At 57.3% G+C, this 57,074-nt stretch carries 54 protein-coding genes (1 of these 54 running past the window's edge); 35 read left to right on the forward strand and 19 right to left on the reverse strand.

All coding sequences use genetic code 11. The features are described from left to right. Positions 1-467: 467 nt before the first annotated feature. Positions 468-1,421 (forward strand): nickel/cobalt transporter, encoded by a 954-nt coding sequence (locus A6013_RS20450; protein WP_069733665.1) that lies wholly within the window; start codon positions 468-470, stop codon positions 1,419-1,421. Between the two features lie 33 nt (positions 1,422-1,454). On the opposite strand, the gene proP is transcribed toward A6013_RS20450, so the two are convergent. Further along, positions 1,455-2,957 carry a glycine betaine/L-proline transporter ProP gene (proP, locus tag A6013_RS20455; protein WP_041911505.1) on the reverse strand — a complete coding sequence of 501 codons (1,503 nt, stop codon included), beginning with the start codon at positions 2,955-2,957 and terminating at the stop codon, positions 1,455-1,457. A gap of 648 nt (positions 2,958-3,605) precedes the next feature. On the opposite strand from proP, the gene kdgT reads away from it, so the two are divergent. Continuing rightward, entirely contained in the window at positions 3,606-4,598 is a 993-nt protein-coding gene (gene kdgT / locus A6013_RS20460) for a 2-keto-3-deoxygluconate transporter (protein WP_069733666.1), read from the forward strand. A gap of 55 nt (positions 4,599-4,653) precedes the next feature. Here kdgT and A6013_RS20465 read toward each other — a convergent pair whose 3' ends face one another. Together A6013_RS20465 and crfC are read right to left on the reverse strand one after the other, a co-directional pair. Then, positions 4,654-5,529: a diguanylate cyclase regulator RdcB family protein gene (locus tag A6013_RS20465; RefSeq protein WP_028015219.1), complete on the reverse strand. Its 876-nt coding sequence runs from the start codon at positions 5,527-5,529 to the stop codon at positions 4,654-4,656. Beyond that, positions 5,526-7,880, reverse strand: a complete 2,355-nt coding sequence (gene crfC, locus A6013_RS20470; RefSeq protein ID WP_069733667.1) for a clamp-binding protein CrfC — start codon at positions 7,878-7,880, stop codon at positions 5,526-5,528. The genes A6013_RS20465 and crfC overlap by 4 nt, the downstream gene beginning before the upstream one ends. Positions 7,881-8,473: 593 nt before the next feature. Here crfC and A6013_RS20475 point away from each other — a divergent pair. From A6013_RS20475 to phnP, 16 genes are all read left to right on the forward strand, one after another. Beyond that, positions 8,474-8,809: a zinc ribbon domain-containing protein YjdM gene (locus tag A6013_RS20475; protein WP_047366881.1), complete on the forward strand. Its 336-nt coding sequence runs from the start codon at positions 8,474-8,476 to the stop codon at positions 8,807-8,809. Positions 8,810-8,890: 81 nt separating this feature from the next. After that, positions 8,891-9,328 (forward strand): VOC family metalloprotein YjdN, encoded by a 438-nt coding sequence (gene yjdN / locus A6013_RS20480; RefSeq protein ID WP_028015216.1) that lies wholly within the window; start codon positions 8,891-8,893, stop codon positions 9,326-9,328. A gap of 136 nt (positions 9,329-9,464) precedes the next feature. Beyond that, positions 9,465-10,253: a phosphonate ABC transporter ATP-binding protein gene (gene phnC, locus A6013_RS20485; protein WP_047366880.1), complete on the forward strand. Its 789-nt coding sequence runs from the start codon at positions 9,465-9,467 to the stop codon at positions 10,251-10,253. A 23-nt stretch (positions 10,254-10,276) separates the two neighbouring features. Then, complete coding sequence (gene phnD / locus A6013_RS20490; protein ID WP_069733668.1) at positions 10,277-11,293, forward strand: phosphonate ABC transporter substrate-binding protein; 1,017 nt, start codon at positions 10,277-10,279, stop codon at positions 11,291-11,293. A 51-nt stretch (positions 11,294-11,344) separates the two neighbouring features. Beyond that, complete coding sequence (gene phnE, locus A6013_RS20495; RefSeq protein ID WP_028015213.1) at positions 11,345-12,124, forward strand: phosphonate ABC transporter, permease protein PhnE; 780 nt, start codon at positions 11,345-11,347, stop codon at positions 12,122-12,124. Between the two features lie 20 nt (positions 12,125-12,144). Further along, positions 12,145-12,870 (forward strand): phosphonate metabolism transcriptional regulator PhnF, encoded by a 726-nt coding sequence (phnF, locus tag A6013_RS20500; protein ID WP_041911508.1) that lies wholly within the window; start codon positions 12,145-12,147, stop codon positions 12,868-12,870. After that, complete coding sequence (phnG, locus tag A6013_RS20505) at positions 12,871-13,323, forward strand: phosphonate C-P lyase system protein PhnG (protein ID WP_028015211.1); 453 nt, start codon at positions 12,871-12,873, stop codon at positions 13,321-13,323. Next, entirely contained in the window at positions 13,320-13,904 is a 585-nt protein-coding gene (phnH, locus tag A6013_RS20510; RefSeq protein ID WP_047354122.1) for a phosphonate C-P lyase system protein PhnH, read from the forward strand. Before phnG ends, phnH begins: the two co-directional genes overlap by 4 nt. Beyond that, entirely contained in the window at positions 13,904-14,968 is a 1,065-nt protein-coding gene (locus A6013_RS20515; protein WP_028015209.1) for a carbon-phosphorus lyase complex subunit PhnI, read from the forward strand. Before phnH ends, A6013_RS20515 begins: the two co-directional genes overlap by 1 nt. After that, a complete protein-coding gene (gene phnJ / locus A6013_RS20520) occupies positions 14,961-15,806 on the forward strand; it encodes an alpha-D-ribose 1-methylphosphonate 5-phosphate C-P-lyase PhnJ (RefSeq protein WP_041911512.1) in 846 nt (281 codons plus the stop codon). The genes A6013_RS20515 and phnJ overlap by 8 nt, the downstream gene beginning before the upstream one ends. Then, positions 15,803-16,558 carry a phosphonate C-P lyase system protein PhnK gene (gene phnK, locus A6013_RS20525; RefSeq protein ID WP_045261067.1) on the forward strand — a complete coding sequence of 252 codons (756 nt, stop codon included), beginning with the start codon at positions 15,803-15,805 and terminating at the stop codon, positions 16,556-16,558. Before phnJ ends, phnK begins: the two co-directional genes overlap by 4 nt. 9 nt (positions 16,559-16,567) lie before the next feature. Beyond that, positions 16,568-17,248, forward strand: coding sequence for a phosphonate C-P lyase system protein PhnL (phnL, locus tag A6013_RS20530; RefSeq protein ID WP_047366876.1), 681 nt, complete (start codon positions 16,568-16,570; stop codon positions 17,246-17,248). Beyond that, positions 17,245-18,381, forward strand: a complete 1,137-nt coding sequence (gene phnM / locus A6013_RS20535) for an alpha-D-ribose 1-methylphosphonate 5-triphosphate diphosphatase (protein ID WP_045261065.1) — start codon at positions 17,245-17,247, stop codon at positions 18,379-18,381. The genes phnL and phnM overlap by 4 nt, the downstream gene beginning before the upstream one ends. Then, positions 18,378-18,929 (forward strand): ribose 1,5-bisphosphokinase, encoded by a 552-nt coding sequence (gene phnN / locus A6013_RS20540; RefSeq protein WP_102863634.1) that lies wholly within the window; start codon positions 18,378-18,380, stop codon positions 18,927-18,929. Before phnM ends, phnN begins: the two co-directional genes overlap by 4 nt. Next, a complete protein-coding gene (gene phnO, locus A6013_RS20545) occupies positions 18,922-19,356 on the forward strand; it encodes an aminoalkylphosphonate N-acetyltransferase (protein ID WP_063437690.1) in 435 nt (144 codons plus the stop codon). Before phnN ends, phnO begins: the two co-directional genes overlap by 8 nt. 9 nt (positions 19,357-19,365) lie before the next feature. Further along, positions 19,366-20,124 carry a phosphonate metabolism protein PhnP gene (phnP, locus tag A6013_RS20550; RefSeq protein ID WP_069733669.1) on the forward strand — a complete coding sequence of 253 codons (759 nt, stop codon included), beginning with the start codon at positions 19,366-19,368 and terminating at the stop codon, positions 20,122-20,124. A 52-nt stretch (positions 20,125-20,176) separates the two neighbouring features. Here the strand turns inward: phnP and yjdP are convergent, their stop codons facing one another. Both yjdP and A6013_RS20560 read right to left on the reverse strand, forming a co-directional pair. Beyond that, positions 20,177-20,500, reverse strand: a complete 324-nt coding sequence (yjdP, locus tag A6013_RS20555) for a DDRRRQL repeat protein YjdP (protein WP_028015201.1) — start codon at positions 20,498-20,500, stop codon at positions 20,177-20,179. 69 nt (positions 20,501-20,569) lie between these two features. Further along, a complete protein-coding gene (locus A6013_RS20560) occupies positions 20,570-22,849 on the reverse strand; it encodes an ATP-binding protein (RefSeq protein WP_069733670.1) in 2,280 nt (759 codons plus the stop codon). 125 nt (positions 22,850-22,974) lie between these two features. Between A6013_RS20560 and A6013_RS20565 the strand changes: the two genes are divergently transcribed. The 7 genes from A6013_RS20565 to lpxO all read left to right on the forward strand — a co-directional run bounded on the left by A6013_RS20565 (position 22,975) and on the right by lpxO (position 30,122). Next, the gene (locus A6013_RS20565) at positions 22,975-24,495 is read left to right on the forward strand and encodes a sugar ABC transporter ATP-binding protein (RefSeq protein ID WP_028015199.1); all 1,521 of its coding nucleotides are present in this window, start codon (positions 22,975-22,977) and stop codon (positions 24,493-24,495) included. Then, positions 24,492-25,487 carry a ribose ABC transporter permease gene (locus A6013_RS20570; protein ID WP_028015198.1) on the forward strand — a complete coding sequence of 332 codons (996 nt, stop codon included), beginning with the start codon at positions 24,492-24,494 and terminating at the stop codon, positions 25,485-25,487. Before A6013_RS20565 ends, A6013_RS20570 begins: the two co-directional genes overlap by 4 nt. Before the next feature lie 30 nt (positions 25,488-25,517). Further along, a complete protein-coding gene (locus A6013_RS20575) occupies positions 25,518-26,459 on the forward strand; it encodes an ABC transporter substrate-binding protein (protein WP_028015197.1) in 942 nt (313 codons plus the stop codon). Positions 26,460-26,508: 49 nt separating this feature from the next. After that, positions 26,509-27,195, forward strand: coding sequence for a D-lyxose/D-mannose family sugar isomerase (locus tag A6013_RS20580; RefSeq protein ID WP_069733671.1), 687 nt, complete (start codon positions 26,509-26,511; stop codon positions 27,193-27,195). Positions 27,196-27,205: 10 nt separating this feature from the next. Further along, entirely contained in the window at positions 27,206-28,066 is an 861-nt protein-coding gene (locus tag A6013_RS20585; RefSeq protein WP_028015195.1) for a ketose 1,6-bisphosphate aldolase, read from the forward strand. Continuing rightward, positions 28,066-29,070: a carbohydrate kinase family protein gene (locus tag A6013_RS20590; RefSeq protein WP_069733672.1), complete on the forward strand. Its 1,005-nt coding sequence runs from the start codon at positions 28,066-28,068 to the stop codon at positions 29,068-29,070. The genes A6013_RS20585 and A6013_RS20590 overlap by 1 nt, the downstream gene beginning before the upstream one ends. A gap of 143 nt (positions 29,071-29,213) precedes the next feature. Further along, positions 29,214-30,122, forward strand: a complete 909-nt coding sequence (lpxO, locus tag A6013_RS20595; protein WP_028015193.1) for a lipid A hydroxylase LpxO — start codon at positions 29,214-29,216, stop codon at positions 30,120-30,122. A gap of 3 nt (positions 30,123-30,125) precedes the next feature. Here the strand turns inward: lpxO and A6013_RS20600 are convergent, their stop codons facing one another. Next, entirely contained in the window at positions 30,126-30,848 is a 723-nt protein-coding gene (locus A6013_RS20600) for a response regulator (RefSeq protein ID WP_069733673.1), read from the reverse strand. Between the two features lie 257 nt (positions 30,849-31,105). On the opposite strand from A6013_RS20600, the gene fdhF reads away from it, so the two are divergent. The 3 genes from fdhF to A6013_RS20620 all read left to right on the forward strand — a co-directional run bounded on the left by fdhF (position 31,106) and on the right by A6013_RS20620 (position 34,522). Further along, entirely contained in the window at positions 31,106-33,253 is a 2,148-nt protein-coding gene (gene fdhF, locus A6013_RS20610) for a formate dehydrogenase subunit alpha (RefSeq protein WP_083264093.1), read from the forward strand. Between the two features lie 320 nt (positions 33,254-33,573). After that, positions 33,574-33,726 carry a Hok/Gef family protein gene (locus A6013_RS20615; protein ID WP_028015189.1) on the forward strand — a complete coding sequence of 51 codons (153 nt, stop codon included), beginning with the start codon at positions 33,574-33,576 and terminating at the stop codon, positions 33,724-33,726. A 121-nt stretch (positions 33,727-33,847) separates the two neighbouring features. Beyond that, a complete protein-coding gene (locus tag A6013_RS20620; RefSeq protein WP_045261055.1) occupies positions 33,848-34,522 on the forward strand; it encodes a tetratricopeptide repeat protein in 675 nt (224 codons plus the stop codon). An 80-nt stretch (positions 34,523-34,602) separates the two neighbouring features. Here the strand turns inward: A6013_RS20620 and gltP are convergent, their stop codons facing one another. Next, the gene (gltP, locus tag A6013_RS20625; protein WP_028015187.1) at positions 34,603-35,916 is read right to left on the reverse strand and encodes a glutamate/aspartate:proton symporter GltP; all 1,314 of its coding nucleotides are present in this window, start codon (positions 35,914-35,916) and stop codon (positions 34,603-34,605) included. 423 nt (positions 35,917-36,339) lie between these two features. Here gltP and acs point away from each other — a divergent pair, with 423 nt between their 5' ends. The 3 genes from acs (at position 36,340) to actP (ending at position 40,392) form a co-directional block, all read left to right on the forward strand. Next, positions 36,340-38,298 (forward strand): acetate--CoA ligase, encoded by a 1,959-nt coding sequence (gene acs / locus A6013_RS20630; RefSeq protein WP_041911526.1) that lies wholly within the window; start codon positions 36,340-36,342, stop codon positions 38,296-38,298. A gap of 133 nt (positions 38,299-38,431) precedes the next feature. Further along, positions 38,432-38,746, forward strand: coding sequence for a DUF485 domain-containing protein (locus tag A6013_RS20635; protein WP_028015185.1), 315 nt, complete (start codon positions 38,432-38,434; stop codon positions 38,744-38,746). Continuing rightward, on the forward strand, positions 38,743-40,392 hold the full coding sequence (actP, locus tag A6013_RS20640; RefSeq protein ID WP_069733676.1) for a cation/acetate symporter ActP: 1,650 nt from the start codon (positions 38,743-38,745) through the stop codon (positions 40,390-40,392). Before A6013_RS20635 ends, actP begins: the two co-directional genes overlap by 4 nt. A gap of 32 nt (positions 40,393-40,424) precedes the next feature. Here the strand turns inward: actP and A6013_RS20645 are convergent, their stop codons facing one another. Both A6013_RS20645 and A6013_RS20650 read right to left on the reverse strand, forming a co-directional pair. Then, the gene (locus A6013_RS20645) at positions 40,425-41,114 is read right to left on the reverse strand and encodes an LrgB family protein (protein ID WP_045630755.1); all 690 of its coding nucleotides are present in this window, start codon (positions 41,112-41,114) and stop codon (positions 40,425-40,427) included. Continuing rightward, positions 41,107-41,517, reverse strand: coding sequence for a CidA/LrgA family protein (locus tag A6013_RS20650; RefSeq protein WP_048959362.1), 411 nt, complete (start codon positions 41,515-41,517; stop codon positions 41,107-41,109). The genes A6013_RS20645 and A6013_RS20650 overlap by 8 nt, the downstream gene beginning before the upstream one ends. A gap of 102 nt (positions 41,518-41,619) precedes the next feature. Here A6013_RS20650 and A6013_RS20655 point away from each other — a divergent pair, with 102 nt between their 5' ends. Next, positions 41,620-42,507 (forward strand): LysR family transcriptional regulator, encoded by an 888-nt coding sequence (locus A6013_RS20655; RefSeq protein ID WP_041911529.1) that lies wholly within the window; start codon positions 41,620-41,622, stop codon positions 42,505-42,507. 81 nt (positions 42,508-42,588) lie between these two features. Here the strand turns inward: A6013_RS20655 and A6013_RS20660 are convergent, their stop codons facing one another. From A6013_RS20660 to soxR, 4 genes are all read right to left on the reverse strand, one after another. Next, complete coding sequence (locus tag A6013_RS20660; protein ID WP_041911530.1) at positions 42,589-44,235, reverse strand: Na+/H+ antiporter; 1,647 nt, start codon at positions 44,233-44,235, stop codon at positions 42,589-42,591. Between the two features lie 153 nt (positions 44,236-44,388). Beyond that, positions 44,389-45,738: a guanine/hypoxanthine transporter GhxP gene (gene ghxP / locus A6013_RS20665; protein WP_028015179.1), complete on the reverse strand. Its 1,350-nt coding sequence runs from the start codon at positions 45,736-45,738 to the stop codon at positions 44,389-44,391. 297 nt (positions 45,739-46,035) lie between these two features. After that, the gene (locus A6013_RS20670; protein WP_049137624.1) at positions 46,036-46,707 is read right to left on the reverse strand and encodes a glutathione S-transferase family protein; all 672 of its coding nucleotides are present in this window, start codon (positions 46,705-46,707) and stop codon (positions 46,036-46,038) included. Positions 46,708-46,994: 287 nt separating this feature from the next. Next, positions 46,995-47,453 (reverse strand): redox-sensitive transcriptional activator SoxR, encoded by a 459-nt coding sequence (gene soxR / locus A6013_RS20675; RefSeq protein ID WP_023331806.1) that lies wholly within the window; start codon positions 47,451-47,453, stop codon positions 46,995-46,997. Positions 47,454-47,551: 98 nt separating this feature from the next. Between soxR and soxS the strand changes: the two genes are divergently transcribed. Next, positions 47,552-47,878, forward strand: a complete 327-nt coding sequence (soxS, locus tag A6013_RS20680; protein ID WP_008503387.1) for a superoxide response transcriptional regulator SoxS — start codon at positions 47,552-47,554, stop codon at positions 47,876-47,878. A gap of 6 nt (positions 47,879-47,884) precedes the next feature. On the opposite strand, the gene A6013_RS20685 is transcribed toward soxS, so the two are convergent. Continuing rightward, positions 47,885-49,450: an EAL domain-containing protein gene (locus A6013_RS20685; RefSeq protein WP_028015177.1), complete on the reverse strand. Its 1,566-nt coding sequence runs from the start codon at positions 49,448-49,450 to the stop codon at positions 47,885-47,887. Positions 49,451-50,169: 719 nt separating this feature from the next. Here A6013_RS20685 and A6013_RS20690 point away from each other — a divergent pair. Further along, the gene (locus A6013_RS20690; protein ID WP_069733677.1) at positions 50,170-50,442 is read left to right on the forward strand and encodes a YjcB family protein; all 273 of its coding nucleotides are present in this window, start codon (positions 50,170-50,172) and stop codon (positions 50,440-50,442) included. 60 nt (positions 50,443-50,502) lie between these two features. Here the strand turns inward: A6013_RS20690 and ssb1 are convergent, their stop codons facing one another. Continuing rightward, on the reverse strand, positions 50,503-51,033 hold the full coding sequence (gene ssb1, locus A6013_RS20695; protein ID WP_006810470.1) for a single-stranded DNA-binding protein SSB1: 531 nt from the start codon (positions 51,031-51,033) through the stop codon (positions 50,503-50,505). A gap of 251 nt (positions 51,034-51,284) precedes the next feature. On the opposite strand from ssb1, the gene uvrA reads away from it, so the two are divergent. Next, positions 51,285-54,107 carry an excinuclease ABC subunit UvrA gene (gene uvrA, locus A6013_RS20700; RefSeq protein WP_028015175.1) on the forward strand — a complete coding sequence of 941 codons (2,823 nt, stop codon included), beginning with the start codon at positions 51,285-51,287 and terminating at the stop codon, positions 54,105-54,107. 3 nt (positions 54,108-54,110) lie between these two features. Here the strand turns inward: uvrA and A6013_RS20705 are convergent, their stop codons facing one another. The 4 genes from A6013_RS20705 to tyrB form a co-directional block, all read right to left on the reverse strand. Continuing rightward, positions 54,111-54,464, reverse strand: a complete 354-nt coding sequence (locus A6013_RS20705) for an MmcQ/YjbR family DNA-binding protein (protein WP_028015174.1) — start codon at positions 54,462-54,464, stop codon at positions 54,111-54,113. Positions 54,465-54,466: 2 nt separating this feature from the next. Continuing rightward, positions 54,467-54,883: a secondary thiamine-phosphate synthase enzyme YjbQ gene (locus A6013_RS20710; RefSeq protein WP_041911536.1), complete on the reverse strand. Its 417-nt coding sequence runs from the start codon at positions 54,881-54,883 to the stop codon at positions 54,467-54,469. Between the two features lie 112 nt (positions 54,884-54,995). After that, entirely contained in the window at positions 54,996-55,709 is a 714-nt protein-coding gene (gene aphA / locus A6013_RS20715) for an acid phosphatase AphA (RefSeq protein ID WP_047366859.1), read from the reverse strand. A gap of 218 nt (positions 55,710-55,927) precedes the next feature. Beyond that, on the reverse strand, positions 55,928-57,074 hold the 3' portion of the coding sequence (gene tyrB, locus A6013_RS20720) for an aromatic amino acid transaminase (protein WP_069733678.1). The gene runs 47 nt beyond the window's last position; 1,147 of the gene's 1,194 nt are visible here — the last part of the coding sequence; its start codon lies off the right edge, out of view — the gene reads right to left on this strand; its stop codon occupies positions 55,928-55,930.

Raw genomic sequence — 57,074 nt, forward strand, 5'->3', positions numbered from 1 at the left:
ATGAATTACGTATGTTCACTCAGAGACTTGGTATTCATTTATTGTCCGAAGACATTAAGAATCCATGTCACTTTGAGTGCCCACACAGATTGTCTGATAAATTGTTAAAGAGCAGTTGCAACGCGGCTTTCAGCTCACCGTTGCGAGGTGGCGTATATTACGCTTTCCTCTTTCAGAGTCAACCCGTTATTTCAGGATTTTTTCTCTTCAACCGACCGGGTTAACTGTGAAGTGATTCACATCCGCCGTGTCGATGGAGGCGCATTATAGGGAGTAATCCGCAGCCCGCAACAGAAAAGTTGCAAAAAAATGACTGACTGATGCATTCCCCAGCAAAACCCCGCCTTATACCCTTTTACGCACAGACTTATCCACAATTACAGCAAGATCCTGATGCGATCCTGCGAACTGAAAGAGAAGATCAACTATACTAGCGGCAAATATTCTTCTCCGCAGAGCTCCCCCTGATGAATACACAACGCCTGCCTCGCGACTGGCGCCTCCCTACGGCCGGATTGATGCTGCTGACCATCCTCTTCGCCGCTTTTACGCTGCATACGCACTGGAACGCCTTTATCCAGTGGTGCCTTGCCACGCAGATTACGCTGCACCGTTATCTGGTGATGTATCTCCTGCAGCTTAATAACAACCAGTACAGCGGTGGATTATGGCTCTTAACAGGCGCTTTCTTTTATGGCGTCCTTCACGCCATCGGGCCGGGGCACGGGAAGTTCATCGTGACAACCTACCTGAGCACAAATAAGGAGAGCCAACTGGCCGCACGCACCGTTCCCTTTCTTGGCAGCCTGATGCAGGGCGTCAGCGCCATTCTGTTTGTCTTTATTCTGGCAGTAGGATTTAACCTCGCGTCAGGGGATATCAGCACCAGCCGCTGGTATGTCGAGAAGATAAGCGCCGTGCTGATTGGCGCGTTTGGTGCTTTCATCATTTACCAGGCGCTGAAAAGCCTGCGGCCTCAAAGAATGAGGATCTCAGCCATCACTCCCCTTCATCAGCACGATGAACACTGTGGCTGTGGTCATCACGGCGTGGGCGCAGATCTGACACAAGGTGACTGGAAAACGCGTCTGGGCGTCATTCTGGCGATTGGCGCACGTCCGTGCAGCGGTGCAATCATGATTCTGATGTTTTCGAACGCGCTGGGCATTGTCACCTGGGGAATGGCGGCCGTTATGACCATGTCTTTAGGAACGGCACTCTCTATTATGGGGCTATCATTGGCGGTTCGTTATGCCCGTGAACGCACGGTGGCATGGTTCGGGGGAGATAGCGCGTTCAGATGGCTGGTGCCGGCAGTTAAAATTGCCGGAGGTATCATCCTGATCCTGTTCGCGACCGTCCTGTTCCTGACCGTCATCCCCATTAGCGCCAACGGCGACTACATCGCCGCCGGATGCTAATAAAAGAAAACCCGCCGTTGGCGGGTTTCTTTATTACTCGTTAATGCGTGGATGTTGATCAACAAGACGGGAGCGTTTCTTCTGCAGCTCTTCAATCTCTGCGTCGATATCCTCAATTTTCTGCTCAACGTTATCGTAGTGCTCTCGCAGGATTTCTTTCGCTTCCTGAATATCAGATGCCGCAGGTGTCGCCCCTTTCAGAGGACGGTTCGCCGTCTCCTTCATGGTCAGGCCGGTCGCCAGGCCGACTACCGCAATAACCATCAGGTAGTAGGCTGGCATCATCAGGTTCTGCGTGCTTTCCACCAGAGAGGCGGCAAGCGTAGGCGTCAGGCCGGCAATCAGAACGGAGATGTTGAACGCCGCCGCCAGCGCACTATACCGAATGTGCGTCGGGAACATCGCAGGTAATGTGGATGCCATCACCCCGATAAAGCAGTTCAGGATCACCGCCAGCATCAGCAGACCCGCGAAAATCAGACCCAGCACGTTACTGTTGATCAGAATAAACGCCGGGATCGCCAGCGCGAACAGCGCTACGCTACCCAGGATGATAAACGGTCGACGGCCAAAGCGGTCACTCAGCAGACCCATAATCGGCTGTACAAACAGCATACCCACCATGATGGCGATAATAATCAGCACGCCGTGATCTTCCGAATAGTGCAGGTTATGCGACAGATAGCTCGGCATGTAGGTCAGCAGCATGTAGTAAGTGACGTTGGTGGAAATCACCAGACCAATACAGGTCAGCAGGCTGCGCCAGTGCTTTGTCGCGATCTCTTTAAAGGACACTTTCGGGCCGTCCTGCAGCCCTTCGCGGTCGCCCTGCTCCAGTTTCTCAACGTGCTGCTGGAACGCAGGTGTCTCTTCCAGCGCATGTCGCAGATAAAGACCGATAATACCCAGCGGGAGCGCGATAAAGAACGGAATACGCCAGCCCCAGTCGAGGAAGTTCTCCTCACCGACCACGGTTGAAATCAGAACCACGACGCCCGCGCCCATCACGAACCCGGCAATCGAACCGAAGTCCAGCCAGCTGCCCATAAAGCCGCGCTTACGGTCAGGAGAATACTCCGCGACGAAGATCGACGCCCCGGTATACTCGCCCCCGACGGAGAAGCCCTGCGCCATCTTACAGAGCAACAGCAGAATAGGTGCCCAGATGCCGATCGTGGCATAGGACGGTATTAGGCCGATACAGAACGTACTGATCGACATAATGACAATGGTGATAGCGAGTATTTTCTGGCGACCGTATTTGTCACCGAGCATACCGAAGAACAGACCACCCAGCGGGCGGATCAGGAAAGGAACGGAGAATGTACCCAGCGCGGCAATCATCTGCAGGCTTGGGTCAGCACCGGGGAAGAACACTTTACCTAATGCATAGGCAACAAAGCCGTAGACACCGAAATCGAACCATTCCATCGCATTACCGAGCGAGGCGGCGGTGATCGCTTTACGCAATTTAGCGTCATCAATAATGGTGACGTCGCGAAGCGTAATGGGTTTAACCTTTTTCCTTCTTAGCATAGCTTTCCTCGTAGACTTAGCCCTGTCCGTTCCACAGCCAACTCGCACTCTGTGAACCCGAGATCCGCTCCGTGCGAACCTCCATCTTCAAGCGTAGCAGGTTTACTTACATTGACGTTTACCGTCGATACAACCGAACCTGTTGACGCCTGTCTGGGCAGTTAATGACCTTTTTACCCTACCAGCGTTTATATTTGTGATCAACTTCACACATATATTTATACTGCGTCAGGTGAAGACAGTTTTTGTCAACTACCGCAAATAAGTACTTTCTCAACCTTCCAGAGCCCCATTTTCGGCCTCATCCTTTTTCTTTTCCTAACAGAATAAAAAGCCATATTTTTTACAAGAGATTTACATAAATTTTCAGCTCTCACAACGCGCCGTAAAGTTTACATTCAATATGTGATGAAGATAACTAAAACACCGTTTTATTTTCATTGAATCAATATTCCATCGATCGCATGATAATTCCTGAAACATAGCGACGCATGTTTTCTGACGAGAGGAAACGAGAGCGCTAACTGAATTTCGGTGCAGGGTTATCACAAACCAATCATCAAGAGCACCCTTCATCAAATTGAATTTATTGATTTTTTTATTCGCACCTGCCGCTCACCATGAGAGGCGAAATTGTGAGGGTTAGAGATGAAGATTAAAGCCACGATAGAACGCATACCGGGTGGTATGATGCTGGTGCCGCTGGTACTCGGTGCTATTCTGAATACATTAGCACCTGAAACCGGGGCTTATTTTGGTGGTTTCACAAAGGGGATGATTACGGGTACCGTTCCCATCCTGGCGGTCTGGTTCTTTTGTATCGGCGCATCCATTAATTTGCGGGCAACCGGTACCGTATTACGCAAATCCGGAACGCTGGTGATAACCAAAATAGCGGTTGCCTGGGTGGTCGCAATGATATGCGCGATGTTCATTCCTGAAAATGGAATTCAGACCGGTTTCTTCGCCGGGTTATCCGTCCTGGCGATTGTCTCGGCGATGGACATGACCAACGGCGGGCTGTATGCCAGCCTGATGAACCAGTACGGAACGAAAGAGGAGTCCGGCGCGTTTGTTTTGATGTCTCTGGAGTCCGGCCCGCTCATGACGATGCTGATCCTGGGGTCCGCTGGCCTGGCTTCTTTTGAGCCCCATCATTTTGTCGGCGCGATCCTGCCATTCCTGATCGGCTTCGCGCTGGGCAATCTGGATCACGATCTGCGTGATTTCTTCAGCAAAGCCACGCCGGTGCTGATCCCATTCTTTGGCTTTGCGCTGGGTAACACCATCAACCTGAACGTGATTCTGGATACGGGACTGCTGGGGATTATGCTGGGTGTCGCGGTTATCATCATCACCGGTATTCCGCTGATCATTGCTGACCGCGTAATCGGGGGAGGAAACGGCACGGCGGGCGTCGCCGCCTCTTCAGCCGCAGGCGCTGCCGTTGCAAACCCGGTGATTATCGCCCAGATTAACCCGGCCTTCGAACCGGTGGCCGCGTCCGCGACGGCACTGGTTGCCGCCAGCGTGATTGTCACCGCAATCCTGGTGCCCATCATCACGGCGCTATACGCGAAACGCTACGGAAATGTGCAAGAGATCCCGCCTGAACCGAAACCGATAGAAATGAATCACTAACACACCGCGCCAGCCATCCTCTCTCCCCTGGGGGGAGAGGGTCAGGATGAGGGGTTCAACCAAAAATCTCTTCCACCATCGCATCCACCAGCCGTTTTGCCGAACACAGCCTCGGCATACCCAGCGCGACGGTCTGCCAGTTTTGCGTCACTGACCAACTCACCGGGTGTATATCCGCCTGACACCAGTCGCCCAGCCAGCCCAGCATGTCTTTGTGATCGATTAAACCCGCCGAAGCGGGTGTGGTCAGCCATTGATGATAGAAATGGCGCGTTGTGGGAGACGCATTGATGCCCTGCGCGAGGTAGTTGGCGGCCATGCTGCGTAAATTATCCTTGAGCATTGCCGACACATCGTTGTTCGCCAGACGGCAGGCATCTCCAAATGCTCCCCAGCGCAGCTCTTCCAGAACAATGAAGCAGCGCCCGGCCAAAGACCAGCCATCATAGTGACCGGCTCGCCAGCGGGTGAAAATTTGTTCACTGTGCTCGCCCGCCTGTACCGTCAGTCCACGCTGGGTCAGCGCCTTTTCTTTATAGGCGGCACGTTGGGTGAAATGAGAGGAGAGCTCCGCATACTGTTCAAGCAGGCCGGGAGATGGCTGAGCACGCAGGTGAGCCTGCTGGCACAGTGCAGTCAGTTTATCGGCCATCAGCGTCAGCGCAAGATGGCCTGGATCCAACATGCCGGCGAGTTTTTCCGCCAGCCCCAGGCGCAGGGCCGCGTTCTCGTTAAGCATTCCCGCCATCGCCCAGGGCCGTAGCCGGGTATGCGTCATGATCTCCTGAGTCAAACGTTCACGAAACTGCAGCTGCTGCGGCCCCAGATGGGGATGGCGCGCCGCGTCCACGCCCTGCACAAGATCGACCATAAACCTGGGATGAATACACTCCAGCGTCCGCCCGGGACCGTCCAGTAGCTGTGTTGTCATGGTTGCTCTGCTGCGAATAGAGTTTGAATGTCATCGCGTAACAGTCGGGTATCTTCCTGAATCCACGTCGCAGTCGTAATGCTTTGCTTCAACAGCTGGCTGAGCGCTCGGGTTGAATGTTCATTTTGTTGACGCACTGCGAGGCTATCACGCAAGCTTTCCTGTAACCCGGTCAGGCATAACGAAAATTCTGCAAAGAACGTCGCCATTCCGGCCGTAACAGAGACATCGACCTGCGCGGACAAAGCTTTACGTATTTGTTCACAAAACTGATCAATATGTTGCTTAAATTTGTCATGCAGTTGCGCAATGTCGATAACATAGTGCGTGCGCGTGACCACGTACTCATCCCAGCCCCAGCCCGGATTATTGAGCCAACGCGAAACGGTTTCACGCATACTGCTCCCGGCGGAAAGTTGACCTGCCGGGCGGTTATCCTGTGCAATGGCATCGTTAAACAGTGCACGCGTATTGAAGTCAAGCTGGTTTGCCTGAAAAGCCGGGAAGCTGATCCGCGCCCGGAAGCCAGCATGGCTCAGATGCTCTTTTATACGCGTTTCAATGGGGCAGATAGCTTCATTCAGCGAGCGCGCCAGCGTAGATTCCAGCTGATCGAAGCGTAACGCCAGCTCCCGGGCGATTTTTGCCTGCGCATCCAGCATGATGAGTTCACAGGAGGAGCGAATTTTACTCAGGACGATCTGCGCCTGACCTTCATCATCCAGAACCAGCGGTTCCCGCTCTTGCAGTTTGTCACTGCGGCGATTCAGCCGCTCAACGCCTGCCAAATCAAGAATATTTTGAGGGCTGAACACATGGCCCACTGCCTGGTGAAGCGCCGATTTTTCGGCCTCCATAAAGTCCGCGGTCGCGTTCAGCGCCTGGTCAACTTCATGTTTCACCTCATCGCTCACCGCGCTCTGGCGCGTCTGGAGCAGCGCCATATCCTCTTCAAGACGCGCGATGTTCAGTTCCAGCCCCTCAAAGGCCACCGTCAGCCCCTGATAGCGGAAGTCGAGATACTCCCGGGCATTTTGCGCGTAGTTGAGCAGCTTATGCGAGGCCGAGCGCAGCGCGAATAGCGAGGCATTGGCATAGGCGGCGTAAATCAGTTTGCGTATCGGCTGTTCAAACAGCGAATCTTCCCAGAGCAAATCGGCTGCGTGACGGATATGGTTTATATCGTCCAGGTCCGCCGAACGCCAGCGGCGTCCGAGTGCGGCTTCGGCAAAATCCTGCACCCAGGGCTGCTCCTGATGATCCGGCAGGCGTCCACGGGCATTCATCTCGTTGCGGGCGCGGTTTGCCAGATACGCCCACATAGAGGAAACAGGGTAGATCTGGCCAGGCGAAATAGTGCCTTTCATTAAGGTACCGGAGATCATTGCCCTGACCTGCTCTTCATCGTCGCTATTGCGATCCTTCTGGTCGAATTTATTCACCAGCGCATACAGAGGCACTGATTTCCCCGCAACCGAAATAGCCTGACGGACCTCTTCATCAGAAATAGATTTAAGCTGGGTATAATCCATCACCGCCAGCACCGCCGACGCGCGGGCTAGCTGTTCGCTAAGCATTTTTTGCAGATGCGGTTGTCCGGCCTCATTGGGGCCGGGGGTATCGAGCAGCGTCAGCTGCCCGAGGTGGGCATCCAGACCCGCAAGATGCACGAACTCCACTTCAATCACCGGAATATGTTCGATGGCCGCGTATTCAGAGAACGGAAACGCCACGCCCAGCGCCTGGGAGAGCCTCACCAGGTCATTGAGACTTTTCAGGCAATGAAATATTGGCTGCGCCCCGAGATGATGCTTTTCAAAGGCCTCGCCTTTCTCAATACGCTCCAGCAGCGTATTCATGTCCTTATCAATTTCCAGTTGCAGAGCCAGCTTGCCGCGATCGTAATCGCCAAGCTTTTTCTGCAGCAGGTGAATCAAATCATCAATAGGAGAGACATGTGAGAAGTGGAGCACCGGCTCTTTCTGGCCTGGCGTATGACGGATCAACGTAGGCAGCGCCGTCATTGGGCGGTTGCGGTTCGGCAACACTTCGGTACCCACAATGGCATTAATGGTGGTCGATTTCCCCGCTTTCATCGTGCCAACGATAGCCAGAACCATTTCCAGACGTGTTATTTTGCGTAATTCATTATTCAGCGTTGCCTGCTGCGCTTCGACGCCGCGCGCACTAAAATGCAAAGGCAGCACGTTGTTCTTTTCACCTGTAATAGCAGCCGTCGTGCTCTCCAGCTTCGCTGTCGGCATTGATTTCAGGGTATCGAGATTTTGCAGGGCAAGCTGTAACAAACGCTCAGCTTCCTGACTTAATTCAAAAATGGTCTGTGTGTGCATGATAAAAGCCTTTCCTTAACGCAAATTTATTACTTTTATTAAGCCACTTGTATTAATTATGATGTTCAGGCTTATATGATCACGTGTGGAAAACATGTTCACCAAAATATAACTAATTGAAGATAATCAGAAATAAATGGCTATCCCTGCATGGCGTGTAAAGCTCTCCTCAAGGCCTGAAAGCCAAAAGATAAAAAGCCTGGCCCATTTTAAGAAGCTTCAGGATATATCATCATTATTTACCCACCTAAAAAGAGAGGGATAGGCCGCCAACATAAGAAATGCATGGCAGTAAAGTTCGAAGATAAATAACAATGCGTTGCTTCACCTTATCCGAAATGAAGGTGCGTAGCAATTTGCCGCAATAAAATATTCGATATATTTAGCGACTTCTCTTTCCACCGTGTTAATGACGTTAGCATCGCTTAGCTGACTGACAGTAAGTGTCACTCGCAACACATTTTCTGCGTTTTTTAAATTCACAATAGCACCGACAAAAGTGTGGATTTGCGTTATACTTGCCGCCTTTTTCGGCACTCTGCCGTCATTTAGCTGGCACTTTCCAGCGCGTTAACACTTTTGAGGATACCGACATGCAACTCCCACACTGCCCAAAATGCAATTCTGAATACACATACGAAGATAATGGCATGTTCATCTGCCCGGAATGTGCACACGAATGGAATGATGCCGAGCCAGCGCAGGACGCTGATGCGCTGATCGTCAAAGATGCCAACGGTAATCTGCTGGCGGATGGCGACAGCGTCACCGTGGTGAAAGATCTTAAGGTGAAAGGCAGCTCTTCCATGCTTAAGATCGGCACCAAAGTGAAGAATATCCGTCTGGTGGAAGGCGATCATAATATCGATTGCAAAATTGACGGCTTCGGTCCGATGAAACTGAAATCTGAGTTCGTGAAAAAGAACTGATTTAACCCGCCCGGTAGCGCTTCGCTTACCGGGCTTTCGGGAACTACACTTAACGGGCTTTTCTTACGTGAGGTAAAGATTATGCCGTTAAGTCCCTACATCTCTTTTGCCGGCAACTGTGCAGAGGCTACCGCCTTCTATCAGCAGGCCGTCGGCGCAGAACTCCTCTATAAAATCACCTTCGGCGAAATGCCAAAAAGCGATAACAGCGAAGAAGGCTGTCCGTCCGGCATGCAGTTTCCGGATTCGGCTATCGCTCACTCCAACGTTCGCATTGCGGGCAGCGATATCATGATGAGCGACGGGCTGCCGCCGGGCAGCAGCGCACAATACGCGGGCTTCACGCTGGTGCTCGACACGCAGGATGTGTCAGAAGGCAAGCGCTGGTTCGACAACCTTGCCGATGGCGGGAATATCGACATGGCCTGGCAGGAAACCTTCTGGGCGCACGGCTTCGGTAAGGTCACCGACAAGTACGGCGTGCCGTGGATGATTAACGTCGTTAAGCAGCAGCACTAATTTTCGGGCGGTGGGCGGTCTGCCTCCGCCTGTCATCAAACTCCCCTCAACTCTTCAAACTCCCGCAACCTGCACTTAACCCAAATGTCATATTGATGCGCCAGCATGAGGCCACATTTATCGTGAGGCCCAGCACATGCACACTGTTATCCGCGTCGAGAAACTGAGCAAGACCTTCAATCACAACAAGGCGCTGCATGCCGTTGATCTGACCGTCCAGCAGGGCGAAATGGTGGCGCTGCTGGGGCCGTCAGGTTCAGGAAAATCCACCCTTCTGCGTCACTTAAGCGGCCTTATTACCTGCGATAAAACGCCGGAAAGCCGCGTCGAGCTGCTGGGTAACACCGTGCAGCATGCAGGCCGTCTGGCGAGCGATATTCGCGAAAGCCGCGCCCGGACGGGCTACATCTTTCAGCAGTTCAACCTGGTGAACCGCCTGACGGTGCTGGAGAACGTGCTGATTGGCGCGCTCGGCAGCACCCCGTTCTGGCGCACCTGCCTGCGCTGGTTCTCCCCATCACAGAAGCAGGAAGCCTTACAGGCGCTGACCCGCGTCGGCATGGCGCACTTCGCCCACCAGCGCGTGTCCACGCTGTCCGGCGGGCAGCAGCAGCGCGTCGCTATCGCCCGCGCTCTGATGCAGAAAGCCAAAATCATTCTGGCCGATGAGCCCATCGCCTCGCTGGATCCGGAGTCGGCCCGCATCGTGATGGAAACCCTGCGCGACATCAACCAGAACGACGGCATCACAGTGGTGGTGACGCTGCATCAGGTGGATTACGCCCTGCGCTACTGCGAGCGCATCGTCGCCCTGCGTCAGGGCCACGTGTTCTTCGATGGTGCCAGCCATCAGTTTGATAACGAACGTTTTGACCATCTCTACCGCAGCGTAAACCGCGTCGAAGAACGCGCGCAGGCTGCTTAACGCCCCGATAACGAGGAATGGAAATGAACTACAAAGCCGTTGCCGCGCTGGCCTTCACCAGCATGTTCAGCATCAGCACCCTGTTAAGCCCGGCGTACGCCGAAGAGCAGGAAAAAGCGTTGAACTTTGGCATCATTTCAACGGAATCACAGCAAAACCTGAAGCCGCAGTGGGAACCGTTCCTGAAAGATATGGAAACCAAACTGGGGATCAAAGTGAACGCCTTCTTCGCCCCGGACTACGCGGGCATCATCCAGGGGATGCGCTTTAACAAAGTGGACATCGCCTGGTACGGCAACCTTTCCGCCATGGAAGCGGTGGACCGCGCCAACGGTCAGGTCTTTGCCCAGACCGTTGCGGCAGATGGTTCTCCAGGATACTGGAGCGTGCTGATCGTCAACAAAGACAGCCCGATCAACAACCTCAACGACATGATCGCCAAACGCAAAGATCTGACCTTTGGTAACGGCGATCCGAACTCCACCTCCGGCTTCCTCGTCCCTGGTTACTACGTCTTCGCGAAAAACAACATCTCCGCCAGCGACTTTAAGCGCACCGTCAACGCCAGCCACGAAACCAACGCGCTGGCCGTGGCGAACAAGCAGGTGGACGTTGCCACCAACAACACCGAAAACCTCGACAAGCTGAAAACCTCCGCGCCGGACAAGCTGAAAGCGCTGAAGGTCATCTGGAAATCCCCGCTGATCCCCGGCGACCCGATCGTCTGGCGCAAAAATATCTCCGAAAGCACCAAGGACAAGGTCTACGACTTCTTTATGAACTACGGCAAAACGCCGGAAGAGAAAGCGGTTCTGGAACGTCTGGGCTGGGCACCGTTCCGCGCGTCCAGCGATCTGCAGCTGGTCCCGATTCGCCAGTTGGCGCTGTTTAAGCAGATGCAGGCCGTGAAGGACAACAAAGGGCTGAAGGAAGAGGAGAAGACCAGCAAAGTCTCTGAAATCCAGGCCCAGCTGGAAGACCTCGACCGCCTGACCGCCGCGCTGGGTGCGATGACGAGCGTGAATAAAGCGGTGCAGTAACACTAGTCCCCTCTCCCTTGGGGGAGAGGGAGAACAGATTAAGGAGCCAACATGCAAACCATCACCCTCCCGCCGCCGAAGCGCAGCTGGTTCTCGCTCATAAGCTGGGCCATCCTGCTGGCGGTACTCGTTATCTCCTGGAAGGGCGCGGAGATGGATCCGCTGCTGCTCTTCAAAGATTCCGGCAACATGGCGACCTTCGCCGCCGACTTCTTCCCGCCGGATTTCAGCCAGTGGCAGGACTACCTCAGCGAAATGGCGATCACCCTGCAAATCGCCGTCTGGGGCACCGCCCTCGCCGTCGTTCTCTCCATTCCGTTCGGCCTGATGAGCGCCGAGAACATCGTACCGTGGTGGGTTTACCAGCCGATGCGTCGCCTGATGGACGCCTGTCGCGCCATCAACGAAATGGTCTTTGCGATGCTGTTCGTGGTCGCCGTTGGCCTGGGTCCGTTCGCCGGCGTGATGGCACTGTTCATCCACACCACCGGCGTGCTCTCCAAGCTGCTCTCGGAAGCGGTCGAAGCCATCGAGCCCGGCCCGGTGGAAGGTATTCGCGCAACCGGCGCCAACAAAATCGAAGAGATCCTCTACGGCGTCCTGCCGCAGGTGATGCCGCTGCTGATCTCCTACTCGCTGTACCGCTTCGAGTCCAACGTTCGCTCCGCCACCGTAGTCGGTATGGTGGGCGCAGGCGGGATTGGCGTCACCCTGTGGGAAGCGATTCGCGGTTTCCAGTTCCAGCAAACCTGCGCCCTGATGGTGCTTATCATCGTCACCGTCAGCCTGCTGGATTTCCTCTCTCAACGCTTGCGTAAGCACTTCATCTGATTAGCGAGGCTTTGATTGGTATGCACTTATCCAGACATCCGACCAGTTACCCTACCCGCTGGCAAGAGATTGCGGCCAGGCTCGAAGTGGAGCTGCGCACGCATTACCGCTGCGGTGACTACCTGCCCGCCGAGCAGCAGCTTGCCGACCGCTACGAAGTGAACCGCCACACCCTGCGCCGCGCCATTGACCAGCTGGTGGAGCGCGGCTGGGTCCAGCGCCGTCAGGGCGTCGGCGTGCTGGTGCTGATGCGCCCGTTTGACTACCCGCTCAACGCCCAGGCGCGTTTTAGCCAGAATCTGCTGGATCAGGGTAGCCATCCAACCAGCGAAAAGCTGCTCTCGGTTCTGCGCCCGGCCTCCCGCCACGTGGCGGATGCGCTCGGGATTCAGGAGGGTGACAACGTCGTACACCTGCGTACGTTGCGCCGGGTCAACGGCGTGGCGGTCTGCCAGATCGACCACTACTTCGCGGACCTCACCCTCTGGCCAGTGCTGCAACATTTCGCCAGCGGTTCCCTGCATGATTTCCTTCAGGACGCGACGGGTATCGCGCTCAAACGCACCCAGACGCGCATCAGCGCCCGCCGCGCGCAGGCGAAAGAGAGCAAGGTGCTGGAGATCCCCAACATGGCCCCGCTGCTCTGCGTGCGCACCCTCAACCACCGTGACGGCGAGATCAACGCGACGGAATACTCCGTCAGCCTGACCCGCGCCGACATGATTGAATTCACCATGGAGCACTGAATGCACTTCGACACCTCCACCCGACAGCGCTGGATGCGCGTGCTGGCCCATAGCCAGCCTGCTGCGCTGGCCGCCCGCATGAACGCACTCGGCCTGACGCCGGACTACGACACGATCCGCGCGCCGGAGATCGGCCTGGTGCAGATCCAGGCACGCATGGGCGGCACCGGCGAGCGCTTCTTCGCCGGCGATGCCACCCTCACCCGCGCGGCTATCCGCCTTAACAGCGGCACGCTGGGTTATAGCTACGTACTTGGGCGAGACAAAACGCACGCCGAGCGCTGCGCGGTGATCGACGCGCTTTTACAGGAACACCCGCATTTCCAGACGTTAATGGAAACCCTTATTGCCCCGCTGGAAGCCGACCGCGCCGCACGCCTTGCCGCGCGTCAGGCCGAAGTGAACACCAGCCGGGTCGACTTCTTTACGCTCGTTCGCGGAGACAACGCATGACGCTTCAACCTGCTTTTACCCTGGCCGTCCAGGATGCCCAACAGAGTTTCCGTCGCCTGCTGAAGGCCATGAGCGAGCCCGGCGTGATCGTCTCGCTGCATCAGCTTTCGCAGGGCTGGCTGCCGCTGAACCTCGCCACTACCAGCGTGCTGCTGACGCTGGCGGACAACGACACCCCGGTATGGCTGTCAGGCGCATTGCTGAACGATATCGCCAGCCAGAACCTGCGCTTTCACACCAGCGCGCCGCTGGTCGAACAGCCCCAGCAGGCGGTCTTTGCCGTGGCCGACGAACAGATCAGCCATGAACAGCTTAACGCCCTTAGCGAAGGCAGCGCCGTCGCACCGGAAACCAGCGCCACGCTGATCCTGCAAGTCTCCAGCCTGAGCGGTGGCCGCATGCTTCGCCTGACGGGCGCAGGCATCGCCGACGAGCGGATGGTCGCGCCCCAGCTGCCGGAGTGCATCATCCATGAGCTGACCGAGCGTCCGCACCCGTTCCCGCTCGGCATTGACCTGATCCTGACCTGCGGCGAGCGCCTGCTGGCAATCCCGCGGACTACCCACGTGGAGGTGTGCTGATGTACGTAGCCGTCAAAGGAGGCGAAAAGGCGATCGCCGCCGCTCATGCCTTACAGGAGCACAGACGCCGGGGCGATGAACAGCTTCCCGAGCTGAGCGTCGCCCAGATTGAGCAACAGCTTAACCTCGCGGTTGACCGCGTGATGACCGAGGGCGGCGTTGCTGACCGCGAGCTTGCAGCGCTGGCGCTGAAGCAGGCCAGCGGCGATAACGTGGAAGCCATCTTCCTGCTGCGCGCCTGGCGCACCACCGTTCCACGTCTGGCAGTCAGCGAGCCGGTGAACACGGCGGAAATGCGCCTGGAGCGCAGAATCTCTGCCGTTTATAAAGACATTCCCGGCGGCCAGCTGCTTGGCCCGACTTACGACTACACCCATCGTCTGCTGGACTTCACGCTGCTGGCGAACGGCGAAGCCCCAACGCTCAGCACTTCAGACGTCGAACAGGAACCGTCTCCGCACGTCTTCAGCCTGCTGGCAAACCAGGGGCTGGCGAAAGCGGAAGAAGACACTGGCGCCACGCCGGACGACGTCACCCGCACGCCGCCGGTCTACCCGTGCTCACGCTCGTCCCGTCTGCAACAGCTGATGCGCGGCGACGAAGGGTATCTGCTGGCGCTGGCCTACTCCACACAGCGCGGCTACGGGCGCAACCACCCGTTCGCGGCAGAGATCCGCAGCGGCTATCTCGACGTCGAAATCGTGCCGGAAGAGCTGGGTTTTGCGGTGAACGTCGGCGAACTGCTGATGACCGAGTGCGAAATGGTCAATGGTTTCGTCGCGCCAGAGAATGAAGACCCGCATTTTACCCGCGGCTACGGGCTGGTGTTTGGCCTCGGCGAGCGCAAGGCGATGGCGATGGCGCTGGTTGACCGCGCCCTGCAGGCGCCGGACTACGGCGAGCACATTGCCGGCCCGGCGCAGGACGAAGAGTTCGTGCTGGCCCACGCGGACAACGTCGAGGCCGCAGGCTTTGTCTCGCACCTCAAGCTGCCGCACTACGTCGATTTCCAGGCCGAACTGGAACTGCTGAAACGCCTGCAACGGGAGCGCGCCAATGGCTAACTTAAGCGGCTACAACTTTGCCTATCTGGATGAGCAAACTAAACGCATGATCCGCCGCGCCATCCTTAAGGCAGTGGCGATCCCCGGCTATCAGGTGCCGTTTGGTGGCCGTGAAATGCCGATGCCGTACGGCTGGGGCACGGGCGGCATTCAGATCACCGCCAGCGTGATTGGCGAAGCGGACGTGCTGAAGGTTATCGACCAGGGCGCGGACGATACCACCAACGCTGTGTCGATCCGCAACTTCTTTAAGCGCGTGACGGGCGTCAACACCACCGAAAAAACCGAAGACGCGACGCTGATCCAGACCCGCCACCGCATTCCGGAGACTCCGCTGACGGAAGATCAGATTCTGATTTTCCAGGTGCCGATCCCGGAGCCGCTGCGCTTTATCGAGCCGCGCGAAACCGAGACCCGCACCATGCACGCGCTGGAAGAGTACGGGATCATGCAGGTCAAACTTTATGAAGACATCGCCCGCTTCGGCCATATCGCCACCACCTACGCCTACCCGGTGAAGGTCAACGGGCGCTACGTCATGGACCCGTCGCCGATCCCAAAATTCGATAACCCGAAGATGGACATGATGCCTGCCCTGCAGCTCTTTGGTGCCGGACGTGAAAAACGCATCTACGCCGTGCCGCCGTATACGCGTGTCGAAAGCCTGGATTTCGACGATCACCCGTTTACGGTGCAGGAGTGGGACGAGCCGTGCGCCATCTGCGGATCCAAACACAGCTATCTTGATGAAGTGGTGCTGGACGATACGGGCAAACGGATGTTTGTCTGCTCCGACACCGATTACTGCCGCCAACAGAGCGAGGCGAACGGCCAATGAAACCGCTGCTTTCGGTTAATAACCTGACCCACCTTTATGCGCCGGGAAAAGGCTTCAGCGACGTGTCGTTCGAGCTGTGGCCGGGCGAAGTGCTGGGCATTGTCGGCGAGTCCGGCTCCGGCAAAACCACCCTGCTGAAGTCCATCTCCGCGCGCCTGACGCCGCAACACGGCGAGATCCTGTATCAGGGACGCTCCCTCTACGACATAAGCGAGGCCGAGCGCCGGCGCCTGCTGCGCACCGAGTGGGGCGTGGTGCATCAGCACCCGATGGACGGCCTGCGCCGTCAGGTGTCGGCGGGAGGCAATATCGGCGAACGGCTGATGGCCACCGGCGCGCGCCACTACGGCAACATCCGCGCCACCGCACAGCACTGGCTGGAGGAGGTGGAGATCCCCGCCTCGCGCATTGACGACCTGCCAACCACCTTTTCCGGCGGTATGCAGCAGCGTTTGCAAATTGCCCGCAATCTGGTCACCCATCCAAAGCTGGTGTTTATGGATGAACCCACCGGCGGGCTGGACGTCTCCGTGCAGGCCCGCCTGCTCGACCTGCTGCGCGGCCTGGTGGTGGAGCTGAACCTGGCGGTGGTGATTGTCACCCACGATCTGGGCGTTGCGCGCCTGCTGGCGGACCGCCTGCTGGTGATGAAGCAGGGTCAGGTGGTGGAAAGTGGGCTGACCGACCGCGTGCTCGACGACCCGCATCATCCGTACACCCAGCTGCTGGTGTCGTCGGTATTACAGAATTAAGAGGCCAACATGATCCACGTTGAAAATGTCAGTAAGACCTTTGTGCTCCACCAGCAAAATGGCGTGCGCCTGCCGGTGCTGCAAAATGCCTCGTTAGAGGTGAGTCAGGGTGAATGCGTGGTGCTGCACGGCCACTCCGGCAGCGGTAAATCGACCCTGCTGCGCTCCCTGTACGCCAACTATTTACCGGACGAAGGCCACATCCATATTCGCCATAACGAAGAGTGGGTCGATCTGGTTCAGGCCCCGGCGCGCAAGGTGCTGGAAGTGCGCCGCTCAACGATCGGCTGGGTCAGCCAGTTCCTGCGGGTGATCCCGCGGATCTCCGCCCTGGATGTGGTGATGCAGCCCCTGCTGGATCTCGGCGTGCCGCGCGAAACCTGCGCCGCCAGGGCCGCCAGCCTGCTGACGCGCCTCAACGTGCCGGAGCGCCTGTGGCACCTCGCCCCGTCGACCTTTTCCGGCGGCGAGCAGCAGCGCGTGAATATCGCGCGCGGGTTTATCGTCGACTATCCGATATTACTGCTGGATGAACCCACCGCCTCGCTCGACGCTAAAAACAGCGCAGCGGTGATAGCACTGATCGAACAGGCCAAAGCGCGCGGGGCGGCGATCGTCGGGATCTTCCACGACGACGCCGTCCGCAATCGCGTAGCGGACAGGCTGCACCCGATGGGGACAAACGCATGATTATCAATAATGTCAGGCTGGTGCTGGAAAATGAGGTCGTGAAGGGTTCGGTTGAAATCCAGGATGGCGTCATCCGCGCCTTTGCCGAAACCCAAAGCCGTTCTCCTGAAGCGATGGACGGCGACGGCGGCTGGCTGCTGCCGGGGCTGATTGAGCTGCATACCGATAATCTGGATAAATTCTTCACCCCGCGCCCGAAGGTGGACTGGCCCGCCCATTCGGCGATGAGCAGCCACGACGCGCTGATGGTCGCCAGCGGCATCACCACGGTGCTGGACGCGGTGGCGATCGGCGACGTGCGCGACGGCGGCGATCGTCTGGAAAATCTGGAAAAGATGATCAACGCCGTGGAGGAGACGCAAAAGCGCGGCCTCAACCGCGCCGAGCACCGCCTGCACCTGCGCTGCGAGCTGCCGCACCACACCACCCTGCCGCTGTTTGAAAAGCTGGTCGGACGCGAGCCGGTGTCGCTGGTCTCCCTGATGGATCACTCCCCGGGGCAGCGCCAGTTCGCCAACATTGAAAAGTACCGTGAATACTATCAGGGCAAATACTCGCTCAACGACGCGGAGATGGCGCGCTACGAAGAAGAGCAGCTGGCGCTTGCGGCACAATGGTCGCAGCCGAACCGTCTCTCCATTGCCGCGATGTGTCGGGACCGCAACATTGCGCTGGCCAGCCATGACGACGCCACGCACGATCACGTGCGCGAATCCCACCAGCTTGGCAGCGTGATCGCCGAATTCCCCACCACGTTCGAAGCGGCTGAAGCCTCCCGCAAACACGGCATGAACGTGCTGATGGGCGCGCCGAACATCGTGCGCGGCGGATCGCACTCCGGCAACGTGGCGGCAAGCAAACTCGCTTCCCTCGGCCTGCTGGATATCCTCTCGTCTGACTACTACCCCGCCAGCCTGCTGGACGCGGCCTTCCGCGTTGCAGACGACGAGGACAACCGCTTTACGCTGCCGCAGGCGATTCGACTGGTGACGAAAAACCCGGCCAGCGCGCTCAACCTTCACGACCGCGGTGAGATTGCCGAAGGCAAACGGGCAGACCTGGTGTTGGCGCACCGCAAGGGCGAGCACGTTCATATCGACCACGTCTGGCGTCAGGGAAAAAGGGTGTTCTGATGGGAAGACTCATCTGGTTAATGGGCCCGTCCGGCTCGGGAAAAGACAGCCTGCTGTCGGCGTTACGGCAGCGGGAACATTCACAGTTGCTGGTGGCGCACCGCTACATTACCCGCGCGGCGAACGTTGGCAGTGAAAACCATATCGCCCTGAGCGAGCAGGAGTTTTTTACCCGCGCCGGGCAAAACCTGCTGGCGCTGAGCTGGCACGCGAACGGCTTTTATTACGGCGTCGGCATCGAGATCGACCTCTGGCTGCACGCGGGCTTCGACGTGCTGGTTAACGGCTCGCGCGCACATCTGCCGCAGGCCAAAGCCCGGTACGAAGCGGCGCTGCTGCCGGTCTGCCTGCAGGTTTCTCCGGATATTCTGCGCAGCCGTCTGCAAAGCCGGGGGCGCGAAAATGCGCGTGAGATCGACCAGCGGCTGGAACGTGCGGCGCGCTACACCCCGTCGGGCTGTCACGTCCTCAATAACGACGGAAGTTTGCTACAGTCAGTCGAGACCTTTTTATCGCTTATTCGCCAGAAGGAGAGACAGCATGCCTGACTGCCAGCTTCGCCCCGCCACCGCCGACGATGCGCAAATTGTTTACGCCCTGATCTGTGAACTGAAGCAGGCAGAGTTCGATCACCAGGCGTTTCACGCCGGATTTCTGGCCAACCTTCAGGATCACAACATGCGCTACCAGCTTGCCGAGCTGGACGGACAGGTCGTCGGCATGATCGGCCTGCACATGCAGTTTCACCTGCACCATGCCCGCTGGATCGGCGAGATCCAGGAGCTGGTGGTGATGCCGCAAGCGCGCGGGCTAAAGATTGGCAGCCAGTTGCTCGCCTGGGCAGAAGACGTTGCGAGGCAGGCCGGCGCCGAGCTAACGGAGCTCTCCACCAGCGTGAAGCGCACGGACGCGCACCGCTTTTACGTTCGTGAGGGATATACGCAGAGCCATTTTCGATTCACCAAACCGCTGTAGAGGTGCGTTATGAGTCTGACCATCACGTTAACGGGAACCGGAAGCGCACAGCTGGTCCCGGTCTTTGGCTGCGACTGCGCGGCGTGTCGCAGGGCGCGTTTGCAGGACAACTATCGCCGTCGCCCCTGTAGCGCGGTGGTCAAATTCAACGATGCTGTCACCCTGCTGGATGCGGGCATTCCGCACCTGATGGACGACTGGCCGGCGGGCAGTTTCCAGCAGTTTTTACTCACGCACTATCATATGGATCACGTCCAGGGGCTGTTCCCCCTGCGCTGGGGCGTGGGCGCAACCATCCCGGTCTACGGCCCGCCGGATGAAGCGGGCTGTGACGATCTGTTTAAACACCCCGGCATTCTGGATTTCAGCCACACGGTCGAGCCGTTCGTGATGTTTGAACTGCAGGGGCTGCGGGTCACGCCGCTGCCGCTCAACCATTCAAAACTGACCTTCGGGTATCTGCTGGAATCGGCCCATAGCCGCGTGGCGTGGCTTTCTGATACCGCCGGGCTGCCGGATAAATCAGTGACGTTTCTGCTCAACAATCAGCCACAGGCGATAATCATCGACTGCAGCCATGAACCGCGTCCGGAGACGCCGCGCAACCACAGTGATTTAAATACGGTGATGGCCCTGAACGAGGTGATTGGCTGTCCGCAGGTGATCCTGACGCACATTAGCCATCAGTTTGACGCATGGATGATGGATAACCCGCTGCCGGACGGCATTGAAGCGGGATATGACGGGATGGTACTGGTGCTGGATTAGGTTTTCTCCCTCTCCCGTGGGAGAGGGTTGGGGTGAGGGCAACAGGCCGCACTTAGCCGCGATCGTAATCGTCTTCCAACCTGCGCTCATCTTCTTCTAACCGACGCCTGTCGTCGTCCAGCTGACGCTGGCGCTCGTCTAAACGGCGGCGTCTGTCTTCGAGCTGCCGACGACGATCGTCGTACTGTCGGCTGTCGATTTGACGGCTGCGGTCATAACGATCGTCGTCATCGTCATTACGGCTGCTGCTGGGGTTGTAGGCATCGTTGATCGCCTGCTGAATGTTGCCAATGGCGTCATCAATCACATCGGCATGCGCCAGTTGGCTGGTTAAAGTCAGCAGACCAAATAACAGGACGGTAGAGTAACGTTTCATAAGGCCAGACTCGCAGGGGAACTGGTCTTACGGTAATGAATGGCTGGGAACCGGGGTAGCGGAGGAATCTCAAATTACCATCACCTTCCGCAGCGCCTGCGCCAGCTGCTGGCGGGTAAACGGCTTACGCAGTAACGGAACGTCCGGCAGCTGCGGGTTATGCGCCGGGCGCAAATCCTGCCCGCTGATCAGCAGCACCGGAAGCTGCGGATAATGGCTGCGCACATGGTTAATCACCTCGGCCCCGCTCAGGCTTCCGGGCAGCATCAGATCGCTGATAAACATGCCAATATCCGGCGACGCCGCCAGCATGTTCAGGGCCTGTTCGCCGCTGTCCGCTTCGAGCGTCAGGTAGCCAAGCTGATGCAGCTGTTCGCACAGGGTCTGGCGAACGTCCGCCTCATCTTCCAGCACCAGTACAAGCCGCTCGTGATCCACGGACGTTGTGGCAGCCAGCGCTTCATCCTCCGAAACGGCGGGCAGCGTCGAGCGCGGGAGGTGGAGCCGCACGGTCGTTCCTTGTCCCGGCGCGCTTTCGATCTCTACCCGCCCCCCGGACTGACGCACAAAACCGTACACCATCGACAGGCCCAGCCCGCTTCCGCTCCCGGTCTGCTTGGTGGTGAAGAACGGTTCAAAAACCCGGGATTTCACCTCCTGCGACATCCCGCTGCCGCGATCGATGACCTCCAGCGCTACCATATCCTGCCTGCGTCCGTCGCTGCGGGTCACGCGCTGGTTCCAGGTGCGAATTTTGATCGCCCCGCTCTGGCCTTCCATCGCATCCCGGGCGTTCATCACCAGGTTGATAATGGCGTTTTCCAGCTGGCTGACGTCAATCCATGCGGGCCACGCCGGGGTTTGCGCTTCAATCTCCAGAGTAAGCGTGGCGGGCAGCGAGTGGCGCATCAGTTCCCGAAGGTTTTCCAGCAGGGGCAGCATCTCTACTGCATGCGGCGTCAGGGACTGTTTGCGGGAAAACGCCAGCAGCCGCTGGGTCAGCAGCGCGCCGCGTTCGGCTGCCTTCAGCGCACGGGTAATGCGCGGCGCGTCTTTTGATTCGGGGTCTGTCAGCTCAAGGCTGCCGATAATTACCGCCAGCAGGTTGTTAAAATCATGCGCCAGCCCGCCGGTCAGCTGCCCCACCGCCTTCATCTTCTGGCTGTGCAGCAGCGCCTCTTCCAGCCCCTGACGCTCGATGCGGTCGATCTCCATCTGCGTGGTTTTCTCTTTCAGCAGACGCGTGGTGTGCTCAAGCGAGGCGGTGTTGCGGGCAAAAACGTTAAACGCGCGCGCCAGCTCGCCCAGCTCGTCGCGCCGCTGCAGCGCAGGAACAGAAACATCCTGTTCACCATGGGCAAGTCGCGACATCGCCCGGGAGATGGCCGTCAGGTTGGAGCCCAGATTGCGGTAGATATACCAGCAGGCGCAGCCGGTGATGATGAGCGCCAGCACGGCGAAGATGCTGATAAACACGCTGATGGATTGCAACTCGTGATGGCTCTGGGCCGTGCGAAGCCGGGAAGCCTGCGCCACCTGTTCAACGTACTGATTAATATCGCTATTAAGGATCGCCACCAGCGCCTTAATGTGGAACATATACCAGCTGATGGACAGATCGCTCTCCTCCAGCTGCTTCGACAGCGGGGCAAGCTTGCGCAGCTCGGCGTTAAAATCGGGCAGAACGCCCTCCACGACCGGCTGTATGGCGCTTCGGGGCAGCGTGGCGGTCACGGCGTCCAGCTGCTGAACGGTAGCACGCGGCGAAGGTGTATCAATCGCGGCCACGATCAGCCGATCCATCTCCATCAGCTGCCGCGCGTCCGGCACGTTGCTGCCGAAGCGGCGGTTGATGTCCTGAAGATGGCGTAAATAGCTCTGGCTTTGATAGAGCGAGCTCAGCAGCGCGTTACGCTCAAGATGCCGCTTTTGCCCACGCTCCAGCATCCCCGTTACGCTTTGCTGTAATTCATTGCTTCTGCGAATAATCCGCGCCACCAGCGCCGGCTCCTGCTGCGCCAGCGGGGCATCCGCCAGCTGTTCCAGCGAGCGGCGCAGCGCCGTTTGCATCTGCTTCAGCCGCTCGGCCTCGCCTTTGTACTCCAGCGCCCCTACCACCTGCGAAAGCCGCACCGCCGCCGTTGCCACGTTGGCCGTGTCGCGCGCGAGGTTCATGCTCCCGGTCATGTCGTCCAGCGTTTGCTGTTGGACCTGCTCCTGGATCTGGCTGGCATGACGAAAGCCGAGCACCGCCACGCCGCTCACCATCAGCGTGACGGCGACCACCAGCAGGTTAAATATCAGCAGGCGACCGCGGGCGCTGGAGAAGAACGGGGGGCGTGAAGACATGTTGACTCCGTAACTGTGATCCACATTCGCTATTCATAACTATGACAAATATGAACAGCTTCTGACATTTTGCATTTACGCACCTGTGATGAAGTGCAGATATCGACATTCACAGGAGATCCGCCATGAGCAGAACCCCGGTTTTAGAGATGCGCCACATTGCCAAGACCTTTGGCAATTTCCACGCGCTCAAGGGCGTAGATTTGACGGTCTTCCCCGGTGAGATCCACGCGCTGATGGGGGAAAACGGCGCGGGAAAAAGCACGCTGATGAAGATCCTCGCGGGGGCCTATACCGCCACCGGCGGCGAGATCCTGATCGACGGCCAGCCGTTTCACATTAAAGGGCCGAAGGACGCGCTGGCCGCAGGCATTACCCTGATTTACCAGGAGATGCAGCTCGCCCCCAATCTGACCGTCGCGGAAAATATCTTCCTCGGCAGCGAGTTGTCGCGCGGCGGGCTGGTGCAGCGCAAGGAGATGGCCGCCCAGGCGCAGGCGGTGATTGACCGTCTCGGCGCGCAGTTCAGCGCCACCGACCTGGTGATGAAGCTGACCATCGCCGAGCAGCAGCAGGTGGAAATCGCCCGCGCGCTGCACCGCAACAGCCGCATCCTGGTGATGGACGAACCCACCGCCGCCCTCTCCTCCCGCGAAACCCACCGCCTGTTCGAACTGATTTTGCGCCTGCGTGATGAAGGCATGGCGATTATCTATATCAGCCACCGCATGGCGGAAGTGTATGAACTCTCTGACCGCGTGAGCGTTCTGCGCGACGGGCAGTACGTCGGCAGCCTGACGCGCGACAAGCTGAACGCGTCTGAACTGGTGAAGATGATGGTGGGCCGCCCGCTCAGCGATCTGTTCAACAAAGAGCGCGATATCCCTCTCGGCAGCCCGCGTCTCAACGTGCACCATCTCACGGACGGTAAAAAAGTGCAGCCATGCAGCCTGCAGGTGCGCTCCGGTGAAATCGTCGGGCTGGCGGGGCTGGTCGGGGCCGGACGCTCCGAGCTGGCGCAGTTGATTTTCGGCGTGCGCAAGGCCACCGGCGGGATGATTGAGGTGGACGGCGAGCCGGTGGTGATCCACTCCCCGCGCGCGGCCATTGAAAACGGGATTGGTTTTCTCACCGAGAACCGCAAGGAGCAGGGGCTGTTTCTGGAGCTGGCGGCGCAGGAGAACATCACCATGGCGACGCTGGAGCGCGACGCCACCTTCGGCATGCTTAACCGCAAAAAAGCCCAGTCCATTTCCGATGACGCTATCGCCCTGCTTAACATCCGCGTGCCCCATTCTCAGGTGCGCGCGGGCGGGCTCTCCGGCGGCAACCAGCAAAAGCTGCTGATCTCCCGCTGGGTGGCGATTGGCCCGCGCATTCTGATTCTCGACGAACCCACGCGCGGGGTGGACGTCGGTGCCAAAAGCGAGATCTACCGCATCATGAACCAGATGGCGCGCAAGGGGGTGGCGATTCTGATGATCTCCAGCGAGCTGCCGGAAGTGGTAGGCATGAGCGACCGGGTGTACGTAATGCGGGAAGGCAGCATTGCGGGTGAACTGCACGGGCGCGACATCTCTCAGGAAAATATTATGACGCTGGCAACCGGCGTGAACGACACACATCATCAGGCGGTGCAATCATGACAACTCCAACCCATCCGCAGCAGGTGGCGAAATCCGCCTCCGCCAAAAAAATGCTGATGAGCGATCTGATGCAAACGGTCGGCATTTTGCCGATTTTAATCCTGATTGTGGCGGTGTTTGGCTTTATCGCCCCGAACTTCTTTACCGAAAGTAACCTGCTCAACATTACCCGTCAGGCGTCGATCAACATCGTGCTGGCGGCGGGGATGACCTTCATCATCCTGACCGGCGGGATTGACCTCTCCGTGGGCTCGATTCTGGGCACCACGGCGGTGGCGGCGATGGTGGTCTCGCTTATTCCTGAATTCGCGATGCTCTCCATTCCGGCGGCGCTGATGCTCGGCATGGTGTTGGGGCTGTTCAACGGCGCGCTGGTGGCCTTCGCCGGGCTGCCGCCGTTTATCGTCACGCTCGGCACCTATACGGCGCTGCGCGGCGCGGCGTATCTGCTGGCGGACGGCACCACGGTGATTAACTCCAGCATCAGCTTCGAGTGGATCGGCAATAACTATCTCGGCCCGATTCCGTGGCTCGTCGTCATTGCCCTGGCGGTCATCGCTATCTGCTGGTTCATCCTGCGCCGCACCACGCTCGGCGTTCATATCTACGCGGTCGGCGGCAACATGCAGGCGGCGCGCTTAACCGGCATCAAGGTCTGGCTGGTGCTGCTGTTTGTCTACGGCATGAGCGGCCTGCTCTCCGGCCTCGGCGGGGTGATGAGCGCCTCGCGCCTCTACAGCGCCAACGGCAACCTCGGCACGGGTTACGAGTTGGATGCGATTGCGGCGGTGATCCTCGGCGGCACCAGCTTCGTCGGCGGGATCGGCACGATCACCGGCACGCTGGTGGGGGCGCTGATCATCGCCACCCTCAACAACGGCATGACGCTGATGGGCGTCTCCTACTTCTGGCAGCTGGTGATCAAAGGGGCGGTGATCATCATAGCGGTGCTAATCGACAAATACCGTACCCGACATCATCAAAGTGCATAACAACAATACCCTACAAGCGAGGAAGACAAGATGCGTTTGAAACCCTTAGTGACCGCGCTCTGTGCTGGCGCCCTGCTGGCCGCAACGCCGTTTGCGCAGGCAAAAGATCTGAAGTCCATCGGCGTGACGGTGGGCGACCTGGCTAACCCGTTCTTCGTGCAGATCACCAAAGGTGCCGAGCTGGAAGCACGCAAGCTGGCTGGCGATAACGTCAAGGTGACGCTGGTTTCCAGCGGGTACGATCTGGGCCAGCAGGTGTCGCAGATCGATAACTTCATCGCCGCGAAGGTGGACATGATCATCCTCAACGCTGCGGATTCCAAAGGGATCGGCCCGGCGGTGAAGCGAGCCAAAGAAGCGGGGATCGTGGTCGTGGCGGTGGACGTGGCGGCGGAAGGGGCCGATGCGACCATCACCTCCGATAATACCCAGGCGGGGGAAATGGCCTGTAAGTACATTACCGACCGCCTGAAAGGCAAAGGCAACGTGGTGATCATCAACGGACCGCCGGTCTCCGCGGTGCAGAACCGCGTCGAAGGCTGCCAGACGGAATTCAAAAAACATCCGGACATAAAGGTGCTCTCGGACAACCAGAATGCCAAAGGCAGTCGTGAAGGCGGGCTGGAAGTGATGACCTCTCTGCTGGCGGCCAATCCGAAGATCGACGGCGTATTCGCGATTAACGATCCGACCGCGATCGGCGCCGATCTGGCGGCGAAACAGGCCCAGCGCAACGAGTTCTTTATCGTCGGCGTGGACGGTTCCCCGGACGGTGAAGAGGCGCTGAAGCGCGAAAACTCCCTGTTTGTGGCGACCCCGGCGCAGGATCCGCAGGTGATGGCGGCGAAGGCGGTGGAGATCGGCTATGACATTCTGCAGGGCAAACCTGCGCCGAAAGAGCCTGTGCTGATCCCGGTGACGATGATCGATAAAAAGAACGTCGGCACGTATAAGGGGTGGACGGTTAAATGATCCTTTTCCCTCTCCCTGTGGGAGAGGGAACTGTTTTCAAGGAGTCCCCATGAAACGCTCCGACATTAACGAAATCCTCGGCCACACGCGGCAGTTCTTTTCCATGCACGACGTGCATCTCCCGCCGTTTGCCAGCTTTCCACCCACAAAATGGCAGCAGCTTGATCGGGCCGCGTGGCAGGAAGTGTTTGACCTCAAGCTCGGCTGGGACGTGACCGCTTTCGGCGGCAACAATTTCGCCGCACAGGGTCTGACGCTGTTTACCCTGCGCAACGGCTCCCCCAACGGCGTGCCGTATGAGAAATGCTACGCCGAAAAAATCATGCACGTGCGCGACGGCCAGGAGACGCCGATGCATTTTCACTGGCGCAAGCGGGAAGACATCATTAACCGGGGCGGCGGGAACCTGATTATTGAGTTATTGAATGCCGGGGCGCATGAAGAGACCGAAAACACCGACGTGACCGTCACCGTCGACGGCTGCCGCCAGACCCACGCCCCCGGCAGCCAGCTGCGCCTCACACCAGGGGAAAGCATCTGTCTCACGCCCGGCCTGTATCACAGCTTCTGGGGCGAACGCGGCTTTGGCGACGTGCTGGTGGGCGAAGTGTCGTCAGTGAATGACGACGAGCACGACAACCACTTTTTGCAGCCCGTTGCCCGCTATAACAACATCGAAGAAGACGAACCGGCGGTGCTGGTGCTGTGCAACGAGTACAACCTGTTTCGGAGATAAGGAGTGAATGATGCCACTGATTTCTCTTGCCGACGGTCTTGAGCACGCCAGGAAACATCGCTACGCGCTGGGCGCGTTCAACGTGCTCGACTCCCATTTCCTGCGCGCGCTGTTTGCCGCCGCAAAGCAGGAACGCTCGCCGTTTATCATCAACATCGCCGAAGTGCACTTTAAGTATGTTTCCCTGGATTCGCTGGTCGAAGCGGTTAAGTTCGAAGCCGCCCGTCACGATATTCCCGTGGTGCTGAATCTCGACCACGGTCTGCATTTCGAGGCCGTCGTGCGCGCCCTGCGCCTGGGGTTTAGCTCGGTGATGTTCGACGGCTCGACGCTGAGCTACGAGGAGAACATTCGCCAGACCCGGGAAGTGGTGAAGATGTGCCACGCGGTGGGCGTCTCGGTGGAGGCGGAGCTGGGCGCGGTCGGCGGGGATGAAGGCGGCGCGCTGTACGGACATGCGGATGAAGCGTTCTTTACCGACCCGCAGCTGGCACGGGAGTTTGTCGATAAGACCGGCATCGACGCGCTGGCGGTCGCCATCGGCAACGCGCACGGCAAATACAAAGGCGAGCCGAAGCTCGATTTCCCGCGCCTGGACGCCATTCGTCAGCAGACGGGGCTGCCGCTGGTGCTGCACGGCGGCTCCGGGATTAGCGATGCCGACTTCCGCCGCGCCATCGAGCTGGGCATTCATAAAATCAACTTCTACACCGGCATGTCGCAGGCCGCGCTCGCCGCCGTTGAGCAGCGCATGGCGAACCGCCAGCCGCTGTACGATGAGTTTGCCGAACTGCTGCTGGGGATAGAAGAGGCGATAACCGATACGGTCGCCGAGCAGATGCGCATCTTCGGCAGCGCGGGGCAGGCATAATGGAACGCAAAGGCATCATCGCCGCAGGCAACATGCTGGTGGATCACGTTCACCAGATCGTGCAGTGGCCGGAGCGCGGCTGGCTGGCGGAAATCACCCACAGCGAGCGCTCAACCGGCGGCGCGCCGCTCAACGTCCTGCTGACGCTGGCGAAAATGCACGTTGGCTTGCCGCTGCAGGCGGTGGGGCTGATCGGGGAAGACGGCGACGGGGACTACATTCTGGCAATGCTCGACCAGTACCACGTCAACCGCCAGCGCGTACAGCGCACCACCTTTGCGCCAACCTCCATGTCGCAGGTGATGACCGATCCCAGCGGGCAGCGCACCTTTTTCCACTCGCCGGGCGCCAACCGTCTGCTGGATCTTCCCGCCTTCGATCGTCTCGATGGATCGATGAAGATCTTCCATCTCGGCTACCTGCTGCTGCTCGACAGCCTGGATATGCCGGATGACGAATTTGGCACCCGCAGCGCGCGGCTGCTGGCGCAGATGCGCGAGCAGGGGTATGAAACCTCCCTTGACCTGGTGTCCCGCAAGGGCGACCCGCGCTACCAGCCGCTGGTGCTCCCTGCCCTGCGCCATCTGGATTATCTGGTGATTAACGAGCTCGAGGCCGGTGAGTTTAGCGGGCTGACAATGCGTGACGAAAACGACGCCCCGCACATTGTCCATATCGCCGACGCCGCGGCGCAGCTGCTGGCGGCCGGGGTACGCCAGCGGGTGGTGATCCACTGTCCGGAAGGCGCATGGGGAGAAGCTCGCGGTGAAGCGGGTTGCTGGATCCCGTCATGGATGCTGGAGCAGGACGAGATTATCGGCAGCGTTGGCGCGGGCGATGCCTTTTGCGCCGGCTTTTTATACGGCTGCCATGAATCGCTGCCGCTGACAGAAAGTATTTATCTGGCGCACGCCTGCGCGCGGGCAAGCCTGCTGGCCGCCAATGCGATTGACGGCGCAAAAACGCTGGCCGAGCTGCAGGCGTTTATTCGCGAGAGCGCTTAGTTTAACAATAATTGCGATTTTTCATTACAGTTCTATGAATTTTATATTCCCGAACTACACTCTCTCCATCTGGCATATTCGGCGTGGGCAGCACTCTGTCCGCACGCTTTTCCGAAATGAGATAGAAAGAGGACAAGGGAAAAATGTTCGCAGCAATCATCATCGGTATTTTCATTATCAGCGTTATTTATGCGCATTCACGCGGCAAAGAAAAACAGACGCTTTCTCGTCAGCTCTTCGACCATTCGACGTTCATGGCCCCCATCAATATGTTTATGACGGCGTTTTCTTCCCTGCCCGCCAGGCAGCCTTTCTTTGAAACAGAGCGCTTCCCGGAATTAAATAAGCTGACGGAAAACTGGCTGGTTATTCGCGAAGAGGCGCTGCGTTTGCAGCATCATATTAAGGCGGCGGAAAATAATAACGACGCTGGCTTTAACACCTTTTTTAAACGCGGCTGGAAACGTTTTTACCTGAAATGGTATGCCGATGCCCATCCCTCCGCGCAGTCTTTATGCCCGGTGACGACCCGGCTGGTGAGTGAAATCCCCTCGGTGAAGGCGGCCATGTTTGCCGAGCTGCCGGCGGGTGCGAAGCTGGGTAAGCACCGGGATCCGTACGCGGGATCGGTTCGTTACCATCTGGGCTTATTCACACCGAATGACGATCGCTGCTTTATTGAAGTCGACAGGCAGCGCCACAGCTGGCGGGATGGCGAAGCCGTTATTTTTGATGAGACCTACGTCCACTGGGCAGAAAATAAATCGGATCAAACGCGCATTATTCTCTTCTGCGATATTGAACGTCCGATGAAGTGGCGCTGGGCGCAGGCGGTTAACCATTGGGTGGGGACCACGCTGATGTCTGCAGCCCGCTCACCGAATGACGAGAATGACAGCACCGGCGGCATTAACCGCATTTTTAAATACGTTCATGCGGGCCGCGAGCGGGGACAGCGTCTGAAAAAAAGAAACCGTAAGGCCTATTACGCCATCAAGTATCTGTGCATCGCTGCAATCTTTGCCGCCATCATTGTTCCGGCGATAACGTAAGCCTTATGCCGCCTGTTCGGGTCGGCTCACATCGGAGGCAAACACGTAACCCAGCCCGCGGATCGTTTTGATAAGCGCAGGCTGATGCGGGTTAGCCTCTATTTTCCGGCGCAGGCGCATGATCAGCACGTCAATCGTGCGATCGAACACGTCGGCGCTTTCGCTGTGGGTCAGCTCGAGCAGGCGATCGCGGCTCAGCACCCGGCGGGCATTCTGCGTGAGCGCCAGCAGCAGGCCGTACTCGCCCTGGGTTAAGGGCACGGTATTACGCTGCGGATCGCTCAGCTCGCAGCGGGAGGTATCCAGCGTCCATCCGTTAAACACAATGCCCGCGGCGGGAGCTTCCGCCGCCAGCACGCCCGTACGCCTCAGCACCGCCTTCACGCGGGCGACCACCACGCGCGGGTTGAACGGTTTGCCAATATAATCGTCGGCCCCCATCTCCAGCCCCACCACCACGTCTGACTCGCTGCCCAACCCGGTTAACATCACCACCGGTAGCGCCGGACGCTGCTTTTGCAGCTGCAGCAGAACCTGCAGGCCGTTAATATCCGGCAGCATCATATCCAGCAGAACAAGGGCGATAGCCGGCTCCTGTTGAACCTGCCGCAGCGCATCCTGGCCGTTGTGGCAGACAAGCACGCTAAAGACGTGCTCGCTCAGCACATCCTGCAGCAGTTCACACACTGCCATATCGTCATCAACCACCAGAATCGCCGGTTTCATCATATGCTTCCGTCAGGGGATTATGTTAAGTCTGAACCATTCTGCCGTCGGCTCCAGTGAAATGAATTTTTCCGTGACGGAAATTCAACCCATGTCACATCCGCCGCTCATTCGACACGTCAATTTTGACGATTGTCTGCTTTTCGTCAGGGATTTCGCCGGGAATGCACCGTAAAGCCGGTGAGTACCCCCACTAAAAACATGGCATAGAAGCTGCATTAGTCGGTGCGAAAGATTTGATTAACTGGAGCAGACTGATGAAAAAAGTCGTCACGGTTTGCCCTTATTGTGCCTCAGGTTGCAAGATCCACCTGGTGGTCGATAACGGCAAAATCGTCCGGGCGGAGGCCGCGCAGGGGAAAACCAACCAGGGCACGCTGTGCCTGAAGGGGTATTACGGCTGGGATTTTATTAACGATACACAAATCCTCACCCCGCGCCTGAAAAACCCTATGATCCGCCGCGAGCGCGGCGGCAAGCTGGAAGCCGTCTCCTGGAACGAGGCGCTGGATTACGTCGCCACGCGCCTGAGTGTCATTAAGGCCAAGTATGGCCCGGATGCCATTCAGACCACCGGCTCCTCACGCGGGACCGGGAATGAAACCAACTACGTGATGCAAAAATTCGCGCGCGCCGTTATTGGTACCAATAACGTCGACTGCTGCGCTCGCGTCTGACACGGCCCATCGGTTGCAGGTCTGCACCAGTCGGTCGGTAACGGCGCAATGAGTAATGCTATCAACGAGATAGATAACACCGATCTGGTGTTTATCTTCGGTTATAATCCAGCGGATTCTCACCCTATCGTCGCGAACCACGTGATTCGCGCTAAACAGAACGGGGCGAAAATTATCGTCTGCGATCCGCGCAAAATCGAAACCGCGCGCATTGCGGATATGCACATTGCGCTGAAAAACGGCTCGAATATCGCGCTGTTGAATGCGATGGGGCACGTCATTATTGAGGAGAACCTGTACGACCAGGCGTTTGTCGCCACGCGTACGGAAGGGTTTGAAGAGTACCGGAAAATTGTCGAAGGCTACACGCCGGAGTCGGTAGAGGCGATAACCGGCGTGAGCGCGCAGGAGATCCGCCAGGCGGCACGGATGTATGCCGGAGCGAAAACCGCCGCCATCCTGTGGGGCATGGGCGTAACCCAGTTCTACCAGGGCGTGGAAACCGTGCGATCCCTGACCAGCCTCGCGATGCTAACCGGGAATCTGGGCAAAGCGCACGTCGGCGTTAACCCGGTTCGCGGCCAGAATAACGTCCAGGGTGCCTGCGACATGGGTGCGCTGCCGGACACGTATCCGGGCTATCAGTACGTGAAGTACCCGGAAAACCGCGAGAAGTTCGCGAAGGCCTGGGGCGTGGAGAGCCTGCCGGCACACACCGGCTATCGCATCAGCGAGCTGCCGCACCGCGCGGCGCACGGTGAAGTGCGGGCGGCCTACATCATGGGTGAAGATCCGCTCCAGACCGACGCCGAGCTGTCTGCGGTGCGCAAAGGCTTTGAGGATCTGGAGCTGGTGATTGTCCAGGATATCTTCATGACCAAAACCGCGGCGGCGGCGGATGTGATTCTCCCGTCGACCTCCTGGGGCGAGCATGAAGGCGTCTATACGGCGGCGGACCGCGGCTTCCAGCGCTTCTTTAAGGCGGTCGAGCCGAAGTGGGATTTGAAAACGGACTGGCAGATCATCAGCGAAATCGCCACCCGCATGGGCTACCCGATGCAGTACAACAACACCCAGGAGATCTGGGACGAGCTGCGGCATCTGTGCCCGGACTTTTATGGGGCAACCTATGAAAAAATGGGTGAGCTGGGCTACATCCAGTGGCCGTGCCGGGACGAGTCGGAGGCCGACCAGGGGACGTCGTATCTCTTTAAAGAGAAATTTGACACCCCGAACGGGCTGGCGCAGTTCTTCACCTGCGACTGGGTTGCGCCGATCGATAAACTCACCGAGGAGTACCCGATGGTGCTCTCTACCGTGCGTGAAGTAGGCCACTACTCCTGTCGTTCAATGACCGGCAACTGCGCCGCGCTGGCGGCGCTGGCGGACGAACCGGGCTACGCGCAGATCAACACCGCCGATGCGGAGCGCCTCGGCATTGAGGATGAAGCGCTGGTGTGGGTGAATTCGCGCAAAGGCCGCATCATTACCCGCGCGCAGGTCAGCGACCGTCCAAACAAAGGGGCTGTCTATATGACCTACCAGTGGTGGATTGGTGCCTGTAACGAGCTGGTGACGGAGAACCTCAGCCCGATAACCAAAACGCCGGAGTATAAATACTGCGCCGTCAACGTGGAGCCAATTGCGGATCAGCACGCGGCGGAACAGTATGTGATCGACGAATATAACAAGCTGAAAGCACGGCTGCGTGAAAGCGCAATGGGTTGAAGCCGTTAATTAATCGTTGAATAAAGGGAGTGAGTTATTCACTCCCTTTTTATTTCCACTTAAAACATTAAAAATATAAATTATTATTCTGGAAAGCGGCTCGCAAAATAAAGTAATTCGCGCAGAACAGAATTACATCTTTGCATTTTAATTCAGAAGGATAAGATGTGCGGCGGGTGCTTAAGACTTTCTGTCTTGAGCATTGTTGAGGGACAGAAAGTGGAAAGCCCCGGGAAATTTTCATTCACCCGAGGCTACCCCTCAACTACCAACAGGTTGAGAGTAGCCTCTTATTCTTTTTTTGACAAGGAGTAAAAGGCATGACGCCATTAAAAACTGCGTTAGGCATCGTCTTTATTATCTGCCTGACGATAGTGATATTTACCTTTATTACTCGCGGTAGACTGTGCGAGTTTTCAATAAAGAGTGAACATCAGGAGGTGGCGGCGAAATTAGCCTGCGTGGCAGGCTAACCTCTACGGGCGAAACCACGGTTTCGCCCGGCTTGTGGGATGCTAAGGTCTTAATGCACCCATTTTTTTCTTTTGCTACCGCGATTATACTGCGCGGCGTGTACCCAGATGATAAGAATCCATGAAAGCCATTTTTCTGTTGTTGTTATTTTTTACGTCGTTCGCCCGCGCGGATGAGATAGGCAGCCAGTATCAGAAGCAGGCGGAAGCCGGCGATGCCCGCGCCCAATATTATCTCGCCGATACCTACTTCAGCTCCGGTGACAGAAAGCAGGCAGCGCTGTGGGCCGAGAAAGCCGCGAAAGGCGGTGATGTCGACGCCATGGGGTTACTCTCGCAGATCCTCTTTACGCAGGGGGATTACGCTCAGGCTAAAGCGCTGGCGCAGCAGGCCACCATCGCCGGCAGCAAGCGCGGCACGATTATGCTGGCGCGTATTATGGTGAACACGCAGGCGGGTAAAACCGACTATCCTCAGGCCATCAAGCTCCTGCAAACGGCGGCCGAAGATATCGACAACGACTCGGCGGTCGATGCGCAGCTGCTGCTGGGGCTGATTTATGCCAACGGCGTAGAGGTGCCGCAGGATGACGTACAGGCGGCGTCATGGTTTAAGCGCAGCTCGTCCCTGTCACGTACGGGCTATGCGGAATACTGGGCAGGAATGCTGTTCCAGCAGGGTGAGAAAGGCTTTATCACGCCGAATAAGCAGAAAGCGCTCTACTGGCTAAACCTGAGCTGTACCGAAGGGTTTGATACGGGGTGTGAGGAGTTTGATGCGTTGAGCGGAGAATAACGTGCCGGGTGGCGGCTTCGCCTTACCCGGCCTACAAAACCCGTAGGCCCGGTAAGCGCAGCGCCACCGGGCTTAGGATGTTACTGGTCAGCCGTCTTATCAAAACGACCCAGCACTTCGCGTTCATACGCCAGCGCTTTTTTACGGTCGAATTTGTGTTCCCACTTGGCGATAACCAGCACCGCCAGCGCGTTACCCACGACGTTCAGCGCCGTACGCGCCATATCGAGGATACGGTCCACACCGGCGATAAACGCCAGGCCTTCCAGCGGAATACCGACGCTGCCCAGCGTCGCCAGCAGCACCACGAAGGAGACGCCCGGCACGCCTGCTATGCCCTTTGAGGTCACCATCAGCGTCAGAACCAGTACGATCTCCTGCCACAGCGACAGGTCAATGCCGTACAGCTGCGCGATAAAGATCGCCGCAATACTCTGGTACAACGTCGAGCCATCCAGGTTGAAGGAGTAGCCGGTCGGCACCACGAAGCTCGTTATCGACGCTGGCGCACCGTACGCCTCCATCTTCTCAATGATGCGCGGCAGCACGCTCTCAGAGCTTGCGGTGGAGTACGCCAGAATCAGTTCATCCTTCAGGATGCGGATCAGGATCCAGATACTCAGCCCGCACAGGCGCGCCACAATCCCCAGCACCACCAGCGCGAAAAACAGAATGGCGAAGTGCACCAGGATCACCAGCTTCGCCAGCGGCCACAGGGAGGCAAAACCAAAGTTCGCTACGGTCACGGCGATAAGCGCGAACACCCCAACCGGCGCGTAGCGCATCACCATGTGGGTCACTTTGAACATGGTTTCGGAGATAGAGCGGAACACGGTGACCAGCGGTTCGCGGTGCGTCGCCGGCAGGGAGGAGAGCCCCAGACCAAACAGCACCGAGAAGAAGATGATCGGCAGCATCTCGCCTTTCGCCATGGAAGCAATGATGTTGGTCGGCACCAGCGACAGGATAGTCCCCATCAGACCGTGGGAATGGCTCTGCACGTCAGCGGTGGTGCTTTGGTATTTCGAAATATCCACCGTCGCCAGCTGCGACATATCGATCCCGGAGCCTGGCTGGAATACGTTCGCCAGCGTTATGCCGAGGATAATCGCAACCGTGGTGATCACTTCGAAATAGAGAATAGTTTTCGCGCCAATGCGGCCTAACTGCTTCGCATCGCCGACGCCCGCGATACCGACCACCAGCGTCGAGATCACAATGGGCACCACAATCATCTTAATCAGATGAATAAAAATATCGCCTGCCGGAGAGAGCAGGTTCGCAATCAGCCACTCGCGGCTGTCGCTATGATAATGAAGATAACTGCCCAGCAAGATGCCCAGCACAAGGGCCAGCAGGATCTGCCAGGCCAGGCTGACTTTCAAATTTTTCATAGAAACTGACTTCCTCAATGAAATCTCCACACCAGCAAAACTGCATGAATATGGAGACATACTGAAAGGGTATGAATTGTGTTGCGTTGGTTTATGGGATTTTTTAACGCGGCGTATGAGTATCATTTGCACGACCTGTTGCGCAAGCCTTAAAGAACGACGCATTTCACTATCAAAAGCGGTTATGACGCGAGTTTGTCATAATTCTGATAAATAACCTTTTGTTATAAAAACGCTTTTTTATAAAGAATTGTGAATAATCGGCATCGTGAATTATTTCCCTTCAAAGTTTCATTCGCTCAATTTTCAACCTGTTCAAACAATGCGTGATCTGTCGCCCAAATACTAAACAAAGCTTGTAAAGCCCCTACTATTAACGTTTTTGCGACATATTATTAACATCTTACAAGGAGAAAAAAAGCCATGAGCCAAATACACAAACACGACATTCCCGCAAACATTGCGGACCGTTGCCTGATCACCCCGGAGCAGTACCACGAGAAATATCAGCAATCTGTTACCAACCCGGACGCCTTCTGGGGCGAGCAGGGTCACATCCTTGACTGGATCAAACCTTATCAGAAGGTGAAGAATACCTCTTTCGCGCCAGGCAACGTCTCCATTAAATGGTATGAAGACGGCACGCTGAACCTGGCGGCGAACTGCCTGGACCGCCATCTTGCCGAACGCGGCAACGAAACGGCCATTATCTGGGAAGGCGACGATGCCTCTCAGAGCAAACACATCTCTTATAAAGAGCTGCACCGCGACGTCTGCCGCTTCGCTAACGTGCTGCTGGACCAGGGGATTAAAAAAGGCGACGTGGTGGCGATCTACATGCCGATGGTGCCGGAAGCGGCGGTAGCTATGCTCGCCTGCGCGCGTATTGGCGCGATCCACTCCGTCATCTTCGGCGGCTTCTCCCCTGAAGCGGTTGCCGGGCGCATCGTTGACTCGAACTCGAAGCTGGTGATCACCGCCGACGAGGGCGTACGCGCCGGGCGCGGTATTCCGCTGAAGAAAAACGTCGATGAAGCGCTGAAAAACCCGAACGTCAAATCCATCAATAACGTCATTGTCCTCAAGCGTACCGGCGGCAAGATCGACTGGCACGAGGGGCGTGACCTGTGGTGGAGCGACCTGATTGAAAAAGCGAGCGACCAGCATCAGCCGGAAGAGATGAACGCGGAAGATCCGCTGTTTATTCTTTACACCTCCGGCTCAACCGGTAAACCGAAAGGCGTACTGCACACCACCGGCGGCTATCTGGTCTATGCGGCCACCACCTTTAAATACGTCTTCGACTACCATCCGGGCGACATCTACTGGTGTACCGCCGACGTGGGTTGGGTCACCGGACACAGCTACCTGCTGTACGGCCCGCTGGCCTGCGGCGCAACGACGCTGATGTTTGAGGGCGTACCGAACTGGCCGACCCCGGCGCGCATGTGTCAGGTGGTCGATAAGCACCAGGTCAACATTCTTTACACCGCGCCAACGGCGATCCGCGCGTTAATGGCGGAAGGCGATAAGGCCATCGAGGGCACTGACCGCTCCTCATTGCGCATCCTCGGCTCCGTGGGCGAGCCCATCAACCCGGAAGCCTGGGAGTGGTACTGGAAGAAAATCGGTAACGAGAAGTGCCCGGTGATGGACACCTGGTGGCAGACCGAAACCGGCGGCTTCATGATCACCCCAATGCCGGGTGCCACGCAGCTGAAGGCCGGCTCGGCAACCCGTCCGTTCTTCGGCGTGCAGCCTGCGCTGGTGGATAACGAAGGTAATCCGCAGGAAGGCGCTACCGAGGGTAACCTGGTGATCACAGACTCCTGGCCGGGCCAGGCGCGCACGCTGTTTGGCGATCACGAGCGCTTCGAGCAGACCTACTTCTCGACCTTTAAAAACATGTACTTCAGCGGCGACGGCGCGCGCCGGGATGAAGACGGTTATTACTGGATCACCGGACGCGTGGACGACGTGCTGAACGTTTCCGGCCACCGTCTGGGTACGGCAGAGATTGAGTCCGCGCTGGTGTCGCATCCGAAGATTGCCGAAGCGGCGGTGGTCGGCATTCCTCACAACATCAAGGGCCAGGCGATCTACGCCTACGTCACCCTGAACCACGGCGAAGAGCCGTCGCCAGAACTGTATACCGAGGTGCGCAACTGGGTACGTAAAGAGATTGGCCCGCTTGCCACGCCGGACGTACTGCACTGGACTGACTCGCTGCCGAAAACCCGTTCCGGCAAGATTATGCGCCGTATCCTGCGCAAAATCGCGGCAGGCGATACCAGCAACCTCGGCGATACCTCAACGCTTGCCGATCCTGGCGTGGTGGACAAACTGCTCGAAGAGAAGCAGGCCATCGCAATGCCATCCTAGTGTTTCTCCCTCTCCCCGTGGGAGAGGGCCGGGGTGAGGGCATCAGACCGCACCTTCCTCCCCTCACCCTAACCCTCTCCCCATAGGGGAGAGGAGATAAAACAAACCAACCTTACCTCTGGAGATTTCTGTGATGAATAACGATATTTGTCAGCAGATAGAGAATAGTGCGCACTACAGGGAGCTCGTCGATAAGCGGCAACGGTTTGCCTTCACCCTTTCCATCATCATGCTGATTATCTATGTCGGCTTTATTCTGCTGATCGCCTTTGCGCCGCACTGGCTGGGCACCCCGTTACATGAGGGCACCAGCGTGACGCGCGGTATCCCCATTGGCATTGGCGTGATCGTGATTTCGTTTGTGCTGACCGGCGTCTACGTCTGGCGCGCGAACGGTGAGTTCGATCGTCTTAATAAAGCGGTACTGCAAGAGGTAAAAGCATCATGAAGCGAATCCTGACGGCGCTAGCCGCCACACTTCCCTTTGCCGCCCACGCGGCGGATGCCATTACCGGCGAGGTACAGCGCCAGCCAACCAACTGGCAGGCGATTATCATGTTCCTGATTTTCGTGGTGCTGACGCTGTACATTACGTACTGGGCGTCGAAACGCGTTCGCTCCCGTAACGATTACTACACTGCGGGCGGCAACATTACCGGCTTCCAGAACGGCCTGGCGATTGCGGGTGACTTTATGTCCGCCGCCTCGTTCCTCGGGATCTCCGCGCTGGTGTACACCTCCGGCTATGACGGCCTGATCTACTCCCTCGGCTTCCTCGTCGGCTGGCCGATCATTCTGTTCCTGATTGCCGAACGCTTGCGCAACCTGGGACGTTACACCTTCGCTGACGTGGCATCCTATCGCCTGAAGCAGGGGCCGATTCGTACCCTCTCCGCCTGCGGCTCGCTGGTGGTGGTGGCGCTGTATCTGATCGCCCAGATGGTGGGCGCGGGCAAGCTTATCGAACTGCTGTTTGGCCTGAACTACCACGTCGCGGTGGTGCTGGTGGGCGTGCTGATGGTGATGTACGTTCTGTTCGGCGGCATGCTGGCCACCACCTGGGTGCAGATCATCAAAGCCGTACTGCTGCTGTTCGGCGCGAGCTTTATGGCCTTTATGGTGATGAAACACGTCGGCTTCAGCTTCAATAACCTGTTCACCGAAGCGATGGCTGTCCACCCGAAAGGAGAAGCGATAATGAGCCCGGGCGGGCTGGTGAAAGATCCGATCTCCGCGCTCTCTCTCGGTCTCGGCCTGATGTTTGGTACCGCTGGCCTGCCGCACATTCTGATGCGTTTCTTCACGGTGTCAGACGCGCGTGAAGCGCGTAAGAGCGTCTTCTACGCCACCGGCTTTATGGGTTACTTCTACATCCTGACCTTTATCATCGGCTTCGGCGCGATCATGCTGGTGGGCGCGAACCCGGCGTTTAAAGACGCGGCGGGCGCGCTGATTGGCGGTAACAACATGGCGGCGGTGCACCTGGCCGACGCGGTGGGCGGCAACCTGTTCCTCGGCTTTATCTCCGCCGTGGCCTTCGCCACCATCCTTGCGGTGGTCGCCGGGCTGACGCTGGCGGGCGCGTCTGCGGTATCGCACGACCTCTACGCCAACGTCTTCCGTAAAGGCGCGAGCGAGCGCGACGAGCTGAAGGTTTCCAAAATCACCGTGCTGGTGCTGGGCGTGGTCGCTATTCTGCTGGGGATCCTGTTTGAGAAGCAGAACATCGCCTTTATGGTGGGACTGGCCTTCTCAATTGCGGCAAGCTGTAACTTCCCAATCATTCTGCTCTCCATGTACTGGTCCAAACTGACCACCCGTGGGGCGATGATAGGCGGCTGGCTCGGCCTGCTGACAGCGGTAATTCTGATGATCCTCGGCCCCACCATCTGGGTGCAGATCCTCGGTCACGAAAGCGCTATCTTCCCGTACGAGTACCCGGCGCTGTTCTCCATTGCCGTGGCGTTTATCGGTATCTGGATCTTCTCGGCTACCGACAACTCGCCGGAGGGTAACCTGGAGCGTGAGAAATTCCGCGCCCAGTTTATCCGCTCACAAACCGGCCTCGGCGTTGAGCAGGGCCGCGCACACTAAACCTTTCTCCCCGGTTGCTCTGGCCGGGGAGCTTAAAACATCACCCACGCCACCAGCGGCGCAATCAGCACCATCGTTACGCCCGAGAGCATCATCACCAGGCTTGCAACGACCCCTTCCTGCTGACCCAGCTCATACGAACGCGCCGTTCCCGCACCGTGCGAAGCCGCGCCAAAGCCCGCCCCTTTCGCCATCCCTTCACGGATAGAGAGCCGCAGGAACAGTACATCTCCCACCGCCATGCCAAAGACGCCCGTCACCACCACAAACAGCGCCACCAGGTCCGGCTGCCCGCCGAGCGGTTTAGCCGCTGCCAGCGCAAACGGCGTGGTCACCGAGCGCACGGCCAGGCTGCGCTGAATTTCATCGGAGAGGGTAAACAGCCGCGCCAGCCAGACGGAGCTACAGACCGCCACCACCGTCGCGGTGACGACGCCCGCGCTGAGCGACATCCAGTGGCGTTTGATAATCGCCAGGTTGTCATACACCGGCACCGCAAAGGCGATAGTCGCCGGGCCGAGCAGCCACAGCAGCCAGTGGGATTCACCAATGTAGTTCTGCCAGGAGATATGGCCGAAGACCAGCATCAGCACCAGCAGGATCGGCGTAAAGACCAGCGGCATCAGCGGCAGCGTGCGAAAGCGGCGATACAGGCGCTTGTTGGCAAAGTAGATGGCGACCGTCACGATCAGGCACAACACGCTTATCTGAAAGTTAGTCATGCTTTTGCCTGCTGATTTCGAACCGGTACACCTTATCCACCACCCAGGCGGTTGCACCCAGCACCATCAGCGTGCTCAGGGCAATAACCGTGAAGATGCGCCAGCCGTCGACCATCAGCAACTGCGCATAGTTCACCACCGCCACCACGGCCGGAACGAAGAACAGCAGCATCTCCGCCAGCAGCCAGCGCGCGCCGGCGCGCACCCAGCTGAGGGGCAACGCGCGGCAGAGGATCAGCACCAGCATCAGCACCATTCCCACCAGGTTGGCGGGTAAAGGCAGATGCAGCCAGTCGACAAGGTATTCCGCAAAAATAAACAGTCCCGCGTAGAGCAGTACCTGCACCGGGACCTGGAGTCGTTGCACAACGGCAGGCGTAACACGGCTTAACGCCACGGCCATGGGGGTTTTCCTCAGAAATGAGACGAGGCGCCAGTATAGTGAGCGTACGTCATCGACTGAAATGAATTAAAATCATCGAAGGTATAGTTTCGAGGAATAATCATGGACATAAGAACGCTGCGCTATTTTGTCGAGGTGGTTCGCCAGCAAAGTTTTACCCGCGCAGCGGAGAAGTTGTTCGTTACCCAGCCAACCATCAGCAAAATGCTGAAAAACCTCGAAGACGAGCTGAACTGCACCCTGCTGATCCGCGACGGACGCAAGCTGCTGCTGACCGATACCGGACGCGTGGTGTTCGAGCGCGGGCTGGCGATCCTGGCGGAGTTTCGCCAGCTTGAGGCCGAGCTTGCGGACATCAACCACCTGACGAAAGGTCTGCTGCGGCTCGGCATTCCGCCGATGGTTGGCATGATGATGGCCGGGCCGATAAGCCTGTTCCGTCAGCGCTACCCTGGCGTTGAGCTCAAAATTTCTGAATTTGGCGGCCTGACCGTGCAGCAGGCGGTGATCAACGGCGAGCTGGACGTGGCGATGACGGCCCTTCCCGTGGAGGAAGAGAGCGGGCTGGCAACGCTGCCGCTGTTCAGCCATCCGCTGTGCGTGCTGGTGCCCCGCTCCGGCGACTGGCTGAAGATAGACTCAGTGAAGCCCGATCTGCTCGGCGAACACCCGCTGCTGATCTACAACGAAGACTTCGCCTTAAGCCGCCAGCTAATGACCCTGTTTAACCACCATAACGTGAAGCCGCGCATTGCGGTGCGCAGCGGCCAGTGGGATTTCCTGGCGGCAATGGTGCAGGCGGGCGTGGGAATTGCCATTCTGCCGCAGCCGATCTGCGAGCGGCTTGATAAAAACACGCTCCGCTGGATCCCGCTGGAGAGTGACCTGCACTGGCAGTTGGGGATGATCTGGCGTGAAGGGGTGTATCTTTCGCACAGCGCACAGGCGTGGCTGCAATGTTGTGAGGGGTTTTGGGTGCGGTCTGAATAGTGCCGGGTGGCGGCTTCGCCTTACCCGGCCTACGGTTCAAACGTAGGCCCGGTAAGCGTAGCGCCACCGGGCAACAACGCGCTACTGATTCTCTATTAACAGCGCTTCTAACAGGTCCAGATCGTGCAGCAGCTTTTGCAGCGTCTCGTTGCTGATCTGACGCGTCGCGCGCAGGTGATACAGCTCGGCACGCTCGGAGCGCAGCGCCGCCAGGCGGAAACGACGCTCGAGGTTCTCTTCCTGCAGCGAGCTTTCCACGTCGTTACGTCCGTCAGCACGACGGCGCAAATTACCAATTACGCGTGAACTGACTTCCTTCAGCAGCTGGTTATCAATGTTCTCTTCGGCATCGGCAGCCAGACGCTCCTCCATCTTCTCAATGGCGACAATCGCGACTTCTGCCGTCGCCGCACGGGCTATCCGCTCCTCTTTGTGCTGTTGGGTCGAGTCACCGGCATCAATGTGCTGGAGTAAAATCGGCAGCATAATCACGCCGACAAACAGCGAGAAGAGAATCACGCCCGCCGCCAGGAACACCAGCTCGTAGCGCGCCGGGAAGACGTCGCCCGTCGGCAGCAGCAGCGGAATAGAGAGCACACCGGCGAGGGTTATCGCCCCGCGTACGCCCGCGAAGGAGGCAATCAGCAGCTCGCGCGTGGTCCAGGACCCGAACTCCATCGGCTTTTTGGTCAGGAAGCGCATGCTGAATTTTTTCATCGTCCACAGCCAGCCGAAACGCACCAGCATTAATGCCATGTAGATCAGCACGATATCGGTAAACAGCATCCAGACTTCAACGTTTGGATCCGCCTCCGCCGCGATCAGCGAGGATTCCATAATGCCCGGCAGCTGCAGGCCCAGCAGCAGGAAGACCATGCCGTTAAAGACAAACTCCAGCATCGCCCAGGTGCTGTTGGCGCGCAGGCGCATCGCCAGCGGCGCGCGGCGCATCACGCCGGAGCGGGTGATGGTCATCCCCGCCGCTACCGCCGCCAGAATGCCCGAGACGCCGATATGTTCAGCGATAAGGTAAGAGGCAAACGGCAGCAGGAACAGCAGAACGATTTGCGTCGCCGGTTCATCGCCGCCCCAGCGGCTGAGGAAGCGCAGCGAACGACCATACAGCCAGCTCACCACGAAACCCGCGAGAATACCGCCAATCGCCACCTTGAAGAATTCCAGGGTCGCGCCACCAATGGTAAAGACCATGGTGCCCATGGCTACCGCCACGGCAAACTTCAGGGCCACCAGGCCAGAAGCGTCGTTCATCAACGCCTCGCCCTGCAAAATGCCCATTATTTTCTTCGGAATGCGCCCTTCACCCACAATGCCGGAAAGGGCCACGGCGTCGGTCGGCGACAGCACGGCGGCCAGCGCAAAGGCGGGAATTAACGGGATACCCGGTACGGCCCAGTAGATCAGGAAACCAATCCCGACCACGGTAACGACCACCAGCGCCAGCGCCAGGCCGAAGATCTCTCGCCCGTGCTCAAGAAATTCGCGCGTCGGCGTTTTCCAGCCATCGGCAAACAGCAGCGGCGGGATAAACAGCACGAGGAACAGTTCCGGATCGAACTCCACGTGCAGACCGAACGTCGGCCACGCCAGCAGCGCACCGATGGCTATTTGCATTAAAGGCAGGGGGACCTGGAAGGGTAGTACGCGTGTAACCACCCCGGATAATGAGACCACAAGGGTCATGATGAGTATTGTGAAGAAAATTTCCATGCGTTCCCTGTTTGCTGTGTTTCTTTTTAAGCCAAACCTGAGGCGTCGTGCCTCTTATTCTATCCTCTCCAGAGTAACGCAAAAGGCAACGGGATGAGTCCTGAAAATAAAAACGGGCGGCCTGAGCCACCCGTTTTCGCATCAATGGATAATTTAGATTGCCCAGCCGCCCGCGTAGAACGCCACCAGCGCAACGGCGATCACCACGGTGCCGATGTTCAGCTTGCGCCACTCTCCGGAAACCAGACGACCAATCACCAGCGACGCGAAACCGATCATGATGCCGGTCACGATGTTACAGGTCAGGACGATAAACACTGCGGTAATCAGGCCGGACATCGCATCCACGAAGTCCGCAAAATCGATTTTCGCCACGTTGCTCAGCATCAGCAGGCCGACGTACATCAGCGCTGGCGCGGTCGCATACGCAGGCACCAGGTAGGAGAGCGGAGAGAGGAACAGGATCAGCAGGAACAGCACGCCGACGGTGATGGCCGTCAGGCCGGTTTTACCGCCTGCCGCCGTACCCGCTGCAGATTCGATATACACCGCTGCAGGCGCCGCACCCACCAGACCAGAGAAGACGCTGCTCAGGGAGTCGGTGGTCAGCGCTTTGCCGCCATCAATAATCTGACCGTCTTTATCCAGCAGGTTGGCCTGACCAGCCACCGCGCGAATGGTACCGGTGGCGTCAAATACCGCGGTCATCACCAGCGCCAGCACGCTTGGCAGGATCACCGGGTTCAGCGCGCCGACGATATCCAGGCTGCCGATCAGGGAGTTGCCTTTGTCATCGCTCAGCGACGGCATGGCGAAAATACCGGAGAAGTGAACGGTCGGATCGAAAATCAGGCCGACGATGGAAATGCCAATAATGGTCAGCAAAATGCCGCCCGGCACCTTCAGTTTTTCCAGGCCGATAATCACCGCCAGACCGATGAGCGACATAATGACCGGGAAGCTCGCGAAATGACCGAGCGCTACCGGCAGGCCGTCCAGCGGGTTCTTGATGACCAGACCCACGCCGTTGGCAGCGATCAGCAGCAGGAACAGGCCGATACCAATACCGGTGCCGTGCGCCACGCCCTGCGGCAGGTTGCGCAAAATCCAGCTACGGATGCCGGTGGCAGAAATAACGGTAAACAGTACGCCCATCAGGAACACGGCGCCGAGGGCAACCGGTACGCTGATCTGCTGGCCCAGCACCAGACTGAACGCGGTAAAGGCGGTCAAAGAGATGGCGCAACCAATCGCCAGCGGCAGGTTCGCCCACAGGCCCATTACGATGGAGCCCACGCCGGCCACCAGGCAGGTGGCGACAAAGACAGCCGCAGGCGGGAAGCCCGCCTTGCCCAGCATGCCCGGCACCACGATGACGGAGTAAACCATCGCCAGAAACGTGGTCAGACCGGCAACGACTTCCTGGCGCACGGTGCTGCCACGAGCCGAAATTTTAAACATGGCGTCAAGTGAACCGCCGGTACGCGCAGATGGCGTAGACATAGAAAACATCCCCTGAGAGTTTTTTTAGAACGTCCATAAGCGTGGTGGAGACACCGCAGCCAGCTAAAACGTCAAATCCGTGTGTTGCGTTTACGACGAAAGGGCGTCACAAAAAAAGCAAACGTTTAGCTCCGCGCTTATAAAACGGGTGGTCAAATTAAGGCAAACGATTATCCAGCCTAATACCCGCCCTTTTCAACTGAACTTTATCGTTTTTCGCTAAAATTCACTTATGACGATGAAGAAATAAACAGAGGATGCGCAAACGTTATCGTCAATGCGCAATTTGTTTACATTTCAATCCTCGCCCGGGATCGTTAACGGGCCACCTTGTTGCAGGGTTCTTTGCCAGCCAGGACTCGTTTCCACTTTTTGCTTCCATGCCTGAATATGCGGCAGATTAGCAATGCCGCCGCGCGCCAGCAGGGCAAAGAGGGGGAAGCTCATCTGAATGTCGGCCATGCTTAACGTCTCTCCGGCAAACCAGCTGTTTTTAGCAAGATGTGAGTCAATAAAGCGCGCATGGGTCTCCAGCTGGGGGTTGAGATACGCTTTCTGTACCCCCTGCCCCAGCGCCTTGCCCAGCGTTCGGATGCCAAACGGCACGGGCGGCTTGCCCAGGCTGCTGAAGACCAGCTTCATGAGCAGCAGCGGCATCAGCGACCCTTCTGCGTAATGCAGCCAGAAGCGGTATTGCACCTTATGCGCGGGGTCTAAAGGCTTCAGCCGCGATTCGGCATCATAGGTTTCCTGCAGATATTCCAGAATGGCGCCTGACTCCGCAAGGATCAGCCCGTTATCTTCAATGACCGGCGATTTGCCCAACGGATGCACCTTTTTGAGGGAGTCGGGTGCCAGCATATTCTTTTCGCGCTGGTAGTGAACAATCTCATAAGGCAGGGCGAGCTCTTCCAGCGCCCAGATCACGCGGTGCGAGCGCGACTGGTTAAGGTGATGTACCGTGAGCATGATTTTCTCCTGTTATTCATACTTTTTAACTATAGAAAATCGAACAACACCGCGAAAAAATTTCGTCTAAAAAACGGCTAGCGCGGCTGGCGAAAAAACGGGTCTTGCATAGAATTAAAGTGTCAGCACAATCCGGAACCTCCCCAACCAGCTCGACACGAGGGGTGCTGATGTCGGGGGAAACCCTCCCGTGAACCAGCGGGATAGAGAGAAAGACAAAGACCGGGAAAAACTAAAGCGCCCTTAGTGGCGCTTTAGTTCTTTATTATGCTTTTTGCCGCAAGAACTTAATCCTCCTCCAGCAGCCGCGCCCCGGTCCCCTGCTCGCCCAGCCTGTCGCCAGGGTTACGTAGCGGGCAGTCGCTACGGGACAGGCAGCCGCAGCCGATACAGCCGTCCAGCTCGTCACGCAGCGCCACCAGCGTGTGGATACGCCTGTCCAGCTCTTCACGCCACTGGGACGAAAGCTCTTTCCACTCTTTCGGGCTAAGCGTGTGCCCTTCCGGCAACACGCCGAATGCCTCACCGATCGTCGCCAGGGGAATACCGATGCGTTGCGCAATTTTGATAATCGCCACGTAGCGGAGCACGTCACGGGTATAGCGGCGCTGGTTTCCACCGTTACGGATGCTTTTAATTAACCCTTTGCTTTCATAGAAGTGGAGCGCCGATACCGCAACGCCGCTTCGCTTTGCCACTTCGCCGGGGGTTAAAAGCGCTTTAATGCGCGGCAATCTCTTTTCCATAAAACCTCTTTACCTCAAGTTAACTTGAGGAATTATACTCCCCCGCAGAGAAAACGACGAATCAACCGAGAAAGTTGTATCTACAGAGGGGCAACCTTATGTCGCATCAGCAAATTATTCAGACACTTATTGAATGGATTGACGATCATATCGACCAACCGTTGAACATTGATGTGGTCGCAAAAAAATCGGGCTATTCGAAATGGTATTTACAGAGAATGTTCCGCACGGTCATGCACCAGACGCTGGGGGAGTACATTCGCCAGCGCAGGCTCCTGCTGGCGGCGCAGGCGTTACGCTCAACGCAGCGGCCGATTTTTGATATCGCGATGGATCTTGGCTATGTTTCGCAACAAACCTTTTCCCGCGTGTTTCGCCGCGAGTTTGACCGTACGCCGAGCGATTATCGCCACCAGTTGAATTAATGCATATCAGTGCAAAGGTTGCTGCTGCCAGGTCATAAACTCCTGGGGCGGCATCGCTTTCGCGAAGTGCCATCCCTGACAGAACTCAACGCCGCGCTTCAACAGCCAGCTCACCTGCTCAGCCGTCTCAACCCCTTCCGCAATGGTTTTAAGCCGCAGGCTTTGCGCCATCTCGATAATATGCTCGGCGATCAGGTGGCTGGTGCTGTTGGTGGTTAAAGTGTCGATAAACGATTTATCGATTTTCAGAATATCCACGTTCAACGAGTAGAGGTTGTGCAGGTTGGAATAACCGGTCCCGAAATCATCGATCGCCACTTCATAGCCCGCCTGACGGAAGGCCTGAATCACCGGCGTGGTTTTTGGCACATCGATAAAGCCGCGCTCCGTCACTTCAATTTTAATTTGCTGGGCGCGTACGGCGTAGTGCCGGGCCTTGTCAGAAATCATGGCGATCAACCGCGAGGAGTGGAAGTCCGTGGCCGACAGGTTGATCGAAATATAGAGATGCGGATGCGCCGCCAGGAAATGGCCCAGATCGCTGAATACCTCCTCAACGACATAATCCGTGATCCGCTCGCTCATTCCCTCTTTTTCCGCAAGCGGAATAAACTCAGCCGGGCTCATTACCTGCCCATTAAAACCAGGCCAGCGCAACAGCGCCTCTGCCCCCACACACTGGTTGTTCTTGATATCAATAATCGGCTGATAGTGCACACAAAGCTGGCGCTTGTTCAGCGCCCGGTGCAGTAAGCGCCCCGGCGAATTAAGCTCACGATGGGTACGGGACCACACCAGCAAAATAATAATGCTGCAGATCATTCCCAGCGGTAGCGTCAACGTCGCCTGGTGATAGAGCGTTTCATAAAAACGTTTATCTGACGTCGACACGATGGCGGCAATAGGCCGATTTGTCGATTTCACGACGGTATAGAAACGGTTATCTTTTTGAAATACCGATTCCTTATCCCGAATCATCGAATTTAATAAAGTCGCATTGGCTTTCTGGCTGACGGAAAAGAAGGCATTAGTTACCGTGTCGTATACCCCCCATGCGAGGGAATGATCGGTAGACATCACTTCACTGTAAGAAAGCGGATTGACCACCACGACATAATTTCCGCGCTGCATATATGTCATTTTATAGCCAGTATAAAATGGCGTATCGCGAAAATAATAGATAGCAACGTCAGGTTTACGCGTGTAATTAGCGACCGGAATGACGTAGGGTTGATCCGGTGTAAAAACGGTCGAACAAAGAAAATTCTGACCTTCTGCATAAATTAAATCGGCGACAAACAGGCGGCCACGAACAACGTTCAACATATATTGACGATGTTCCGGCGTACAACGTTCACCCTGATATTTTTCTGCCTCGCCCCTGGCCAGTTCAACTTGTTGAATAACCAGTTCTGTTTTGTCTAATGCCAGTTCAGCAAATGTCCGTAGCTGGGCGCTCGTTTCCGACTCGGCTCGTAGCTGGGCAAACCATAGAGCAAGCATCACCGGCAGCATAACTACCATGATGATCCCTACCACTCTGAGCATTTTGCGCCGCGCGCTACGATTCATTTCCCGCCCTATATCCCTGCATGTTGTACGCCTGTAGTAATGAAGGCCGGATGCTTTGTTAAACAGGTGATTACGTTGCATGAATCATGCGAAGTTAGCAACTGACTTTTAGTATTAAAAATCTTAAATTTCGTTATGACGATAATATTTTCCCGTAAGCTAAACTGTAAGTATTCGTTCCGTTTTAATTAAGGAAAATAATTATCCATCGCGTACGGGAGGTTTGAAGAGAACACAACAGAGGATCGCTGATTAAGCAAAACTTCTGGCGGCATGAAAAAAGTACAACACCAACGTGACGTTTTATCCTATTTCTGCGGGTATATTTTGTTCGTTGTTTTATAAATAATCAGACATCACCACAATATTATCAGAAAATAATGCGCCCCCTAAAAACGGCACGGCTGGCCGTCTCTCTGCCTCCAGATGCTCTTCTCCACTTACCCGACGGGATTACCTCAGCGCGTTGTGGATCCGCCTCCCCCCTGTCCGAAGGCGGTCCCGAACCGCATGCTCTTTTTTTCGGGTAATAAAATCCCCTTTTTTGGCTACGCAGACACTGGCGAATAAATCAACAAATGTGATATAGTTCACACATATTGTGTAACGAGAAACACTGTTTCATTCAGTTCGTCTGTTTTGTAGAGGATGGGTTTTATGGCAACCATTACTACCAGCATGGTTCTCCTGCGCTGGCCCTTGTTGAGCGCAGGAGAACCATGCTGGTAGTAATGGTTCTCCTGCGCTGGCCCTTGTTGAGCGCAGTTTTGATGTTTTTAGCCAGCACACTGAACATTCAGTTTCGTAAATCCGACTACGCGGGTCTTGCCGTCATAAGTACCCTGTTAGGGCTTGGCGCGGCCTGCTGGTTCGCAACGGGCCTGCTGGGCATTACCCTGCTGGATATGGCCGCGGTCTGGGAAAATATAAAAGTGGTGATGGTTGAGGCGATGAACCACACCCCACCAGACTGGCCGATGGTGATTACCTGATCCCTTCAGCAATAAAAAAACCCAGACGATGTCTGGGTTTTTTGTTTTAGCATCCGTTGATCAGAACGGGATATCGTCGTCGAAGTCCATTGGCGGTTCGTTAGACGGAGCAGGAGCAGACTGCTGCTGCGGACGAGACTGCGCGCCGCCGCTGAACTGGTTGCCGCCCTGCGGCTGCTGAGGCTGACCCCAACCACCCTGCTGCTGGTTCTGACCGCCACCTGCCGGTGCGCCACCGCCCTGACGGCCACCCAGCATTTGCATGGTGCCGCCCACGTTCACCACCACTTCCGTGGTGTATTTTTCCTGACCGGATTGGTCGGTCCATTTGCGGGTACGCAGCTGGCCTTCGATATAAACCTGAGAACCTTTACGCAGATACTCACCGGCTACTTCTGCCAGTTTGCCAAACAGCACAACGCGGTGCCATTCGGTCTGCTCTTTCATTTCACCGGTCGCTTTATCACGCCAGGATTCGGAAGTAGCCAGCGTAATGTTGGCAACTGCGCCACCACTCGGCATGTAGCGTACTTCCGGGTCCTGGCCCAGATTACCGACGAGAATCACCTTGTTTACGCCTCTGCTGGCCATGTTCGTGTCTCCTGAATACGTTTCTTAATAGTGTAAACGCGCGAGTGTACCATTTCCATGCTGCACTTTGATAGTTGCGTAGCACGTTCCAGAGTTCTCCCGCGAACTCAACATTGTTACACAGTGAATCAGAAAATGCATTCCAATACTGTATATTCAAACAGGTCATTTTGTGTCATAATTAGCCGTTTCTGACAGCCGTTTGTCCTTCAAACAAACCAGGCAATCCGTGTTCCAACCGGGAAAGGTGAATGGATAAGATCGAAGTTCGGGGCGCCCGCACCCATAATCTCAAGAATATCAACCTCATAATCCCTCGCGACAAACTCATCGTCGTGACCGGGCTTTCGGGGTCTGGCAAATCCTCACTGGCTTTCGACACTTTGTATGCCGAAGGACAGCGTCGTTACGTTGAATCGCTCTCGGCGTACGCACGTCAGTTCCTGTCGCTGATGGAAAAACCGGATGTCGATCATATTGAAGGGTTATCGCCTGCTATCTCTATTGAGCAGAAGTCTACCTCGCATAACCCGCGTTCAACGGTCGGTACCATTACCGAAATCCATGACTACCTGCGTCTGCTGTATGCCCGCGTGGGTGAGCCGCGCTGCCCGGACCACGATGTCCCGCTGGCGGCACAGACCGTGAGCCAGATGGTGGATAACGTGCTGTCGCAGCCGGAAGGCAAACGCCTGATGCTGCTGGCACCGATCATCAAAGAGCGTAAAGGCGAGCACACCAAAACGCTGGAGAACCTGGCAAGCCAGGGCTATATCCGCGCCCGTATCGACGGCGAAGTGTGTGACCTGTCCGATCCGCCAAAGCTTGAGCTGCAAAAGAAACACACCATCGAAGTGGTGATTGACCGCTTTAAGGTGCGTGACGATCTCGCCACGCGTCTGGCTGAATCCTTTGAAACCGCGCTGGAACTCTCTGGCGGCACGGCCGTGGTCTCCGACATGGACGACCCGAAAGCGGAAGAGCTGCTCTTCTCCGCCAACTTCGCCTGCCCGATTTGCGGCTACAGCATGCGCGAGCTGGAACCGCGCCTGTTCTCGTTCAACAACCCGGCGGGCGCGTGCCCGACCTGTGATGGTCTGGGCGTGCAGCAGTATTTCGATCCGGATCGCGTGATCCAGAACCCCGAGCTGTCGCTCGCGGGCGGTGCGATTCGCGGCTGGGATAAGCGTAACTTCTACTACTTCCAGATGCTGAAGTCGCTGGCGGAGCACTACAAATTCGACGTTGAAGCGCCGTGGGCGACCCTGAGCCCGAACGTGCACAAAGTGATCCTGTTCGGTTCCGGCAAAGAGAACATAGAGTTCAAATATATGAACGATCGCGGCGATACCTCCGTGCGTCGCCACCCGTTCGAAGGGGTGCTGCACAATATGGAGCGCCGCTACAAAGAGACCGAATCCAGCGCGGTGCGCGAGGAGCTGGCGAAGTTCATCAGCAACCGCTCCTGCGCCACCTGCGAGGGCACGCGTCTGCGTCGCGAAGCGCGCCACGTGTTTGTGGAAAACACGGCGCTGCCGACCATCTCAGACATGAGCATCGGCCACGCAATGGACTTCTTCAACAACCTGAAGCTTTCCGGCCAGCGTGCGAAAATCGCCGAAAAAGTGCTGAAAGAGATCGGCGATCGCCTCAAGTTCCTCGTGAACGTTGGCCTGAACTACCTGACGCTTTCCCGCTCGGCGGAAACGCTCTCCGGCGGTGAAGCCCAGCGTATCCGTCTGGCGAGCCAGATTGGCGCGGGCTTAGTCGGCGTGATGTACGTGCTGGATGAACCGTCCATCGGCCTGCACCAGCGCGACAACGAGCGTCTGCTCGGCACACTGATCCACCTGCGCAATCTCGGCAACACGGTAATCGTGGTGGAGCACGACGAAGACGCAATTCGCGCCGCAGACCACGTGATCGACATCGGCCCGGGCGCGGGCGTGCACGGCGGCCAGGTGGTGGCGGAAGGTACGCTGAAGGACATTATGGCGGTGCCCGAGTCGCTGACCGGCCAGTACATGAGCGGCAAGCGCAAGATTGAAGTGCCGAAACAGCGCGTTGCGGCGAACCCGGAAAAAGTGCTGAAGCTCACAGGGGCGCGCGGCAACAACCTGAAGGACGTCACCCTGACGCTGCCGGTTGGCCTGTTTACCTGCATTACCGGCGTGTCCGGTTCCGGTAAATCGACGCTGATCAACGATACGCTGTTCCCGATTGCGCAGACGGCGCTGAACGGCGCGACGCTGGCCGAGCCTGCACCGTACCGCGATATTCAGGGGCTGGAGCATTTCGACAAGGTTATCGACATCGACCAGAGCCCGATTGGCCGTACGCCGCGTTCCAACCCGGCGACCTATACCGGCGTCTTCACGCCCGTACGTGAACTCTTCGCTGGCGTACCGGAAGCGCGTTCGCGCGGGTATACGCCAGGACGTTTCAGCTTTAACGTGCGCGGCGGCCGCTGTGAAGCGTGTCAGGGCGACGGAGTGATCAAGGTTGAGATGCACTTCCTGCCGGATATCTACGTGCCATGCGACCAGTGCAAAGGCAAGCGCTATAACCGCGAAACGCTGGAGATTAAATACAAAGGCAAGACCATCCACGAAGTGCTGGACATGACCATCGAAGAAGCGCGCGAGTTCTTTGACGCCGTCCCTGCGCTGGCGCGTAAGCTGCAGACGCTGATGGACGTAGGCCTGACCTACATTCGCCTGGGGCAGTCAGCAACAACCCTGTCAGGCGGTGAGGCGCAGCGCGTGAAGCTGGCGCGCGAGCTGTCCAAGCGTGGTACCGGCCAGACGCTCTACATTCTGGATGAGCCGACCACCGGCCTGCACTTTGCGGATATCCAGCAGTTGCTTGAGGTGCTGCATCAGCTGCGCGATCAGGGCAACACGATTGTGGTCATCGAACATAATCTGGACGTGATTAAAACCGCGGACTGGATTGTCGATCTCGGCCCGGAAGGCGGCAGCGGCGGGGGTGAAATCCTCGTCTCCGGTACGCCAGAGACCGTTGCAGAGTGCGAAGCCTCGCACACCGCGCGCTTCCTTAAACCGTTGCTGTAATTGTTACACGGAGAGCTGCTGTCGGGTCGCTTCCGGCAGCAGTTCAACCGCCTGCTTGTAGGACGCATCCACCAGATAGTAAATTTGTGAGCCGGGCAGCGAGCCGTCCAGATAAACGGTACTCCAGTGCGCCTTATTGAGGTGCTGGCTCGGCCTCACATCATCATGCTGCTGACGTAACAGATCCGCCAGTTCCGGGCTGGTTTTCAGCGACGCCGCCGGGCGCCCTTCAACCTCTTTTACCATCGCAAACAGCACGTCTCCCACTTTGATCTGCGTGGCTTTCCAGTCGCTGTGAACGCTTTGTTCCGCGCCAGGCTTGCTCATGCAGTACTGAAGTATCTCCGAAATTGTCATCTTTATTCCCCTTGTAGCGTTGCGATAATTTTACGCGAACCACCGTGAATGCGATGTTCTCCCAGCCAGATCCCTTGCCACGTTCCCAGCATTAGCCGCCCGTTATGAACCGGCAGCATCAGCGATACGCCCAGCAGAGAAGATTTGATATGCGAAGGCATGTCATCTGCGCCTTCATAATCGTGCTCGTAGGGGGCGTTGTCCGGAACCGTCTTCAGGAAATGGTGTTCCATATCAGACCGGACGGTAGGGTCGCAATTTTCATTAAGCGTGAGGGAGGCTGACGTGTGCTGAAGCAGCAGATGCAGTAAACCCGTTTTGACGCGCGACAGGTCGCGGAGTTGCCCGATGACTTCGTCCGTCACAAGGTGAAACCCGCGGGGTTTAGCGCTTAAGGTCAGGGTCTGTTGATACCACATGAGCTGCTCCGTTCTGAAAGATGAATCTTTCTAAGTGTGCAGCAAGAAGGCGAAAGGTAAAACCCGCAGCGGCGGATTTGTTCAAAAAAGAATCAAACCCGCCGATCAAGAACTAATACTCGGAGTTAACAATCACCTCCTCGCCAAACTTGCCTGCCATCGGCAGCGGTCGATAGGTCGAGTTAGAGGCACGCAGCACCCGGATCGCTCTGGCCCCCACATCCTGCGCCGCGGTAATGTCGTTATCCGAATCACCGTAGAACACTTTGATGTTTTTCTGCTCCAGCCACTGGGTTTTGGTGTTTTGTCCCTCTTTATCACCGGCAAAAATGACCGGATTCATGCTGGCCGCCGGGATCTGAAAATCGTCCTGCAGGGTTTTGGAGACGGTCTCCGTTTTGGTCTGGCTACGGCCGGTGACAAAGTAAATGCTGTCGCCGCGCTTAACGTGCATGGCGATCAGCGCGCGGGCCACCTCTTTCGGAATGCTGAACTCATCCCAGCCGTTATTCATTTTTTCCCAGAACTCCGGGTTCTTCAGATACGCTTCGCTGTCAGGAGAATACGTTTTCTTGCCACGCCAGAAGCCAGGGCTTGAGAACAGCACGGTATCGTCAATGTCGAAGCCCACGGCCATTGGCGGGCGGCCCACCAGGCTGTTTTCGATTTGGGCCACGGAAACCCAGTGAATGGGTGCCTGCTCGGCAAGGATGGCGGCGGTGGTACCGGTGTAAAGCGGCGTCGGTGCGGAAGCTCGCGCGACGACGGCGCTATTAAGCGAGAACAATAAGCAGGCGGCGCTGAGCGCCAGTGTGATCTTGCGCATATTTTCCCCTGAATATTCAGTTTGTTATCTTTATATTTTGAGTGGATGGTCAAAAATCTATCCGACCATAACCCCGGCGGGAGGGGAAGGAAAGGAGTTTTTACTTATAAAGATGAATAAAAAGAAGACGATCACAAAGTGCCGGGGGACGTGTTTATGCGGTCTGATGCCCTCACCCCAGCCCTCTCCCACGGGGAGAGGGTTGGGTTAGTGAGCATTTACATTACAGCAGCAAACGCCTGCGCCACGCGCTGGACGTTGCCGGCATTCAGGCCCGCCACGCACATACGGCCGCTGGCGATCAGGTAGACGCCGAACTCGTCACGCAGGCGATCGACCTGTGCCGCGCTCAGTCCGGTATAGCTGAACATCCCGCGCTGCTTGAGCAGATAGTCGAAGTTATACCCCGGCACCGCCTCTTTCAGCACGTTAACAAGTTCCTGACGCATCGACAGAATGCGCTTGCGCATCGCTTCCACTTCCGCAAGCCAGGTGGCTTTCAGCTGTTCGTCGCCCAGAACGGTCGCCACCACCTGCGCACCAAAGTTCGGCGGGCTGGAGTAAATACGGCGGACCGTCGCTTTCAGTTGGCCGAGAACGCGCCCCGCGGCTTCGGCGTCTTCACACACCACGGACAGACCGCCAACGCGCTCGCCGTAGAGAGAGAAGATTTTTGAGAAGGAGTTGCTGACCAGCGCTGGCAGCCCGGCGCTGGCAACGGCGCGGATGGCGTAAGCATCTTCTTCCATGCCCGCGCCAAAGCCCTGATAGGCGATGTCGAGGAACGGGATCAAATTACGTGCCTTCAGCACCTCGATCACCGCATCCCACTGGGCATTGGTGAGGTCCGCCCCGGTCGGGTTATGGCAGCATGGGTGCAGCAGCACGATGCTGCGCGCCGGCAGGGTGTTAAGTTTTTCCAGCAGCGCTTCGACGCGCACGCCGTTGGTTTCGCTGTCGAACCACGGATAGGTCTCGACCTTAAAGCCCGCACCTTCAAAGATGGCCACGTGGTTTTCCCACGTCGGGTCGCTGACCCACACGCCGGAATCCGGAAAATATTTTTTCAGGAAATCAGCGCCTACCTTCAGCGCACCCGAGCCGCCCAGCGTCTGGATAGTCGCCACGCGCTTTTGCGCGAGCACCGCGTGATCGGCACCGAACAGCAGCGGTGCAATGGTGTTGCGATAAGCGTTTAGCCCTTCCATCGGCAGATAAAGAGACGCGCCGTGTGGAACAGCGTTCAGACGCGCTTCGGCTTCCGCAACGGCTTTCAGTTGAGGAATGATGCCGTCCTCGTTGTAATACAGACCAATGCTGAGGTTCACTTTATCGCTGCGAGGATCTTCTTTGAAACGCTCCATT

This window comes from Enterobacter sp. IF2SW-B1, assembly GCF_001743375.1.
GTDB lineage: Bacteria > Pseudomonadota > Gammaproteobacteria > Enterobacterales > Enterobacteriaceae > Enterobacter > Enterobacter bugandensis.

Coding starts and splice junctions, on each gene's coding strand:
- uvrA (WP_028015175.1), top strand. CDS start 51,285: ATGGATAAGATCGAAGTTCGGGGCGCCCGCACCCATAATCTCAAGAAT.
- phnK (WP_045261067.1), top strand. CDS start 15,803: ATGAAACCGCTGCTTTCGGTTAATAACCTGACCCACCTTTATGCGCCG.
- lpxO (WP_028015193.1), top strand. CDS start 29,214: ATGTTCGCAGCAATCATCATCGGTATTTTCATTATCAGCGTTATTTAT.
- aphA (WP_047366859.1), bottom strand. CDS start 55,709: ATGCGCAAGATCACACTGGCGCTCAGCGCCGCCTGCTTATTGTTCTCG.
- ghxP (WP_028015179.1), bottom strand. CDS start 45,738: ATGTCTACGCCATCTGCGCGTACCGGCGGTTCACTTGACGCCATGTTT.
- phnM (WP_045261065.1), top strand. CDS start 17,245: ATGATTATCAATAATGTCAGGCTGGTGCTGGAAAATGAGGTCGTGAAG.
- phnJ (WP_041911512.1), top strand. CDS start 14,961: ATGGCTAACTTAAGCGGCTACAACTTTGCCTATCTGGATGAGCAAACT.
- yjdN (WP_028015216.1), top strand. CDS start 8,891: ATGCCGTTAAGTCCCTACATCTCTTTTGCCGGCAACTGTGCAGAGGCT.
- phnH (WP_047354122.1), top strand. CDS start 13,320: ATGACGCTTCAACCTGCTTTTACCCTGGCCGTCCAGGATGCCCAACAG.
- A6013_RS20685 (WP_028015177.1), bottom strand. CDS start 49,450: ATGAATCGTAGCGCGCGGCGCAAAATGCTCAGAGTGGTAGGGATCATC.
- A6013_RS20620 (WP_045261055.1), top strand. CDS start 33,848: ATGAAAGCCATTTTTCTGTTGTTGTTATTTTTTACGTCGTTCGCCCGC.
- A6013_RS20600 (WP_069733673.1), bottom strand. CDS start 30,848: ATGAAACCGGCGATTCTGGTGGTTGATGACGATATGGCAGTGTGTGAA.
- gltP (WP_028015187.1), bottom strand. CDS start 35,916: ATGAAAAATTTGAAAGTCAGCCTGGCCTGGCAGATCCTGCTGGCCCTT.
- phnG (WP_028015211.1), top strand. CDS start 12,871: ATGCACTTCGACACCTCCACCCGACAGCGCTGGATGCGCGTGCTGGCC.
- A6013_RS20580 (WP_069733671.1), top strand. CDS start 26,509: ATGAAACGCTCCGACATTAACGAAATCCTCGGCCACACGCGGCAGTTC.
- A6013_RS20585 (WP_028015195.1), top strand. CDS start 27,206: ATGCCACTGATTTCTCTTGCCGACGGTCTTGAGCACGCCAGGAAACAT.
- A6013_RS20560 (WP_069733670.1), bottom strand. CDS start 22,849: ATGTCTTCACGCCCCCCGTTCTTCTCCAGCGCCCGCGGTCGCCTGCTG.
- phnD (WP_069733668.1), top strand. CDS start 10,277: ATGAACTACAAAGCCGTTGCCGCGCTGGCCTTCACCAGCATGTTCAGC.
- yjdP (WP_028015201.1), bottom strand. CDS start 20,500: ATGAAACGTTACTCTACCGTCCTGTTATTTGGTCTGCTGACTTTAACC.
- ssb1 (WP_006810470.1), bottom strand. CDS start 51,033: ATGGCCAGCAGAGGCGTAAACAAGGTGATTCTCGTCGGTAATCTGGGC.
- A6013_RS20570 (WP_028015198.1), top strand. CDS start 24,492: ATGACAACTCCAACCCATCCGCAGCAGGTGGCGAAATCCGCCTCCGCC.
- phnL (WP_047366876.1), top strand. CDS start 16,568: ATGATCCACGTTGAAAATGTCAGTAAGACCTTTGTGCTCCACCAGCAA.
- phnO (WP_063437690.1), top strand. CDS start 18,922: ATGCCTGACTGCCAGCTTCGCCCCGCCACCGCCGACGATGCGCAAATT.
- A6013_RS20645 (WP_045630755.1), bottom strand. CDS start 41,114: ATGACTAACTTTCAGATAAGCGTGTTGTGCCTGATCGTGACGGTCGCC.
- A6013_RS20615 (WP_028015189.1), top strand. CDS start 33,574: ATGACGCCATTAAAAACTGCGTTAGGCATCGTCTTTATTATCTGCCTG.
- A6013_RS20710 (WP_041911536.1), bottom strand. CDS start 54,883: ATGTGGTATCAACAGACCCTGACCTTAAGCGCTAAACCCCGCGGGTTT.
- proP (WP_041911505.1), bottom strand. CDS start 2,957: ATGCTAAGAAGGAAAAAGGTTAAACCCATTACGCTTCGCGACGTCACC.
- phnP (WP_069733669.1), top strand. CDS start 19,366: ATGAGTCTGACCATCACGTTAACGGGAACCGGAAGCGCACAGCTGGTC.
- soxR (WP_023331806.1), bottom strand. CDS start 47,453: ATGGAAAAGAGATTGCCGCGCATTAAAGCGCTTTTAACCCCCGGCGAA.
- A6013_RS20660 (WP_041911530.1), bottom strand. CDS start 44,235: ATGGAAATTTTCTTCACAATACTCATCATGACCCTTGTGGTCTCATTA.
- A6013_RS20515 (WP_028015209.1), top strand. CDS start 13,904: ATGTACGTAGCCGTCAAAGGAGGCGAAAAGGCGATCGCCGCCGCTCAT.
- A6013_RS20465 (WP_028015219.1), bottom strand. CDS start 5,529: ATGACAACACAGCTACTGGACGGTCCCGGGCGGACGCTGGAGTGTATT.
- kdgT (WP_069733666.1), top strand. CDS start 3,606: ATGAAGATTAAAGCCACGATAGAACGCATACCGGGTGGTATGATGCTG.
- A6013_RS20590 (WP_069733672.1), top strand. CDS start 28,066: ATGGAACGCAAAGGCATCATCGCCGCAGGCAACATGCTGGTGGATCAC.
- phnE (WP_028015213.1), top strand. CDS start 11,345: ATGCAAACCATCACCCTCCCGCCGCCGAAGCGCAGCTGGTTCTCGCTC.
- A6013_RS20450 (WP_069733665.1), top strand. CDS start 468: ATGAATACACAACGCCTGCCTCGCGACTGGCGCCTCCCTACGGCCGGA.
- A6013_RS20705 (WP_028015174.1), bottom strand. CDS start 54,464: ATGACAATTTCGGAGATACTTCAGTACTGCATGAGCAAGCCTGGCGCG.
- A6013_RS20475 (WP_047366881.1), top strand. CDS start 8,474: ATGCAACTCCCACACTGCCCAAAATGCAATTCTGAATACACATACGAA.
- A6013_RS20690 (WP_069733677.1), top strand. CDS start 50,170: ATGCTGGTAGTAATGGTTCTCCTGCGCTGGCCCTTGTTGAGCGCAGTT.
- phnF (WP_041911508.1), top strand. CDS start 12,145: ATGCACTTATCCAGACATCCGACCAGTTACCCTACCCGCTGGCAAGAG.
- A6013_RS20655 (WP_041911529.1), top strand. CDS start 41,620: ATGGACATAAGAACGCTGCGCTATTTTGTCGAGGTGGTTCGCCAGCAA.
- A6013_RS20575 (WP_028015197.1), top strand. CDS start 25,518: ATGCGTTTGAAACCCTTAGTGACCGCGCTCTGTGCTGGCGCCCTGCTG.
- actP (WP_069733676.1), top strand. CDS start 38,743: ATGAAGCGAATCCTGACGGCGCTAGCCGCCACACTTCCCTTTGCCGCC.
- A6013_RS20650 (WP_048959362.1), bottom strand. CDS start 41,517: ATGGCCGTGGCGTTAAGCCGTGTTACGCCTGCCGTTGTGCAACGACTC.
- crfC (WP_069733667.1), bottom strand. CDS start 7,880: ATGCACACACAGACCATTTTTGAATTAAGTCAGGAAGCTGAGCGTTTG.
- A6013_RS20670 (WP_049137624.1), bottom strand. CDS start 46,707: ATGCTCACGGTACATCACCTTAACCAGTCGCGCTCGCACCGCGTGATC.
- A6013_RS20635 (WP_028015185.1), top strand. CDS start 38,432: ATGAATAACGATATTTGTCAGCAGATAGAGAATAGTGCGCACTACAGG.
- acs (WP_041911526.1), top strand. CDS start 36,340: ATGAGCCAAATACACAAACACGACATTCCCGCAAACATTGCGGACCGT.
- soxS (WP_008503387.1), top strand. CDS start 47,552: ATGTCGCATCAGCAAATTATTCAGACACTTATTGAATGGATTGACGAT.
- A6013_RS20565 (WP_028015199.1), top strand. CDS start 22,975: ATGAGCAGAACCCCGGTTTTAGAGATGCGCCACATTGCCAAGACCTTT.
- phnC (WP_047366880.1), top strand. CDS start 9,465: ATGCACACTGTTATCCGCGTCGAGAAACTGAGCAAGACCTTCAATCAC.